Here is a 55376-nt window from a genome sequence, read left to right as displayed (position 1 = left end):
GGCGCCGAGGAAGCGAAGGCGGAGATCCTCGCCGGCGTCGAGCGCTACAAGGCCGCCAAGTAATCGCCTCGCCAGGCAAAAAAAAAAAAAACGCCGCCCTCATGGCGGCGCTTTTTTTTATGTCGCTAAAGCCGGTTGGCCGGCCGGAGCCCCGGGCGCTAGTGCTGCCAGCCGGAACCGGCGTTGGACGATGGCTGCGCTGCGGGCTGCGCCTGGGTGGGGCGGGCCGGCTCGCCCTTTTCGCCCAGTTGCGCCAGCAGGGTCGCCATGTCCTCGGCGTGCTCCTCTTCCTGCGCCAGCACCTCTTCCATGATGCGCCGGGTGGTCGGGTCGTCGCCGCCGATGTACTCGACGATCGCGCGATAGGTGTCGATCGCGATGCGCTCGGCGACCAGGTCTTCCTTGATCATGTCGACCAGGTCGGCGCCCTCGGCGTAGTCGGCATGCGCGCGACTGAGCAGGCCGTCGGGATTGAAATTGGGCTTGCCGTCCAGTTGCGTGATGCGCTCGGCGATGCGGTCGGCGTGTTCCTGTTCCTGCTGCGCGTGCTCGAGGAACTCGGCCTTGACCGCCTGCGAGTGGATCCCGGACGCCATGAAGTAGTGATACTTGTAGCGCAGCGTGCAGACGATTTCGGTGGCCAGCGCTTCGTTGAGCAGCTTGATCACGGTCTCGCGGTCGGCGGTGTAGCCGGCGGTGATCGCGCCCTGGTCGATGTGCTCGCGGGCACGCTTGCGGATGGCCTCGATGTCGGTCAGGAACGGCTTGCTTGCCATGTCTGTCCCTCGGATGGTGGATATCCGGGACAGGCTAGTGGAGGAGGCGCGAAACGCTGGTGAAGCGGGGCCCACGGGAACCCGCAGGCGGGCCTGATGCTGGTGGTCGGCCAGCTTGGTGGTGAGCGACGTGCCTCAGCGCGGCAAATAGGCGCGCAGGAACATCTTCACCCCGGCGCGCGCGGTCGCCTCGATCTCGGCCGCATAGCTGTCCGGGCATTCGCAGCAGCCGAACATCTGCCGCATCATCAGGTTGCCCTTGATCAGCGTGAGAAACTGCACGCAGGCGCGCGGCACGTCGTCGATCTGCAGCTTGCCGGCGTCAACCGCCTGTTGCAGCAGGCGTTCCATCAGGCCATGCGTGCGCGTGGCGCCCTCTTCCCACATGAGCCGGCCGTAGCGGGGATTGCCCTGGCGGCAGTCCGACAGGATCGCGCGGAAGGTGCCCACGGTCTCGGCGTTGCAGTCCAGCCGCGCATGGGTCAGCGCGACGCGCAGCAGCGTGTCGGCGATGTCCTCGTGCGGGTCGAAGTGGTAGGTCTCTTCCGGCAGCAGGTCGTTCACGCGGGCACGGATGACTTCGCGGAACAGGTTGTCCTTGTCGCCGAAGTGGCTGTAGACGGTGAGCTTGGATACGCCCGCCTCGGCGGCCACGGCATCCATGCTGGTGCCGGCGAACGCGTTGCGGATGAACAGCGCCTTGGCCGCCTCCAGGATCGCCGCGCGCTTCTCCATGTCCTTCGGACGGCCGGGGCCGGGAGTCTTGGCGTGGGCGGGACAATTCATGATGACACCTTGGGCGGAAGCAGCTTCACAAGAAAGGACAGGCACTTTATTATACGGGACGGTTTACTTATTTCCAGTTTCCCTGGAAGCAGCCACGCCGTTGGCTGCACGATCATCCCTGTGCGCAGTGTACCGCCATGCAGGTCGCGTGCCGGGCGACGGGCCGGCCAGGCGGGCGGTCGATACAGCGGGCGCGGTGTCCGCGGACACCGCGCCGGGCATGACTTCCGTCAAGCCGGCGCGGTGACTTCCGGCACTTCGGACGCCTGCCCCGAGGCCGCACGCTAAACATCACTGTCGCGACGGCCTCCGAACGCTTATCCTTTTGATCTTTTTGATTCTTGCGGACGTAAGACCATGGCGATGAATTTCGAACAGGCACGGCAGAACATGGTCGAGAACCAGGTGCGACCCTGGGATGTGCTCGACACGCGCGTGCTCGACGCGCTGGCGCAGGTGCGCCGCGAGGATTTCGTGGCCCCGCAACACCGCCAGCTCGCCTTCGCCGACCTGTGCCTGCCGATCGGCCATGGCCAGGTGATGATGAAGCCGGTGATCGAGGGTCGCGTGCTGCAGGCGCTGGAGTTGAAGCCGACCGACCGCGTGCTGGAGATCGGCACCGGTTCGGGCTTCCTTACTGCCTGCATGGCCAAGCTGTCCGCGCACGTGACCAGCGTCGACCTGCATGGCGACTTCACCGCCGCCGCGCAGTCGCGCCTGGCCGCGGCTGGGATCGCCAACGCCACCCTGGTGACCGCCGACGCGGTGCAGGAATGGCAGCCGCAGGAGAAGTTCGACGCGATCGTGGTGACCGGCGCCGTGTGGCAGGTGCCGCCGCGTTTCCTGGGCTGGCTCAAGCCGGGTGGGCGCCTGCTGGCGATCCGTGGCGAGTCGCCCGTGCAGCAGGCCGTGCTGCTGACCCAGGCCGGTGCCGGCGGCTTCCGCGAGGACTACCTGTTCGAGACCGACCTGCCGTATCTGGCTCACGCCGAGCCGCCCCGCCGTTTCGTTTTCTGACTTTCTATCGATTGCATGAGGCAACCCCGATGCGCTTGAAGCTGCTGACTCTCGCCCTGGCCATGTCGGCGATTTCGCTGCCCGGTCACGGCGAGGACCTGATGGACGCCTATCGCCAAGCGCGCGCCAACGACCCGGTGCTCTCCCAGGCCGAGGCGCAGCGCCTGTCGGTGGGCGAGAACGTGACGCAGAGCCGCGCCCTGCTGCTGCCGCAGATCTCCGGCCGCGCCACCTTCAGCCAGTCCAGCGGCGCCAACGCGCAGACCGTCACCGGGGGTGGCGCGCCGATCAACGCCGGTCACCTGCGCAGCCGCGACGAGTCGCTGGAGCTGAGCCAGACCATCCTCGACCTCAGCAAGATCGCCGACCTGCACGCGGCCGAATCGCAGTCCGATTCGCAAAACGCGCAGTACGACGCGGCGTTGCAGGAACTGCTGGTGCGCGTCACCGCGGCCTATTTCGGCGTGCTGACCAGCCAGGACGAACTGGCCTACGCCAAGGCCAACGAGGATGCCTTCCGGCAGTCCTACGAGCAGGCCGAACAGCGCTTCAACGTGGGCCTCTCGGCGGTCACCGACGTGTACCAGGCCAAGTCCTACTACGAGCTGGCCAAAGCGCAGACGGTTGCGGCCAACAACGCGCTGAACGACGCGCGCGAAGCGCTCGCCCAGATCACCGGCAAGCCGGTCGGCGACCTCAAGCAGCTGCGCGACGACCTGCCGATGGTGCCGCCCAACCCGGCCGATCCGAACGCCTGGGTGCAGCAGGCGCAGAAGAACAACCCGAACGTGATCGCCCAGCAGTACAACGTGGAGGCGGCGTCGCACGCGGTCAATTCGGCCCGCGCCGGCCACCTGCCGACGATCAACGCCTCGGTCAGCCGCGGCACCTCGGCCAACTGGCTGCAGAACATGGGCGGCGCCTTCGCCGACCGCAACGGCCGTTACGGCACCACCGTGGGCATCACCCTCAACGTGCCGATCTTCTCCGGCTTCGCCACGCAGTCGCGCGTGCGCCAGTCGATCTACCAGCGCGACGCGGCCGAGGATTCGCTCGAAGCCCAGCGCCGGGCGGTCACCCGCGACACGCTCAACTTCTACCGTTCGGTGATCGCCGGCATCAGCCAGGTGGAGGCCAACAAGGCCTCTGTCGAGTCGGGCCAGAAGGCGCTGGAAGCCACCCGCGCCGGCTTCGACGTCGGCACGCAGACCATGCTGAACGTGCTCAACGCGATCCAGACCCTGACCCAGGCCGAGAGCAGCTATTCGCAGTCGCGCCACGCGCTGATCCTGGACCAGCTCCAGCTCAAGCAGGCCGCCGGCTCGATCGACGTCAAGGACATCGAGGCCGTCAACTCGCTGCTTCAGTGACGTTCCAGCCATCCCTCCCCGGACACGCCGGGGAGGGATGAGGGCCTGCCGCCCTACTCTTCCAGCACGCGGTCGATCAGCTCCATCACACGCCCGACGGCGCCCCGCTCGCTGTCGAACACGCGCCGCGCCTGACGCCCCATCCGCTCGCGCTGGCGCTCGTCGCGCAACAGGTCGAGCACGTCATGCCCGAGCTGCTCCACTTGGGCGACACGGTGGGCCCCGCCCTCGCGGATCAGCGTCAGGGTGATCTCCTCGAAATTGAACGTGTGCGGTCCGACCAGCACCGGGCGCGACAGCGCCGCCGGCTCCAGCACGTTGTGCCCGCCGATCGGCACCAGGCTGCCGCCGACGAAGGCCAGGTCCGACGCCGCGTAGAACGGCATCAGCTGGCCCATGGCATCGATCACGAAGACCTGGTGCGCGCCGGGTACCTGCTCGACGCTGCGGGTGGCGACGGTGAAACCCAGGCTGCGGGCCGAGTGCTCGACCAGCTTGAAACGCTCCGGGTGGCGCGGCGCGATCAGCAGCAAGGCGTCGGGCAAGCGGCGCAGCACGTCCAGATGCGCCTCCAGCACCGCCAGTTCCTCGCCCTCGTGCGTGCTCGCCGCGATCCACACCGGGCGACGCGGCCCCCACTGCGCACGCAGCGCGGCGCCCTTGTCCACCGCACCGTCGGGTACCGGCATGTCGAATTTCAGGTTGCCGCTGACCACAAGTTGCGCGGGGTCGGCGCCCAGCAGCCGGTAACGCGCAGCGTCGGTGCGCGACTGCGCGGCGATCTGGCGAACCGTGCGCAGTGCCGAGCGCACCAACGAACGCAGCGGCCGGTATCCGCGCATCGAGCGCTCCGACAGGCGCGCATTGACGATCATCAGCGGGATGCCGCGACGGCGGCAGGCGAAATAGAGGTTGGGCCAGATCTCCGTCTCCACGATCAGCGCCAGCCGCGGACGCACGCGCTTGAGGAAGCGATGGACCGCGAAAGGCAGGTCGTAGGGCAGGTAGACGTGGAACACGCTGTCGCCGAACAACTGGTGCACGCGCGCCGAGCCGGTCGGGGTCACCGTGGTGACCACCAGCGGCGCGTTGGGATAGTCGCGCCTGAGCGCTTTGATCAGCGGCTCGGCCGCGTTGACCTCGCCCACCGATACCGCGTGCACCCACAGGCTGCCGCTGAACTGCGGCTTCTGGAACAGGCCGAAGCGCTCCGGCCAGCGCCGGTGGTAGTTGCCGTAGCGCGCGCCACGGATCAGCAGGCGCAGCACGATCAGCGGCGTCGCCAGGTACATCACGAAGGTGTAGAGGTAGCGCAACGGAAGGCCAGCCGGGAGTAATGCGGGGAAGTATAGGCCGTGCCTTGCTCCCTCTCGCCTCCGGGGCAGGCCCGGGCTGGGGGATGAGGCTTGCGTGGAGTGCTGTCGTAACCCTGGCCTGATGCAACTTCCTCAAGGGCCACGCCCTTCACCCGGATCCTCTTCCCGGAGGGACCGGGCTTGGACGCTACAATCCCCCGGATGCCCGGCATGCCCCGTCCCTCCTTCGACCGCACCCTGCTCGCCCCGCGCCACTGGCCCGCGTGGCTCGGCGTGGGCGTGATCTGGCTGATCGCCCGCCTGCCGTATCGGTGGCTACTGGGGCTGGGCCGCATGCTCGGCGCGCTGATCCGCCACGTACCCTCGCGCCGCCGCCGCGTGGCCGAGGCCAATGTCGCGCTGTGCTTCCCCGAGCTGGACGCCGGCGCGCAAGCCGCACTGGTCGACGCGCACCTGACCGACATCGGCCTGATGCTGGTCGAGTTCGCGCTCGGCTGGATGGGTTCGGACCGCGCGATCGCACGCATCCCCACCCGCGTCGAAGGGCTGGAACACCTGGAAGCGGCGCGTGCCCAAGGCCAGGGCGTGCTGCTGGTGGGCGGCCACTTCTCGCACCTGGAGTTGTGCGCGCGGCTGATCTCCCGGCGCATTCCGATCGCCGGCATGTACCGGCGCATGGACTCGGCCGTGTTCGAGTGGACGGTGCTGCGCGCGCGCCTGCATTACGCCGCCGCGATGTTCGAGAAGGACGACATCCGCGGCACCGTGAAGTACCTGCGCGGCGGCGGCACCCTCTGGTATGCCCCGGACCAGGACATGCGCAGCAAGGACAGCGTGTTCGTGCCGTTCTTCGGCGTGCCCGCGGCGACCATCACCGCCACCCACCACCTGGCGCGGATGGGCCAGGCGCAGGTGATCCCGTTCTTCCACCGCCGCCTGCCCGGCGGCGGCTATGCCATGCGCCTGGGTGCGCCGCTGCCCATGGGCGGCGACGCGGCGGCCGACACCGCCTGCGTCAACGCCAGCATCGAGCAGATGGTGCGCGCCGCGCCCGAGCAGTACCTGTGGGTGCACAAGCGCTTCAAGACGCACCCGCCGGGCGCGCCGCCGGTCTACCGCTGACGCGGATGGCGTACCGCGCCCGGCGCGCTGCGCACGCGCGACTCGTGCAGCTTGGCGTACTTGAGGAAGGCGTAGAACGCGTGCACCCGTGCGGCGATGAAGCCCGCCCAGCCGGCACGCCAGTGACCCCGAAGCAGGTAGTAGCGCAGGAACGCGATCGTCGGATAGGCGACCAGCCGCCAGCCCAGCCGGGCGTGCTGGCGCCGCGCGTCCTCGTTCGCCTGCAGCGTGGAGTAGCGGTTGGCCTTGTCCACGCGGCCGGCGATGTCCGGCTCGCCGAAGTGGTCCAGCACGAGGTCGAGCTTGCCCACCGGCCCGTCCACCTCGACCGCCTCGTGCACGCTGTGCCCGCTCATGCGCGCGCGTTCGCGATCGAACAGCCGTACGTAGTGGTTGAGTCGCGCGCGCGGCGACTGCCAGCGCCAGAACACCCATTCGCGGCGCCAGAGCTCGTAGCCGGCGCAGGCCGGGGATTCCAGTGCGCTCTGCACGGGTGCGGCGGCATCGGGCGGCAACGCCTCGTCCGAATCCAGCAGCAGCACCCAGCGGTGCCGCGCGAGGTCGATCGCGGCCTGCTTCTGCGCGCTGTAGCCGGCGAACGGCTGCTCGTGCAGCCGCGCACCGTGGCGCCGCGCGATCGCGGCGGTGGCGTCGGTCGAACCGGAGTCGAGCACCACGATGTCCTCGGCCCACGCCACCGAACCCAGGCAGGCCTCCAGCGTATCCGCGCTGTTGTAGGTGGTGACCACGACCGACAACGGCTCACGCATCACGGTCCTCCATGGGGACATCCTCCACGACCACGTCTGTCTCGACATGGAGAGCCGCGCACCACAGCCCGAGCAGCCAGGCGAACAGCAGTCCCCACCAGGCCGAATAGAAGGCCAGGTGCGTGTTGAGCGGAAAAAGCATCGCCGCCAGCGCGACCGTTACCGGGAAAGCCCGCGCCCGCGCCGCCGGGCCCCGCCGGCGCCATGCGCGAAGCCCTGCCAGCGTCGCGACCAGCCAGAGCACGAGGCCGGTCACGCCGGTCTCGCTCAGTACCTCCAGCACCACCTGGTGCGCATGGCAGGCGCCCTCGCCCTCGCCGCAGGCTTCCTCGACGACGAAATGGTCGTTGGCCGGCGCGTAATCGGGATAGGCGTAGCGGAAGCCGCGCACGCCGACGCCGTTCCAGGGATGGTCGGCCGCCATCCCTACGCTGGCGCGCCAGATCGCCGGCCGGCCGGTGAGCGCCTCGTCGAGGCCCTGCGGCTCATCGGCGAACAGGGCCAGGGTCCGCTCCATGCGGTCCTGGAAGCGCCAGGACGTGCGCCAGGCCAGCGTGCCGGCCAGCGCCACCAGCACCAGGCCCAGTCCGCACCAGAGCGCGAAGCGACGGCCCGAGCCGGCCTCGCGCCAGGCGAAGGCGAGCGCGACCAGGCCAAAGCAGAGCCAGCCTGCGCGCGAGCCGGCCAGCAGCACCGGCCCCAGCAACAGCAGGAAAGCCAGCACCAGCCCGGCGCGCCCCCAGCGCTCGCGCGCCGCCCACAGGGCGAATGGCGCGAGCACGGCCAGAGTGGGCCCGAGCTTGAGGTTGTCCGCGCCGAAAATGCCGGAGATCCGCACGGCGTCGGCATGGCCGCCGAGGCTGAAGCCCGTCAGCGCCTGCATCCAGGCGTCGACGACCCAGAGCGCGATCACCGCCGCGACGGCAAAGAACAGCGCGCGCAGCCTGTCGGTGCGGCGGACTGCAAAGCAGGCGTACAGCCCCAGCGGCACGTAACGCAGCAGGCCCGCGGTGGTGCCCCAGCTCTTGCCCGGCGCCACCGCGTCGAACGAGGACAGCAGCGCCGCGCCGACATAGCAGGCGAGCAGGACGAGCAGCAGGCGCGCGCCGGCATGCCCCTGCAGCGCCCGCGGATGGCGCGCGAACAGGAACACGGTGCCGATCAGGCACAGCAACGTGCCCACTTCCGAACTGCGCCCGACCGGCAGCAGCGCGATCACCAGCCAGAACGGCAGCAGCGGCGAGCGCAGGGCGGCGGCTATCGGGCGGGTCGCGGGCATCGGGAGATTGTAGGGGCGGCAGCTCCGCGTGCGCGCGGTACCTTCCGAAGCCGGATGCATGCCGCCATGCGCTGCGGCCGGGCCGGAGCCGTGAAGCGGGCGACGATGCGCCAGCTGGCGAGACCGGCTACCCCGGCCGCCTCAGCCGGCCACTTCCCCGTACAGCGCCAGCACGGCCTGCTGCATGTCCGACAGCCGGTAGCTCTGCAGCATCGGGATCGGCGGCGCCACGCGCAGCAGTTCGGCGGCGCGCTCGACCAGCTTGCGGCGATCGCCCAGCGGCACGCGGCCGGCCGGATACAGCTCGGCCAGCAGCTCGCCCACGCCGCCGTGGGCGTAGCCCAGCACCGGTCGGCACAGCGAGAGCGCCTCGACCACCGTGCGCCCGAAGGACTCGGGCTTGGTCGACAACTGCAGGATCAGCGCGGACACTGCGTAGATATCGCGCACGTCGTTGCGTGGCGCGGTCAACACCACCTGCGCCTCGACCCCGCGCTCGCGGATCAGCTGGCGGAGTTCGTCCACGTAGGCTTCGCGGCCGGGCTCGATCACGCCCAGCAACAGCAGGCGCGCCTCGATGCCGCGGCGCTTCAGTTCGGTCACCAGCTCGACCGCCTCGTGGTGGCCCTTCAGGCGCGTGCCGCGTCCCGGCAGGGTCAGCAGCGGCGCACCTGCCAGCTGCGGGTACTCGGCGAAGAAGGCCCTCTGCCAGGCATCGTCCGGGCGATGGCCGTAGGGGAAGGCCTCCGGGTCGATGCCGCGCGGAATCACCTTCACCCGCGCCGGGTCCAGCCACGGATAGTGGCTCAGTGCGTAATCGCGCATGGTCTGCGATACCGCAATGACGCGCTCGCCGCGCAGCAGGATCGAGCTGTAGCGGCCCGGCGAATTGAGCCCATGCACGGTAGTGACGAAATGCGGGCGCGGAGTGAGCCCGCGCAGGGCCCACCAGCCCAGCCAGCCGGGCAGGCGCGAGCGGGCGTGCACGATGTCCGGCTTCAGCTCCCGCAGCCGCCGGCGCAGCGCGCCCAGGCGGAACAGCGTGCGCGGCGACTTGCTGCCGATGTCCAGCGTGACGTGCTCGCTGCCCTCGGCTTCCAGCTGAGCCACCAGGCGGCCGCCGGCGGAGATCACGATCGAGCGGTGCCCCGCTTCCACCAGCGCCCGACCCACTTCCAGCGTCGAACGCTCCGCCCCGCCCGTATGCAGCGCCGGGATCAGCTGGACGACAACCAGGCGCCGGGTGGGGGTGACGACGGCAGACATGAGGGGTTGTTGGGTGGCCTTCATCCACCTTGGCAAGCAGCGATCGTGCCGAATGCCGCCGTTCAGGAACCGGCGGGGCCCGCCGGTTCAGTCGCGCAGGACGTAATGCGCGCCGCAGTAAGGACAGACGGACTCCCCGCCGTCCTCGACGATCGGCAGATAGACCTTCGGATGCGAGTTCCACAGGGACATGGCGGGCATCGGACAGGACAACGGCAGGTCGTTGCGCGTCACTTCGTAACGATTTTCGGCATTCGCCGGGATCGGCGCGGCCTCGGGCAGGGGGCGCGACATGGCAAGCTCCAGGAAAGGGGATTTCGAGGCGCGCATGGTAGCAGGGGCACACCCCGGCCACGCGGGGCGACCGCCGGCCAGCACGCCCTGCACTGGACTTCCCCGCGCGGTTGCCATCAACTGTGCGCCGGCGTCGCCCGAAGGGGCGGGCGACGCATCGAAGGGGGACGGCCGTGGCGGGAACGGGGCTTGCGGGCCGCGGCCCGGACGGCGGTTGTCCGTCGCCGCATTCATACGTCGCAAGGGGACATACCATGGATTTCGGAAGAGCCATCGCGCGTGCCAAAGCCATCCTGGCCTCGCCCAGGACCGAGTGGCCGGTCGCGGCCGCGGAACCTGCCAGCATCGGCGGCCTGTACACCACCTACATCGTCTGGATTGCCGCGCTGCCGGCGATCGCCAGCTTCATCAAGGGCAGCCTGATCGGCACCGGCTTCATGGGCATGCACGTGCGCACGCCGATCGGCACGGGCATCGGCGCCATGGTGCTGCAGTACCTCCTGTCGCTGGCCGTCGCCTACGTCATGGCGCTGGTGATCAATGCGCTGGCCGGCACGTTCAATGGCCAGAAGGACATGGTGCAGGCGCTCAAGACGGTGGCCTACGCCTGGACCGCCTCGTGGGTTGCGGGCATCGCGGTGATCATTCCGTGGATCGGCTGGCTGATCGCGGTCGCCGGCGCCATCTACGGCATCTACCTGCTCTACCTGGGCCTGCCCTTCACCATGAAGTGCCCACCCGAGAAAGCGGGCGGCTACACGGCGCTGGCGGTCATCATCGCCATCGTGCTGAGCTGGGTCGTCGGCCTGATCGTGGCGGGCGTGATCGGTACCGCGGTCTACACCGGCGCGGCCATGACCGGCACCCACCTGGGCAGCACCAGCGACAACGTCACGGTCGACCCGGACAGCGCGCTGGGCAAGCTGGCCGCCATGGGTGAACGCGCGGAACAGGCGAGCAAGGAGATGGAGGCGGCGCAGAAGTCCGGCGACAGCGCTGCACAACAGGCCGCGATGAACAAGATGATGGGCGCGGCGATGGGCAACGACGACGAGGTGCAGGCGCTGTCCACCGACCAGGTCAAGGCGTTCCTGCCCGAAACCCTGCTCGGTCTGAAGCGCACCAGCAGCTCGGCCCAGCGCAGCAACGCGATGGGCATGCAGGTGACCGAGGCGCATGCCGAGTACGGCGACGCCAACGGCCGCAAGGTGTCGCTGGAAGTCACCGACATGGGCACCGCCAAGGGCCTGATGGCGATGGCCGGCGCCATGGCTCCGGAGGAAGAGCGCAGCACCGACCACGGCTACGAGAAGACCTACACCGCGGACGGGCGCCTGACCCACGAGGCCTGGGACGAGGAGTCCAGGAGCGGCGAATACAGCGTGGTGGTCGGCCAGCGCTTCACGGTCAAGGCCAACGGCGACGCCGGCAGCATCGATGATCTCAAGGAGGCGGTGGCCAGCGTCGACCTGGACAAGCTCGAGGCGCTGCGCGAGGAAGGCGTGACGCGGCACTGACCGCACGCGGGTTTCAGCCCGCCACCCAGGGGCTGAAGCCCGCCCGGAAAGAATGAAGCCCGCGTCTGGACGCGGGCTTCGCTTTTTCGAGCAGGCACGGTCGGCGTTACTTGTCCGCCGATCCCTCGGTCGTGATGTGCAGGCTGATCTCGTCGCTCACGTTGGGCACGTAGGCGGACACGCCGAAATCCGAGCGCTTGAGCGTGCCAGTCGCGTCGAAGCCGATCGACGGGTCGCCACTCATCGGATGCTTGCCGATCCGGTTGAGCGTGGCATCGAGCACCACCGGCCTGGTCACGCCATGCACGGTCAGGTCGCCGGTCACGCGGAAGTGGTCCTTGCCCAGCGGCTCGACCTTCGTGCTCTTGTAGGTCACCGCGGGGTACTTGGCCGCGTCGAAGAAATCGGGCTTGGCCAGGTGCTCGTCCAATGCCGGCACGTGCGTGTCCAGTCCGGACATCGGCAGCGTCACCTGGACGCTGGCCTGCTCCGGATGGTCCGGATCGAACACCAGCGTGCCCTGCCCCAGCCCCAGCTCCGCGGTCGGGTGCGAGAAGCCGAAGTGGCTCCAGCTGAACAGCACCATCGTGTGGTGCGGGTCGAGCTGGTAGGTGACCGGGGCGGCCTGGGCGAGCGCCGCGGCGCCGAACAGGCCGGCGAAGAGAACCGTTTTGAACATGCGCATGCGTGACTCCTGCGTTGGGGTTTCAGACGATGCGGCAGGCTTCGTCGAACGCGAAGCGATCCTCGCGCGGACGCAGCACGGCGGGGTTGCCGTAGCCGATGTTGATCAGGAAATTGGAGCGGATCTGCGTGCCGGCGAAGAACGCTTCGTCCACCATCGCGTTCCTGAACCCCGACATCGGGCCGCAATCGAGCCCCATCGCCCGTGCGGCCATGATCAGGTAGGCGCCCTGCAGGCTGGAGTTGCGGAAGGCGGTCGCGTCGATCGCGGCCGGCTTGCCGGCGAACCAGTCGATCGCATCGGGCGATTCCTTGTACAGCCGCGGCAGATGCTCGTAGAAGGCATGGTCGGCCGCCACGATCACGGTGACCGGCGCGGCCATGGTCTGGTCGCGGTTGCCCCGGTCCAGCGCGGGCTCGAGTTTTGCCTTGGCCTCCGGCGAGCGCACGAACACGAAGCGCGCGGGCGAGGCGTTGGCGCTGGTCGGCGCGAGCTTGGCGAGGTCGTAGATCGCGTGCAGCTGTGCGTCGGTGACCGGCTTGTCCAGCCACGCATCGGCCGAGCGGCGATAGGTACGCGCGGTGCGGAACAACTGGTCGAGGGCGGCCTCGGAAAGCACTTCGCTCATGGGTATCCTTTGCGTTCATGGCGCGCCGTCCGGCGCGGGCGATCCGCAAGTGTAAGCCCAAGGGCGCCGGCGGTCGGGTGAGGAACGGGGAACCCAGCGTGCAGAATCCGTCAACAATCGGCCCGGCTGTCGCATGAGCGCGCTGCGCGAGGAGTGCTGGGCGATCACCGACGACGCCGCCGGCAACCAGCGCCAGGCGCTGGCGCTGGCCGAGCGACTGGGTTTGCCGGTGCGGCCGCTGGTGCTGGAGCCGCGCGGCCCCTGGGCGTGGCTCGCGCCGCGGCTGATGCTGGGCGCCGAGGTCGCGCTGCCGCCGGCCGAGCGCGCCCGCTTCGCGCCGCCCTGGCCGCGCGTGGCGGTCGGTTGCGGGCGTGCCGCAGCACTGTTCACGCGCGTGCTGCACCCCTGGTCCGGCGGCCGTTGCCAGACCGTACAGATCCTCGATCCGCGCATCGATCCCAAACAATGGGACATCGTCATCGCGCCTCGCCACGATGGCCTGGCCGGTCCGAACGTGCTCACGCCACGGGGCTCGCTCAATCCCGTCGACGACGATTGGCTGGCCGACGCGCGCGACGCCTGGCCACGCCTGGCCGAGCTGCCGGCGCCACGCATCGGCGTGCTGCTTGGCGGCCCGCGCCACGGCATCCCGCTCGATCAGGCCTGGACGCATGCCTTCATCGACGGCCTGCGTGCCCTGCATCAGCGCAACGGCGGCAGCCTGCTGGTCCTTGCCTCGCGGCGCACGCCGCCCGCACTGGCGGTCGCGTTGCGCAACGCATTCGGCGACGTTCCCGGGCTGCATTGGCACGGCCAAGTGGATGGCCCGAATCCCTATCCGGGCGTCCTCGCCTGGGCCGACCGCCTGGTGGTCACGCCCGATTCGGTCAACATGCTCTCCGAAGCCTGCGCCGTCGGCTGTCCCGTGCACACCTTCGCGCCCACGCCGCTGCCAGAGAAACTCGCCCGCTTTCATGGCGCGCTACGCGAGGGCGGGCTGCTGCACGATCTCCAGGCCGATGCGCCGGCGCGCCAGGCGCCGTTGCGCGAGACGGAGCGCATTGCCACGACAGTGCGGCGGCAGTTCGGGTTGCGCTGAGCCCACATCGCGGCGAGCCCCGGCCCCACCCCAGCCCTCTCCCCCGAGGGGAGAGGGTGCAAGGGCGTCAGGCAAAATCGAAACCCAACGCGGCAGTCACCACGCCCACCTCAGTGCACATCGCTTCGAGCACAGGCTCGCGCGGCGCGATGCGCGGGCGCAAATCCAGCGTGCAAGTCAGCGCACGCTGCAAAAGGTCCGCATGCACGCGCGCGAGTACCTCGGCCTGCCCTTCGTCGAGCAACCCGACCCGCCGGCATGCATCGATCAACGACGCATTCGCCGTATGGCCGAGCAACTGGGGATGAGCGGCCGCGTGCGCAAGCACCAACCCCTGCAACGCGAACTCGATGTCCAGCAGCGCACCACGCCCCTGCTTCAGATCCAGCCGCGCCTCGTCCGAACGATCCCGCTCCGCCCGCCAGCGCTGGCGCATCTGGCTGACCTCGGCCAGTACCGCGCCCCGCTCGCGCGGCGCAGCGAGCACCTCGCGCCGCACTTCGCCCAGTGCCTGCCCCAGACCCGCATCGCCCGCCACCGCGCGCGCGCGCAACAGAGCCTGGTGCTCCCAGGTCCACGCCCGGCTGCGCTGGTAGGCATCGAACGCCTCCAGGCTGCTCACCAGCAGGCCTTTCGAGCCGTCCGGACGCAGCCGCGTGTCCACTTCGTAGAGACGTCCCGCACGGGTCAGCAGGGAGAGCCAGTTCATCACGCGCTGGGCCAGGCGCTGGTACCAGCGTGCGCCGTCGATCGGACGGGCGCCGTCGCTGGTGAGCTGGGCGCGCGCGCCGTCGAAGACGAACACCAGGTCCAGGTCCGAGGCGAACCCCAGTTCCTCGCCGCCCAGGCTGCCGTAGCCGAGCACGGCGAAGCCCGAACCTTCGCCGGGCAGCCGTCCGTGCTGCGCGGCGAGCTCGCGCTCGGCCAGCGCAGTGACCGCCTCGACGACCGAGGCGGCCAGCGCGGCCAGGCGTCGCGAGGTGGCCACGGCGTCGGCACGGCCGTCGTTGAAAGCCAGGCCGAGGCGGAAGGCGATGCTGGCCTTGAACTCGTTGATGCGCTCGAGCTCCGCCTCTGCCTCGCGCTCGTCCAGCGTGCCGAGCACGCGACTGATCTCGGCGCTGATGTCGGCACGCTTGAGCGGCAGTTGATCGATGCGTGGATCGAGCACGTCGTCCAGCAGCAGGGGCTGGGCGATCACCCGTTCGGCGAGGAAGGCGCTGTCCGCGAACAGCCGCGCCAGGCGACCGCGCGCGGCGGGCTGCTCCTCCAGCAGCGCGAGATAGGCCGAGCGTCGCGCCACCGCCTGCACCAGCCGGCACAGGCGCAACAGGCAGGGCAGCGGCGCCGTGCTGGCGCGGGCGGCGCCGATCAGGTGCGGCATCAGGTGATCGAGCCGCTCGCGCGAGCGCGGCGACATCGCACGTACCGAGGCCGCCTGCGGCAGCTTGGCCAGCGCCTCGGCCGCTTCGATGCCGGGTACGAAGCCGGCCGCCTCCAGTGTGCCGGGCTCGGGCGTGCCGTGGCAGGCCTGCTGCCACAACGTGGCGTCGGCCACGGCGACGCGCGCGGCGCGACCGCCGGCGGGCATCAGCACGCTGGCGAAGTCCTCGCTGACGACGCCGCGGTGATGCGCCAGCTCCGCCTCCAGCGAGGCCCATTCGTCGTGCCCCAGGCCGCGGGCGAGCCGCTCGCGGCTCAACGCATCCTCGGGCAGGTCGTGGGTCTGTGCGTCGCGCAACATCTGCACGCGGTTCTCGACCCGGCGCAGGCAGCGGTAGGCCTCGCGCAGCGCCTTGGCACGCGCCGCGCCGATGTGCCCGCGGGCCTCGCAGGCGGCCAGCGCCGGCAGCAGGCCGCGCACCCGCAGGGACGGTTCGCGCCCGCCGCGGATCAGCTGCTCCAGCTGCACGATGAACTCGATCTCGCGGATGCCGCCGGGCCCGAGCTTGAGGTTGTCGGCCAGGTCCTTGCGCGCGACCTCCGCGTCGATCAGCGCCTTCATCTCGCGCAGGCCGGCAAAGGCGGTGTAGTCGAGGTACCTGCGGTACACGAAAGGCCGCAGCAGGTCCTGCAGCTGCTTGCCGGCGGCGCGGTCGCCGGCGACCGGACGGGCCTTGATCCAGGCGTAGCGCTCCCAGTCGCGGCCCTCGCTCTGGTAGTACTGCTCCATCGCGGCGAAGGAGAGCGCCAGCCGCCCGGCGTTGCCGAACGGGCGCAGGCGCAAGTCCACCCGTGCGCAGATGCCGTCGTCGGTGGGTTCGTTGAGCAGGCGTACCAGGTGACGGCCCAGCCGCACGAAGTATTCGCTGTTGTCGAGCGAACGCGTGCCGTCGCTCTGGCCGCCCTGCGGGTAGGCCAGCACCAGGTCGATGTCGGAGGAGAAGTTGAGTTCTGCCCCGCCGAGCTTGCCGAAGCCGATCACCACCAGCCGCTGCAGCGCGCCATCGTCGCTGCGCGCGTGGCCGTAGCGGGCCGCCAGCGCGCGCTCGGACCAGCCCAGCGCCGCACCCAGCAGCGCCTCGTACAGCACGCTGGTGGCCGAGAGCGTCTCGGCCAGGTCGTCCAGCCCGTTGACGTCGCGGAACACCAGCCGCAAGGCCTCGGCGTGGCGGAACCGGCGCAACGCGGCCAGCGTGGCGATCTCGTCCTCGGGCAACGCCAGCGCGCCGATGCGGGTGCCGGCATCGCCGGCGGCGCGCAGGCGGTCCAGGCCCGCCGGGGCCAGCAGTTGCGGCTGTCGCCGCCACACCTCGAAGGCAAAATCGCTGGCTGCCAGCGTGCGGCGGATGCGCTCGGCCACGCCGGCATCGTCGTGCAGCGCCACGCCGGCGGCGCGGCAGCGGGCAGCCAGTTCGGCGTAGCGGTCGTCGATCAGCGCGCGCAGCGCGGGGCTTTCGGGGGCGCTCATCCGGCCATTGTGCCGCAGCCGGGCTCGCATGAACCGCCAGCAACCGCCCGCCACGGGCGAACATATGGTTCATTGCGCCACGATTACAGTCACCCTTCCTCCACGTAGCGTCAGCGGACTGTGCCTGCCATGCCCCTTTTCGATCACCCGACCACGCATGGGCGCCCGCTTGCCGCGCGCGTCCTGGCCGTGGTGCTGATGAGCCTGGCCTTCGTGATGCTGACCGGCCTGATGGATGGCGGCGTGGGCGTGAGCCCGCTGCGCCTGTTCGTCCAGCCGAGCTACCCCCTGGCCAATGCCCTGCCCGGGCTGCTGGCGGCGTGGGCGTTGCTGGCCTTCACCCGGCGGCTGGTGTTCTCCTTCGGGCTGGTGTTCCTGTTCGAGGCACTGCTCTACCAGATCAACGCGCTGAAGGTCGCCAACCTGGGCAATCCGCTGATGCCGGCCGATTTCCTGATGGTCGACCAGCTCAGCAAGGGCGGAGCGCACCTGCTGGTCGGCTACCTGCCGCACAGCCCGTGGCCGTACCTCGGGTTGCTCGCCGGCATCGCCCTGATCGTTGCGATGTGGCGGCTGGAGCCGCCGCTGTTCCCGCGCCGCAACTATGGCAAGCGGTTGCTCGGCGGTGCCGTCGCGGTCGTGCTGCTCGGCAGCCTGCTTGGCGGCGTGGCGGCCTGGGGCAAGCTCTACAACCAGCGCGTGCTGTGGCTCGAACCCTGGTCGCCCACCGTCACCGCCAACCACTCCGGCCTGGTCAGCTCGCTGTTGCTGTTCCACCAGCAGTACGGCCACGGCGGGCACAAGGCCGACCCTGGCGCCGCCAAGGCGCTGATCGCGCAGACCCGCCAGGCGCTGGAGGCACGGCTCGCCGCCGCATCGCCGAGCGGCGAGCGGCCGGACATCGTGGTGGTGCAGAGCGAGTCGTTCTTCGATCCGAGCATCATGCGCGGCTACGAGGACAGCCACTTCACGCCCAACCTGCATCGGCTGGAAAAGCGCGGGACCAGCGGACCGCTGCACGTACCGACCTTCGGCGGCGGCACCATCCGCACCGAGTTCGAGGTGCTGACCGGCCTGTCGCTGCGCTACTTCGACGAGCTGCAGTTCCCCTACCTGACGCTCGACCAGAAGGTGGTGCCGAGCCTGGTGCGCACGCTGCGTGCGCACGGCTACAGCACCACCGCGATCCACGGCAACGACCCGGCGTTCTGGAACCGCGCCGCGGCCTTCCGCAAGATCGGCTTCGACCGCTTCGTCTCGCAGTCCGCGTTCCCGAAGGACTCCCCCAACGACGGCAAGTACATGGCCGACAGCGCGATGACCGACGAGATCATGCGTGAACTCAAGGACTCGGGCCCGCCGCAGTTCCTGTTCGCGATCAGCATCGAGGCGCACGGCCCCTACGACGTGCCGCCGGCCGACGCGGCCGCGCGCGATGCCATCCCGGTGCCGCCCGGCATCAGCGGCCGCGACAAGCAGGAGCTGCAGACCTACCTCTACCATGCCGAACACGCCGACGCGGAACTGGGCAGGCTGGCAAAGCTGCTGGCCGGGCGCGACCGCCCCACCCTGCTGCTGTTCTACGGCGACCACCTGCCGGCGCTGACCAACAGTTACAACGTCACCGGCTTCGTCGATGGCGGCGACATGCTGAGCGAGCCGGGCGTATGGCTGCTGCTCGACCCGCGCAACGCGGAACCGGCCAAGCGCGAGAGCCTGGCCGCCTGGATGTTGCCGGGCAAGCTGCTCGACGCGGCCGGCATCCATGGCGATCCCTACTTCGCGCTGACCCAGGTGCTGGCGCCGCAACTGGCCGAACTGACCCGCGCACCCGGTGCGCCGCAGCCGGAGATGACCGCCGAGCAGAAGGTGATCGACCGCGACATGGCCAGCGTCGCGATGCTGCGCCTGAAGGGCAAGCTCGACGCGCTGATGCCGCCGCAACTCGCCGCTGCGAGCCAGGCGGCGGCGCGCCCGCAGCCACCGTCGCCTGCAGGCGCCTATGGCGCACACCCGTGATGGCGGCGCACCTTTCATCCGGTCTGGACAGGTGAGCATTCAGGCATCTGTCCGCCCGCTTAAGCGGGCGCGGGCGTATTCAGAATGAAGTCGGGAACGCCCGCCTAGGGTCGTGGCTACCGCGGAGGACGTGCCGCGGTTTCCCACGACTGGAGGGTGATCCATGCGTAAGACTCTGCTTGCTGCTGTGATTGGTGCCGGCGTGTTCGCCGTCCTGCCTGCCCTGGCGCAGGTCAGCCTCGGCGGTGCCGGCCAGGTCGGTGCCGGGGTAACGGCCGGTGCCAACAGCGCCCTGACTGGCGTACCCGGGCGCCTCGGTAACCAGCCGGGCCAGACCTTGCAGCGCGCCGACCGCCATGCCCGCCACGCCACGCGTCGCGCCACCGGACAGACCCGCCACACGCTGGATCGCCACGACCGCGCGCAGGTGGACACCGCGGCCAGCGGCTCGGCGGGCGTGCGCGCGGGCGATCAACGCGCCGCTGCGAACACCGGCGTCCGTGCCGGAGCGGCCGTGGACGCCGGCGCTGCGGCGGACCAGGCCCAGGACACCGCGCGCGGCGTCGGCGATCAGGTCAGCGACAGCGCCCATGCGGCCATCGACAGCACGCAACGTGCGGCCGGCTCGGTCGGCGATGACGCGAGCCGCACGGCAACCGGCACCTCGGTAGGCGCCGACGCCAAGGCGCGGGCCAACGCCGACGCGCACGGCCACTGACGGCCGTCGGGTGGGCTTGAACCACCGCCCGCACCCACGGGCGCCTGTGGGCTCAAGCCCCCGGTTCCGACGCCATGGCCGCCCCGTTCAGCCATCTGTCTGCCCGCTTAAGCGCCACCAGGCCGGTTCAGAACCCACTGGGACGAACAGGTCTAGTGTCGCGCTTTCCGCGGGCTCCGCGGCCACACTTCCGAAGGAGGATCCTCATGCACAAGACCCTGCTTGCCGCATTCATCGGCGCCAGCGTGTTCGCCGTTCCCGCGTTTGCGCAGGTCATTCCCGGCGGTGCCGGCCAGTCCACAGCGCATGCCTCGGCGCAGGCCGGTGCCACCGCGCCAGGCCTGAACGCGAATGGGGCCATCAGTACCGGCGCCACCACGCCGACGACCGGCACTGCGGGCACGCAAGCGCTCGGCCTCGGCGGCTTGCTGAAGCAGACGCAGGCGGCCGATGCGGCAGCCGACACGCCCAGCGAAGGCGCCGGTCCGACCGGTGACCTCAACGCGAAGGCCCGCGAGAAGCTGCGCGCCGCGCACGGGCACTGAGTCCTGCCGGGCAACCCCGCGCTGCCGGGGTTGCCCGCTCAGGCGAGCGCATCTTCCGCGGCGACGAAGCCGCCGGTCTGGCGCTCCCACAACCGCGCGTAAAGTCCGCCATGCGCGATCAGTTGCGCATGTGTGCCGCTCTCCACGATGCGCCCCTTGTCCAGCACGACCAGGCGATCCATCCGCGCGATCGTCGAAAGGCGGTGCGCGATGGCGATCACGGTCTTGCCCTGCATGAGCAGGTCCAGGCTCTCCTGGATCGCCGCCTCGGCCTCGGAGTCCAGCGCGCTGGTGGCCTCGTCCAGGATCAGGATCGGCGCGTCCTTGAGCAGCACGCGGGCGATCGCGATGCGCTGGCGCTGGCCGCCGGAAAGCTTCACGCCGCGCTCGCCGACATAGGCCTCATAGCCACCGCGCCCTTCGCCATCGGACAGCGCGGGGATGAACTCGTCCGCACGCGCCTTGCGCACCGCTTCGGCCACCTGCGCCTCGGTCGCGTCCGGGCGGCCGTAGAGCAGGTTGTCGCGGATCGAGCGGTGCAGCAGCGAAGTGTCCTGGGTGACCACGCCGATCTGCGAACGCAGGCTTTCCTGGGTGACGCGCGCGATGTCCTGGCCGTCGATCAGGATGCGCCCGCCCTCCAGGTCGTAGAGCCGGAGCAGCACGTTGACCAGCGTGGACTTGCCGGCGCCCGAGGGCCCGACCAGTCCGATCTTCTCGCCCGCGCGCACGGTGAGATCCAGGCCCGCGATCACGCCGCCGGCCTTGCCGTAGTGGAAATGGATGTCCTCGAAGCGCACCTCGCCGCGGGTGACTTCCAGCGGCATGGCGCCGGCTGCGTCCTGCACCGTGCGCGGCTGCGCGATGGTCGCCATGCCGTCCTGCACCGTGCCGATGTTCTCGAAGATCCCGTTGACCACCCACATGATCCAGCCCGACATGTTGTTGATGCGGATCACCAGGCCGGTCGACAGTGCAATCGCACCGACGGTGACTTGCCCGTGGCTCCAAAGCCAGAGCGCCAGGCCGGAAGTACCCACGATCAGGAAGCCGTTGAGCGTGGTGATGGTGGCGTCCATCGCGGTGGTCTGGCGCGTCATCGCGCGTGTCTTGTCCACCTGCTCGTGCAATGCGTCGGCCACGTAGGCCTCCTCGCGCCGCGTGTGCGCGAAGAGCTTGAGCGTGAGCACGTTGCTGTAGCCGTCGACGATGCGTCCCATCAGCTTCGAGCGCGCCTCGGAGGCCTTCCACGAACGCTGCCGCGTGCGCGGGATGAAGAACGCCAGCGTGGCGACGTAGAGCAGCAGCCAGACCACCAGCGGAACGGCCAGCCAGGCGTCCGCCTTGGCGAACATCACGATCGCACTGCCGGTGTAGATCGCCACGTACCAGATTGCATCGACAATCTGCACGGCGGATTCGCGCAGCGAACTGCCGGTCTGCATGATGCGGTTGGCGATGCGGCCGGCGAAATCGTTCTGGAAGAACGACAGGCTCTGGCGGATCACGTAGCGGTGGTTTTGCCAGCGGATGCGCGCGGTCACGTTGGGCACGATCGCCTGGTTGACCAGCAGGTCGTGCAGCGCGTTGAACACGGGCCGCGCGACGAGCGCCACGAACGCCATCCAGGCCAGCTCGCGCCCGTGCCGGTGGAAGAACGCCGCGCCCTCGGCCACCTTGGCCATGTCCACCAGCCGCCCGATGAAGGCGAACAGCGACACCTCGATGACCGAGACGAAGAAGCCCACCACCAGCACCGCGGCGAACATCGGCCACACCTGGCGCAGGTAGAACAGGTAGAAGCGCCCGGGCGTGCCCGGGGGCATCACGTCGGCCGGATCCTTGAACGGATCGATCAGCGATTCGAACCAGCGGAAGAGCATGGGTGGGTCCGGGGAATGGGCCGGACATTCTGGCGCAAGGGCGCGCGCCGTGCGGTGAAGGCACGATTCGACGCCGCACACGCACCCGCGCCGTTCGTCGCGAGCGCAGACGCGAGCACCGAAATCGAAGGGCCCCTTCGCCGCAGGCAAGGTCTCGCCGGTCAGCCCGGCGGCGCCAACCCCGGCACGGGCTCGAACCGACACACCCGCGCCCGCTCGATCCCATCGCGCACGACCGGGTCTTCCGCCACGAACGCTGCCACGGCCGCCGTGTCGAGCCCGCGGAACACCACCATCCCGCCCTGCGGCAGGCCATCCAGCCTGCTCGCCGGACCGCCCAGCAGGATCTCGCCCCGCGCGGCCGCCTCACCCAGCCGCGCCAGGTGCACCGCTATTTCAGGCATGGTCGCCAGCGCCTCGGCCACCTGCGTGGGCGTGCCGCAGGGATAGCGTTCGGCCGGCTCGTAGATCACCAGCACATGGCAAAGGCCGGGGTCGGACATCGGTGGGCTCCTTGGGCTGCAGAGGCCGACAAGCCTGCCGACCGCGGCCTCGGGCGGCGCGCCTGCCCGGGGCAAACCGCGCAAGTGTCCTGGGACACTTCGTGCTTTCTCCTCCACACCTCGCGCGCCGCCGGGGGCTGCCCGCGACCATGCGCACGTTCCCTTCGAGGCCACGTCGATGCATCACGAGAAGCTGCTCGCCTTCGCCCTGTTGCAGGGCCTGTTCGCGATCACCCCCGGCCCGGCAGTACTGCTCACCGCCTCGCACGCCATGACGCGCGGCACCCTGGCCGGACTGCGCGTGGCGCTGGGCATCCAGCTCGCGAACGTGTGCTACCTCTCCCTGTCGGGGCTGGGCGTGGGCCTGCTGTTGCGCACCTCGCCCATTGCGTTCCACGCGCTGAAGCTGGTCGGTGCCGCCTACCTTGCCTGGCGAGGGCTGGCCGCCATGCACGACGCCTGGACTGCCGGCGACAGCGCGCCCGCGGGCACCGCCGTCAACGCCGCGCGACCGTTCACCGAAGGCCTCATCGGGCAGCTTGCCAATCCGAAGTCGATCATCTTCTTCGGCGCGCTGCTGCCCTTGTTCGTCGCGCCGGGCCACGCGCTGGTTCCGCAGTACGCGCTGCTCGCCGCGTTGTGCGTGGCGATCGAGCTGCCGGTACTGGGCGCCTATGCCGTCATGGCCTCGGCGGCCGGACGGCTGGCGCATTCGGCACGCGCCGTGCGTCTGCGCCAGGCTGGCTCCGGCGCCTGCCTGGTGACGGTCGCGGTGCTGCTTGCACTGGTACCGCTGGTCGACCGCTGAGCTGCGAAAATGGCGGCATGACGGTTCCGACCTGGCAACAGTTGCTGCGTACGCTCGAGAGCGAGATCGCCAGCGGCACGCTGCAACCTGGCCAGCCAGCGCCCTCGCAGCGCGCCGCGGCGCGACGCTGGGGCGTGTCGGTCGCGACCGTGACGCGGGTCTACGCCGAAGCCACGCGGCGCGGCTGGCTGCACGCCCGGGTGGGCAGCGGCACGGTCGTGGCACGGCCAGCCGCGCCACCCGGCCCAGCGCCGGCCGCGGACCTGCACGACCTGGCGATAAACGCGCCGCTAGTGCCACGCCATCTCAATGCGTCGGCGCTGCTGCGCGATGCCTTCGCACGGCTCGCCGAAGGACGTGCACACGCCCTGCTCGACCGCGCCGGCCAGACCAGCGAAGCGGCGCAGCATGTCGAGGCGGCCGCAAAGTGGCTGACCACGCTGGGGATAGCCGCGGAGCCGGACCGCACGTTCATCACCCCCGGGGCCCAGGCGGGCCTGCTGGTCGCCTTGCGCAGTGCTGTCGGGGAGGGCGGCGGCATGGCCTGCGAGCCGCTGATCAACCCCGGCCTCGCCGCGGCGGCCGAGTTTGTAGGCGCGCGTCTGCTGCCGGTCGCCGTGGATGCCGAAGGCCCACGGCCAGAGGCCGTGGAGGCGCTGGCCGTCACGCGCGGACTGCGCGCGTTGTACGCCTCGCCCAGCTGTTCCAATCCGCTGGCGCTTCACTGGAGCGCAAAAAGGCGGCGCGAGCTGACAGCCCTCGCCGAAAAGCACGACTTGTGGGTGATCGAAGACGATGACGTACTTCCGATGGACCCCGCCTCCACGCCGCTGTGCACGTTGGCGCCCGAGCGCACGCTGTTGATCGTGGGGCTGTCCAAACTCGCCGGCTTCGCCCTGCGCACGGGCTTCGTGCACGTGCCGCGCGCGTTGGCGGATGGCTATCGACGGCATCTGCGCGCCGCCGTGTGGATGGCCTCGCCCGTCCTGGCCGAGATCGCCGCGCATTGGCTGGATACCGGCCTGATGGACGAACTGGTTCAGGCGCGCCGGCAGGATGCAATGCAGCACCAGGCGATCGCAGCGGCGTTGCTGGGTGGCCACGGCTACCGCGCGCCGGTATTCGGCACGCACGGCTGGCTGCCGCTGGCGAAACCGTGGGATGCCGAACGGTTCGCCTTCCACGCCCGCCGGCACGGCGTGGCCGTGGCGCCGGATGCCGAGTTCCGCCTCGCCGGCGTGCGCGGATGGGCCGGCGTACGCCTGGCTTTGTCCTCGACCGCCTCCAGTGCCCAGCTGCGCGAGGCGCTGGAGGCGCTGGCGCACCTGCTCGCGCACGGCCCCCAGCCCGGTTAGCGCACCGCCGTTGCCTTGTAGGAGCCCGCATGCGGGCGATGCTCCTGTCCTGATGTCTATCCGAGCCAGGAGCATCGCCCGCAAGCGGGCTCCTACAAAAAAAACAGCCGGGCAAAAGAAAACCCCGCGCGGGGCGGGGCTTTCTTCGATACAGCGGTGAGCTGGGGACTTAGAAGTCCATGCCGCCCATGCCACCCATGCCGCCCGGGGCGCCACCGTGGCTGTGCTCTTCCTTCTTCGGCAGCTCGGCCACGATCGCCTCGGTGGTGATCGCCAGGCCGGCAACCGACGACGCGTGCTGCAGCGCGGTGCGGGTCACCTTGGTCGGATCCAGGATGCCCATCTGCACCATGTCGCCGAACTCGCCGGTGGCCGCGTTGTAGCCGAAGTTGCCCGAGCCGTCCTTGACCTTGTTGAGGATTACGGAGGGCTCTTCGCCGGCGTTGGCGACGATCGCGCGCAGCGGCGCTTCCAGCGCGCGGCGGGTGATCGCGATGCCGAGGTTCTGGTCCTCGTTGTCGCCCTTGATGCCTTCGACGGCCTTCAGCGCACGGATCAGGGCGACGCCGCCGCCCGGCACCACGCCTTCCTCGACCGCCGCACGGGTGGCGTGCAGGGCGTCTTCGACGCGGGCCTTCTTCTCCTTCATCTCGACCTCGGTGGCGGCACCGACCTTGATGACGGCCACGCCGCCGGCCAGCTTGGCCACGCGCTCCTGCAGCTTCTCGCGGTCGTAGTCGGAGGAGGTCTCCTCGATCTGCGCCTTGATCTGGCTGATGCGCGACTGGATGCGCTCGGCTTCGCCGGCGCCGTCGATGATCGTGGTGTTTTCCTTGGTGATCACCACGCGCTTGGCACGGCCCAGGTCGTTGATCGTGGCCTTCTCCAGCTGCAGGCCCACTTCCTCGGAGATCACCTGGCCGTTGGTCAGGATCGCGATGTCCTCGAGGATCGCCTTGCGACGGTCACCGAAGCCCGGCGCCTTGACGGCGGCGACCTTGACGATGCCGCGGATGGTGTTGACCACCAGCGTGGCCAGCGCCTCGCCCTCGACTTCCTCGGCGACGATCAGCAGCGGCTTGCCGGCCTTGGCGACGCCTTCGAGGATCGGCAGCAGCTCGCGGACGTTGGAGATCTTCTTGTCGTGGATCAGGATGAACGGGTCGTCCAGCTCAACCTGCTGCGACTGCTGGTTGTTGATGAAGTACGGCGACAGATAGCCGCGGTCGAACTGCATGCCCTCGACGACGTCGAGCTCGTTCTCCAGGCCCGAGCCTTCCTCGACGGTGATCACGCCTTCCTTGCCGACCTTCTTCATCGCGGTGGCGATGATGTCGCCGATGTTGGAATCGGAGTTGGCGGAGATCGTGCCGACCTGGGCGATCGCCTTGTCGTCGGCGGTCGGGTTGGAGAGCTTCTTCAGCTCGCCCACGGCCGCGATCACGGCCTTGTCGATGCCGCGCTTGAGGTCCATCGGGTTCATGCCGGCGGCGACGGCCTTGAGGCCTTCCTGGATGAACGCCTGCGCCAGCACGGTGGCGGTGGTGGTGCCGTCACCGGCCACGTCGGAGGTCTTGGAGGCGGCTTCCTTGACGATCTGCGCGCCGAGGTTCTCGTACTTGTCGGCCAGTTCGATCTCCTTGGCGACGGACACGCCGTCCTTGGTGATCGTCGGGGCGCCGAAGCTCTTCTCGAGCACGACGTTGCGGCCCTTCGGGCCGAGGGTGACCTTGACCGCGTTGGCCAGGGTGTTCACGCCCTTGAGGATGCGCGAGCGGGCGTCTTCGCCGAAGCGGACTTCTTTGGCTGCCATGTGTCTTTATCCTTCGAATTCGGTAGGTAGATTGCGGAGCGTCGGGCGGGAGAGGCCGATCAGCCTTCGATCACAGCCACGATGTCGTCTTCCTTCAGGAAGACCAGCTCTTCGCCGTCGATCTTGATTTCCTGGCCGGCGTACTTGCCGAACAGCACCACGTCGCCTTCCTTCAGGCTCATCGGGCGGACGTTGCCGTCTTCCAGGATGCGGCCGGTACCGGCGGCGATGACCTTGCCGCGGGTCGGCTTCTCGGTGGCGCTGTCGGGGATGACGATGCCGCCGGCGGAGACACGCTCCTCTTCCAGGCGCTTGACGATGACGCGATCGTGCAGCGGACGCAGTTTGCTCATGGATGGAACTCCACTAGTTCGGGTTGAAAGAGGTGAAGGATCACCGGGTCGCTGTTAGCACTCGGTGACGGTGAGTGCCAATTCTACGGACGCAACCGGCCCCTGCAAGGGGCTGGAACGCGAATGGCTCAGCAGGTGGGGGGACAGGTGCAGGGTTTCAAGGGCCCGGGAGGGGTGGTCCGCGCTGCCGGGCCACGCGGAATCCCGCCCGAGGCCCTTGCAGGAGCGCACGGTGAGCAACCGCGCGGGCGACCCTTGCATGGCGGTCGCGCACAGGTGCGCTCCTACCGGTTTTCGCCAACGGTCCATCCGTGTGCGCAGGCGGCTACCATGGCGCGCCATGCCCGCCTCCGTCCTGCTCTGCTACTGCACCTGCCCCGACGCCGACAGCGCCGCGCGCATCGCCGAAACGCTGGTGGCCGAGCGCCTCGCCGCCTGCGTCAACCGCCTGCCCGGCGTCGCCTCGACCTACCGCTGGCAGGGTGCAGTCACCACCGACACGGAGCATCTGCTGCTCATCAAGACCACCGCCCTCCGCTTCGAAGCGCTGCGCACGCGCCTTCTGGCGCTGCATCCCTACGAGCTGCCCGAGCTCATTGCCGTGCCCATCGAGCACGCCCACGCGCCTTACCTGGCCTGGGTCTGCGAGGCCACCGCCGGGAAGCCGCAAGACTGCTGACAACGCTTGTCAGTGGGACCCGATCAGACTTGTCCTGTCCCACTCCCGCGATTCCAAGATGAAGAAGATCGACTACGCCGTCCTGCTGTCGCTGGGCGCCCTGTGGGGCGGCTCGTTCCTGTTCATGCGCATGGGCGCCGGTGCCTTCGGCGCGCTGCCGCTGGCGGGCCTGCGCGCGATCGGCGCGGCGCTTTGCTTCCTGCCGCTGCTGGCCTCGCGCAAGCGCCTGGCCGAATGGCGCCAGCACTGGTGGCCGATCGCCGTGGTCGGGCTGACCAACTCGGCGCTGCCCTTTCTGCTGTTCACTTTCGCCACGCGCAGCCTGCCGGCGGGCTTCGCCTCGATCATCGACGGCATGACGCCGATGTTCGCCGCGCTGATCGGCTTGCTGTGGCTGGGCCAGCGGCTGGACGCCTGGCGCGGCGCGGGGCTCGCGGCCGGTTTCACGGGCATCCTCTGGCTGGCCCAGGGCAGCCTCGCTGTGGCTCCGGGCGCCGGCATGGCGTTGCTCGCCTGCGTGGCGGCCACGGTGCTCTACGGCTATGCGGTGCACTACTCGCACCTGCGCCTGGCGAGCGTCAACCCGCTGGTGGTGACGATCGGCAGCCACATGGTCGCCGCGCTGGTGCTGCTGCCGACCACCGTGCTGGCCTGGCCGACCCGGCCGCTGCCGATGCACGCGTGGCTGGCGGCGGCAGGACTGGCCGTGTTGTGCACGGCGCTGGCCTACGTCTTGTTCTTCTGGGTGCTGGCGCGCGTGGGCGCGCAGCGGATCATGGTCATTCCCTACCTGATCCCCGCCTTTGGCGTGCTGTGGGGCGCTCTGCTGCTGGGCGAGCCGGTGACGATGCGCATGCTCGCCGGCTGCGCGGTGATCCTGCTCGGCACAGCGCTCACCACCGGGCTGGTGCGTCCGCGGCGTGCGGTGCCGGCACTGGCGGTCGAGAAGACATAAGGCCGCAACCGCGGGGGGCCCGCGGCGCGATGGGTCCATAATGGATCTCCCGCCCCGTGCCGCTGGATACGCGATGCGCCCGATCATCGGCCGCCTGGCCGCCCGCCTGCCGTTGTTGATGCTGCTCCTGTGCCTGGCCGCACTGGCGCGTCCGTCGTTCGCACAGGAAGACGACGGCCTGCTGCCGGTCACCGAGGCCTACAAGCTCTCGGCCGACGCCTCCACCCCGGGCCTACTCAAGCTGCACTGGGAGATCGCGCCGGACTACTACCTCTACCGTGGCCGCATGAAGTTCAAGCCGGCCGATGGCGTGACCCTCGGCGAACCGACCTTCCCCGGCGGCGAGAAGCACCACGACGAGTACCTGGGCGACGTGGAGATCTACCACCACGCGATCGAGGCCAGCGTGCCCTATACGTTGGCGCCGGGCACCACGCGGCTGCGTCTGGGCGTGCAGTTCCAAGGCTGCCACGAGGTCGATCCGAAGATCTGCTATCCGCCGCATACCGAGCAGCTGGACCTGCCGCTGCCGGCAGCCGCTGGTGCGACCGGTGGCGGCTCACTGGGCGCCGCGCTGGAGAAGCTCGGCGCCACCCACGGCGCGGCAGGCAACGACGCACCGCTGCCCGCGGAGCAGGCCTTCAGGCTCGAAGCCCTGGCGCAGGATCCGCACCACCTGCTGCTGCGCTGGACGATGCCGCCGGGCTATTACCTCTACCGCGACCAGACCCGGCTCGCGTTGCGCGACGGCCAGGGCCTGACGCTGACGCCGCAATGGCCGGCCGGCACGCGCAAGGATGATCCGCACTTCGGCAGCGTGACGGTCTATTTCAACGAGCTGGATCTGCCGGTCACCGTCACCGGCGATCTTGGCGGCCGCACGCACCTCGCGCTGCAGGCGAGCTTCCAGGGCTGCCAGGACGGCGGCCTGTGCTACCCGATGATGACCCGCACGCTGGACGTCGACCTCGGCGGCGCGGCGCCCGCGACCGGCACGCCCACGACGACCGCACCCGAAGCGCCGCCTGCATCTGCGACGCAAGGTCCGCTGCAGACCAGCCTGTGGCTCGCGCTCTTGCTCGCCCTTGGCGGCGGCCTGGTGCTCAACCTGATGCCGTGCGTGCTGCCGGTACTGTCGATCAAGGCGGTCGGCCTGCTGGAAAGCGGCGAAAGCCCGGCCCGTGCACGGGCGCACGCGATCGCCTACACCGCCGGCGTGCTGCTGAGCTTCGTGGCGCTGGGACTTTCCATCCTCGCCCTGCGCTCGGCCGGCCACGCACTCGGCTGGGGCACGCAACTGCAGCAGCCGCTGCTGGTCGGCGTGCTGGCGCTGGTGATGCTGGCGGTGGGCCTGTCGATGTCCGGGCTGGTGCAATTCGGCGCTTCGCTGGGCAACACCGGCGCGGGGCTCGCCTCGCGCGGCGGCATGGCCGGCGACTTCTTCACCGGCGTTCTGGCGGTGGTGGTGGCCAGCCCCTGCACCGCGCCATTCATGGGCAGTGCGCTGGCCTACGCGTTCGCCGCGCCGGCGGCGTCCGCGCTGCTGGTGTTCCTGGCGCTCGGGCTCGGCCTTGCGCTGCCGTTCCTGGCGGTCGGCTTCGTGCCGGCGCTGGCGCGGCGACTGCCGCGGCCGGGCCGCTGGATGGAGACGCTCAAGCAGTTGCTCGCCTTCCCGATGTACCTCACCGCGGCCTGGCTGGCCTGGGTGCTGGCCAACCAGCGCGGCGCCGACGCGGTCGGCCTGTTGCTGGTCGCCGGGGTGTTCCTGGCCCTCACCCTGTGGTGGTTCGAACGCAGCCGCGGCCGCGCCGGCCTGGTGCGCGCACCGGTGCTGCTGGCGCTGCTGGCCACCGCGGCGCCGCTGTACGGGCTGGCACAGCTGCCGCCCCCGGTACGCGCGGCGCGGGCCGACACGGGCACGGTCGCCTACAGCCCCGAAAAGCTGGCCGAACTACGCGCCGCCGGCACCCCGGTGTTCGTCGACATGACGGCCGACTGGTGCGTCACCTGCAAGGCCAACGAGCACACGGTGCTGGACACGGCCGCGTTCCGTGCGCTGCTCCAGCGCACCGGCGCGGTCTACATGAAAGGCGACTGGACCGACGTCAATCCGACCATCGCCGCTTTCCTGGAGCAGTACCACTCGCCGGGCGTGCCGCTGTACGTGGTGTTCCCGCGCGGTGGCGGCGAGGGCCGCAAGCTGCCGACGGTGCTCACCTCCAGCCTGGTCGAGCAGGCCCTGACCGAGGCGGCGCGCTGAAGATGATGACCCGGGCGAGCTGGCTCATTCTGGCGCTGGCGGTGCTCGCCGCCGCAGCCGGCGGCTGGCTGCAGCACGCCTCGCGCGAGCGGCGCGGGCCGGACCTGGTGGGCCAGCCGGTGCCATCGCTGCAGCTGCCCGACCTGGAAGGGCGCCCGCACACCCTCGCCGACTACGCCGGTCGACGCGTGGTGGTCAATTTCTGGGCCAGCTGGTGCGGCCCGTGCCTGAGGGAGATGCCGGCCCTGGCCTCCGCACAGGCCCGCTTCGGCGGCGATCGTCCGGCCGTGGTCGGCATCGCCATGGATACGCCGGAGAACGTGCGCGCTTATCTGGAGGCTTATCCGGTCAACTACCCGATCCTGCTCGGCCGGCTGGACGACCCCGACAGCGCGCGTCAGCTGGGTGATGGCGCCAGCGTGCTGCCCTACAGCGTGCTGCTGGACGCCGACGGCACCGTGCTGGCGAGCCACGCCGGGATGCTGGATGCGGCCACGCTCGAGCGTTGGCTGGGCAAGGGGTCCCAGTAGGAGCGCACCGGTGCGCGACCGGCAGGCCCGGCGCGCCGTGATGGCCCGGGTCGCGCACAGCCGCGCTCCTAATGGGTCTGGTCCACATACGCCCACGCACGGTTTGTGCAGCAGTTCTCCGCCGAACATCGCCGAACTGCGCCGAAGTGGACAACATCGCAAAGGGCGCGCACACTTCGCCCCTCGCCGGAATGCTCCGGCTGGCTGCCAAGGTGTCGCGTGGCGAAACTGCTGGTCCTGCACGGGCCCAACCTCAACCTGCTGGGCTCGCGCGAGCCGGAGGTCTACGGGCGCGACACGCTCGCGGACATCGACGCGCGACTGGCCCACCAGGCGCGGGCGGCCGGGCATGAACTGGCCAGTTTCCAGTCCAACGCCGAGCACGCCCTCATCGAGCGCGTGCAGCAGGCGCGCGACGAAGGCATCGCCTGGATCCTGATCAACCCGGCCGCCTTCACCCACACCAGCGTCGCCCTGCGCGACGCTCTGGCGGCTGTGGCGATCCCGTTCATCGAGGTTCACCTGTCCAACGTGCACGCGCGCGAGCCGTTCCGCCGGCACTCCTACCTGTCCGACCTGGCGGTGGGGGTGGTCTGCGGCTTCGGCGCCAACAGTTATTCGCTCGCGCTCGAGGCCGCCTTGCAGCGGCTCGCGCCGGCCTGATTTCCCATCAAGACCCGACCGGCCGCCCGCGCGGCCCCGAACAAGAAGGCACTCCCATGGATCTGCGCAAGATCAAGAAGCTGATCGACCTGCTCGAGGAATCCAACCTCGCGGAACTGGAAATCAAGGAAGGCGAGGAAGTGGTCCGCCTCTCGCGCGTGCCCACCGGCGGCATGACCGTCGCCGCCGCGCCGATGGCGCTGCAGGCCGCCCCCGTCGCGGCGGCACCCGCCCCGGCCGCCGCGCCCGCGGCCGCCGACGCCGCACCCGCCGCCAACGCCCTGCCCGAAGGCCACGTGGTCAAGGCGCCGATGGTCGGTACCTTCTACGCCTCGGCCACGCCGGGCGCGGCCGCCTTCGTCAAGGTCGGCCAGCAGGTCAAGGCCGGCGAGACGCTGGGCATCATCGAGGCGATGAAGATGTTCAACCAGATCGAGGCGGACGTCGCCGGGACCGTGCAGGCGATCCTCATCGAGAACGGTCAGCCGGTCGAGTTCGACCAGCCGATGTTCGTGATTGCCTGAGAGGCCGGGAATAGGGAATCGTGAATAGGGAATCGTTCAAGCGGCCGCATGCGCGCCTGCTGGTTTGGCAGGACGCCATGGAGCTCGTCGAAACGGTCTATGCCTTTTCCGGCTCCTTTCCTGACCACAAGCGCTTTGGGCTGACCGCGCAGATCCGGCGCGCGGCAGTGAGCATTCCATCCAACATTGCCGAGGGTGCAGCTCGACGCTCCAAGCCGGAGTTCCGGCGGTTTCTCTCCATGGCACGTGGCTCGCTTTCCGAGGTGGACACGCAGTGCCAGATCGCCGAACGATTGAAGTACGGGCAGGCTCCAGCAAATCTGCCCGGATTGGTCGACCGGGTGTTCGCTAGGCTGACCGCCCTGCTGAACACCCTGAGTTCCCCAGGAGGTGCGCAATGAGCAAGCCTGCCGCACTACGATTCCCTATTAACGATTCCCTATTCCCATGCTAGAAAAAGTCGTCATTGCCAACCGCGGTGAGATCGCGCTGCGCGTGCTGCGCGCGTGCCACAGCCTTGGCATCAAGACCGTCGCGGTGCATTCCACCGCCGACCGCAACCTCAAGCACGTGGGCCTGGCGGACGAGGCGATCTGCATCGGCCCGGCGCCGTCGGTCGACAGCTACCTCAACATTCCACGCATCATCGCGGCGGCGGAGATTACCGACGCCCAGGCGATCCACCCCGGCTACGGCTTCCTCTCCGAGCGCGCCGACTTCGCCGAGCAGGTGGAGCAGTCCGGCTTCATCTTCATCGGCCCGACCGCCGACGTCATCCGCCTGATGGGCGACAAGGTCGAGGCGATCAAGGCGATGAAGGCCGCCGGCGTGCCGTGCGTGCCCGGCTCCGGTGGTCCGCTGGGCGACAACGTCGAAGAGAACATGCGCATCGCGCGCGAGATCGGCTACCCGGTGATCATCAAGGCGGCCGGCGGCGGCGGCGGCCGCGGCATGCGCGTGGTGCGCACCGAGGCGCACCTGGGCAACGCCATCACCATGACGAAGCAGGAGGCCAAGGCCGCCTTCGGCAACGACATGGTGTACATGGAGAAATTCCTGGAAAACCCGCGCCACGTGGAGATCCAGGTGCTGGCCGACGGCCAGGGCAACGCGATCCACCTGGGCGAGCGCGACTGCTCGATGCAGCGCCGCCACCAGAAGGTCGTCGAGGAAGCGCCGGCGCCGGGCATTACGCCCGAGCTGCGTGCGCAGATCGGCCAGGTCTGCGTGGAAGCCTGCCTGCGCATCGGCTACCGCGGCGCCGGCACGTTCGAGTTCCTGTTCGAGAACGGCCGCTTCTACTTCATCGAGATGAACACCCGCATCCAGGTCGAGCACCCGGTGACCGAGTTCATCACCGGCATCGACCTGGTGCGCGAGCAGCTCCTGATCGCTGGCGGCGAGAAGCTCTCGATCCGGCAGGAGGACGTGCAGATCCGCGGCCACGCGATCGAGTGCCGGATCAACGCCGAGGATCCTGACACGTTCATGCCCAGCCCCGGCACGGTCAAGCGCTTCGAGGCCCCGGGCGGCCCGGGCGTGCGCGTGGACACGCACCTGTACGATGGCTACCGCATCCCGCCCAACTACGATTCGATGATCGGCAAGCTGATCGTCTACGGTCCCGACCGCGAGACCGCGATCTGCCGCATGCGCCTGGCGCTGGCCGAAACCGTGATCGAAGGCGTCAAGTGCAACATCCCGCTGCAGCAGCGCATCATGGCCGACGCCGGCTTCCAGCACGGCGGCCAGAACATCCATTACCTGGAAAAGCGCATGGCCGAGCAGAAGGAACCGAAGGCCAGCGGCGAGTAGTCCGACCCGGCAGGTACCCCTGTAAAGGCGCACCCTGTGCGCGACCGCCATGCACCCGGTCGCGCACAGGGTGCGTTCCTGCAGTGACCAACAAGCAACACGCCACGCAAAAGCATCCATGCCCTTCCTCGAACTCGCCCTCACCCTCCGCGCCGAGCAGCAGCCGCGCGTGGAGGAAGCCCTCGACGACCTGGGCGCCCTCTCGATCACCCTGCGCGACGCCGACGCCGAGACGCCCGACGAACAGGCGATCTTCGAGCCGGGCGTGGGCGAGCTGCCGCTGTGGCCGACGATCACGCTCGACGCGCTGTTCGAGGCCGGTACCGATCGCCGCGGCCTGGTCGAAGCCCTCGGCGAACTGCTGCCCTGGCTGGAGCCGGACCAGCTCGCCTTCCGCGAAGTTGCCGACGAGGACTGGGAACGCGCCTGGATGGACCAGTTCAAGCCGATGCCGTTCGGGCGACGGCTGTGGATCTATCCGTGGAACATCGAGCCGCCCGCCGAGGAGGACATCGTGGTCGTGCGGCTCGACCCGGGCCTGGCCTTCGGCAGCGGCACCCACCCGACCACCGCGCTGTGCCTGGAGTGGCTCGACGGGTTGGACCTGGCCGGCAGGCAGGTGACCGACTACGGCTGCGGCTCGGGCATCCTGGCCATCGCCGCGCTCAAGCTCGGCGCCGCCGGTGCGATCGGCGTCGACAACGACCCGCAGGCACTGACGGCGTCCAACGACAATGCCGAACGCAACGGCGTGGCCGATCGACTCCGCGTGTTCCTGCCGGGTGAGGAACCCAGGGCGCCCGCCGACGTGTTCGTTGCCAACATCCTGGCCGGGCCGCTGGGCGAGCTCGCCCCCACCTTCGCCGCCGCCTGCAAGCGCGGCGCACCCTTCGCCATCTCCGGCATCCTGGCGGGCCAGCAGGAGGAATTGCTGGCGCGCTACGCCGAATGGTTCGACGACCTGCGCGTGGACGCGCGCGAAGACTGGATCCGCATCAGCGGCCACCGCCGCTGAGCCGCCGCATCCTGCAGGAGGGCACCTGTGCCCGACCGTGGTGCGGGGCGGTCGCGCACAGGTGCGCTCCTTCACAAGGCTCCTGCCGACAAGCTTCTCCCCGCCGCACGCAGGAAGGGTCCTGGCGCGCTGCGGATAGCTCGACGTCCACTGCGTGGACGAGCGCGACGACCGGATCCGCATCAGCGCCACCGCCGCCATACCTGATCCTTCCCCCGCCTGCGGCGGAAGGTGCCCACAGGGCGGATGGGGGCAGGTCAAGCGGGAAGCCCTCCGCTTGACCTGCCCGCACCCCCGACACGGCGCGAAGAGCGCCTCATCCGCCTTCGGCACCTTCCCGCGCGACCGCGGGGGAGTTACGGTCTGCGGCAACGCGCCGAGCGTGCAGTCGAGCGTCATGGCCCCGGACAACGTGCGCTCGCGCTCCGACAAACGCCGGCTTTCGCTTTACTCTTGCGCGCATGTACACCCAGTGCCCCGACTGCCGCACCGTCTTCTCGCTCGACGCGAGCGTGCTGGCGCATGCGCGCGGGGCGGTGATCTGCGGCAACTGCGAGACCCTGTTCGACGCGCTGGACACGCTCGCCGAGCAACTGCCGCCCGAGCCCTTCCGGCTGCTTCCAGGCCACACGCGCTCCGAAGAGGCGCCCAAGCTCGACGTGGCAATCTACCGTCCGCGCGAAGACGTGCCGGTCGCCGTGGCCGAAGCGCCGGCCTTCACCCCGCAGTTCGTCAGTGATCGCCGCGCCGCCCGCCGGCGTCCGCGCCGCTGGCCGTGGGTCCTGACCTGCACGCTGCTGGCCGTACTGCTGGCTGCCCAGGTCGCCTGGGCCAAGCGCGACGTGCTGATCACCGACCCGGCCGTCGGCGCGTGGCTGCGCCAGGCCTGCGCCTCGCTCGGCTGCCGGTTGCCGCTGGTACGGGACGTGCACCGCCTGCATCTGGTCGCGCGCGACGTGCAGGCGCACCCGAGCGTGCCGGGTGCGCTGATGATCAGCGCCACCGTCCGCAACGACGCCCCCTTCGCCCAGCCCTACCCGGTGGTTTCGCTGACGCTCTCCGATGCCGACGGGCATCGCCTGGCCATGCGCCGCCTGCACCCGTCCGAATACCTGGATGATGCCGCCGTGCTGCGCGCCGGCCTGGCGCCTGGCGCCAGTGCAGCGCTGTTGATCGAAGTCGCCGACCCGGGCAACCGCGCGGTCGCCTTCGAATTCGGTTTCGAGTGAGCGACGGTTTCGATTGAAACGAACGGCTGCGGGCGGCAGCACTTAAATTTATCGGCCAGCGCCGGTACACTCGGCCTCTCGCGCATGCTCCATCGCATGCCAAGCGCGCCATGCCGGCGAGATCCACCATAACCACTGCAGCGGCCCACGCCAGCCGCCGCGTCGCTCGTGAGGTACTGCCTGTGAACGCCGTCCGATTGCCTGTCAACGAGGCCGTCCGGGAGACCCCGTCGTCGCAGAGCGCGCTGGGCGAGTGCGTCAGCCGTACCGTGCGCCGCTACCTGGCCGACATCGGCGATACCGAGTGCGACGAGGGCCTGCACGCCCTGGTGATCCGCGAGGTCGAGGGGCCGCTGCTGCGCGAAGTGCTGGCGTTCCACGATGGCAACCAGAGCCGCGCTGCCGCCGTGCTCGGCATCAACCGCGCCACGCTGCGCAAGAAGCTGGCCGCGCACGGCCTGCTGTAACCTGCCCGCCGGGCAGCGGGCACGAGGTCGATACGCTTTGGCCGTATGGCCGTCCAAACAGCGCTCCGGCTTCGCCGGGTTATAATTGCCGGCTTCCCCCTTCCTGGAAGCCGCCATGTCCGCCCTCACCCCGATCCGCCGTGCCCTGCTCAGCGTCTCCGACAAGACCGGGCTGATCGAGCTCGGCCGGCGCCTTGCCGCCAGGGGCGTGCAGTTGCTCTCCACCGGCGGCTCCGCCAAGGCGCTGCGCAATGCCGGCATCGCCGTGACCGACGTCAGCGAGCTCACCGGCTTTCCGGAGATCATGGACGGCCGCGTCAAGACGCTGCACCCGAAAGTGCACGGCGGCCTGCTCGGCCGGCGCGGGACGGACGACAAGGTGATGGCCGACCTCGGCATCGCGCCGATCGACCTGCTGGTCCTGAATCTCTACCCGTTCGAGCAGACCGTCGCCAGCCCTGACTGCACGCTCGAGCAGGCGATCGAGAATATCGACATCGGTGGCCCGGCGATGCTGCGTTCGGCCGCGAAGAACTGGGCGGACGTGGCCGTGTTGACGGCACCGGAGCAGTACGAGGACGCACTCGCCGAGATCGAGCGCGACGGCGGCCTCTCGCGCGCCACGCGTTTCAGGCTCGCGGTGGCCGCGTTCAACCGCGTGTCCGACTACGACGGTGCGATCAGCGACTACCTATCCTCGCTCAAGCTCAACGACGCGCACGACGCGATTGCCGGTCACGAAACCTTCGGCGGCCAGGCGAACGGCCGCTTCGTCAAGCTGATGGACCTGCGCTATGGCGAGAACCCGCATCAGAGCGCGGCCTTCTACCGCGACCTGTATCCCGCGCCGGGCACGCTGGCGACCTTCCGCCAGCTGCAGGGCAAGGAGCTGTCGTTCAACAACATCGCCGACGCCGACGCCGCGTGGGAATGCGTGCGCAGCTTCGTCAAGCCGGCCTGCGTGATCGTCAAGCACGCCAACCCCTGCGGCGTGGCGGTGAGCCTGGACGGTATCGGCAAGGCCTACGACCTGGCGTTCCAGACCGACCCGACCTCGGCGTTCGGCGGCATCATCGCATTCAACCGCGAGGTCGACGGCGCCACCGCGCGCGCCATCGTCGAGCGCCAGTTCGTCGAAGTCGTGCTGGCGCCCGGCTACGCCGACGACGCGCTGAAGGCCTTCGCGAAGAAGGGCAACGTGCGGGTATTGGAAATTCCGCCGCCGGCCAACGCCGATCTGGAGCGGGGCGACCTGCGTTCGCCGCACCCGGGCATGAACGTCAAGCGCGTGGGCTCGGGCCTGCTGATCCAGACCGCCGACACCGGCATGATCGGTGCCGCCGACCTCAAGGTCGTCACCAGGCGCGCCCCCACGCCCGAGCAGATCGACGACCTGATCTTCGCCTGGAAGGTCGCCAAGTTCGTCAAGTCCAACGCGATCGTCTACGCGAAACACCGGCAGACGATCGGCATCGGCGCCGGCCAGATGAGCCGCGTGTACAGCGCGAAGATCGCCGGCATCAAGGCGGCCGACGAGAAGCTCGAAGTGCGTGGCTCGGTGATGGCCTCGGACGCGTTCTTCCCGTTCCGTGACGGCATCGATGCCGCGGCCGAGGCGGGCATCGCGGCAGTGATCCAGCCGGGTGGCTCCATGCGCGACGCGGAGGTCATTGCCGCCGCCGACGAGCACGACATGGCGATGGTGTTCACCGGCATGCGCCACTTCCGCCACTGAACGTTCGAACCCCTCTCCTGCGGGAGAGGGGTTGGGGTGTGGGTCCGGCGGAGCGCAGCCCCGGCCGGCCGCACCTTCATCGTCGCTGCGGCGCACCTTCTCCTGCAGGGAGAAGGAACCATCACTGCACGAAGCGCTGCACCAGCTGCTGCCACTCCTGCTCCGGCGGATCGCCGCAGAACGGTACGCCGGCCCGCCCGTACCAGTAGCGGGCGTTGTCCAGATCGCCTTCGAGCCGGTGCACGAGCGCGTGGATCGCCGCGGCGCCCGCGTCCTCCAGCCCCTGCACCAGGTGGTGCGCGCGCTCCGGCTCGCCGTGGCCCAGCCACCACAGCGCCTGCAGATGCTCGGACAGGCCGGCGGGCGGCGTACCACCGGCGAGCGATGCTTCGAAACGGGCCTGGTCCATACGGCTGCCGATGATGCGCCCTCACGGCACCTTGTGGTGTGCATTGCGAGGCTTGGCCGGTACGGAGGCCCAGCCATGACCTACGAGCTCTACTACTGGACTGGCATCCAGGGACGCGGCGAATTCATCCGGCTTGCGCTGGAAGATGTCGGTGCCGACTACGTCGACGTCGCCCGCAACCGCGGTGATGCCGTGATGGATCCCTTCCTCACCGGCGAAAGCACCGAAGATGCGCTGCCCTTCGCCCCACCCATCCTGCGTGCCGGCCACCTGCTGATCGCGCAGACCGCAGCCATCCTGGCCTACCTGGGCCAGCACCTGCGGCTGGTGCCCGAGGGCGAGGCGCGGCGCATCTACGCCAACCAGCTGCAGCTGACCATTGCCGACCTGGTCGCCGAGATCCACGACAGCCACCATCCGATCGCCGCCAGCCTGTACTACGAGGATCAGCAGCAGGAAGCCGTGCGCCGCGCGGCCGACCTGCGCACGCACCGGCTGCCCAAGTACCTGGGCTATTTCGAACAGGTGCTGGCGCGCTCGGACGGCAGGCACGCGCTGGGCGAACACTCCTACGTCGACCTGTCGCTGTTCCAGTTGATGGCTGGCCTGGATTACGCCTTTCCCAACGCCATGCGCCGCCTGCGCAAGGACCTGCCACGCCTGTGCGCGCTGGCCGAGGACGTCTCCCGGCGCCCGCGCATCGCCGCCTATCTCGCCTCGCCGCGGCGCCTGCCGTTCAACGAACAGGGCATCTTCCGCCATTACCCCGCGCTGGACGATCCGACCTGACGCGGGTTGCGGTGGGCTGAAGCCCACCCTACGACCGTGACTTTGTAGGGTGGGCTTCAGCCCACCGCAACCTCGCGCAAAACCTACCCGCCACGGCGCCTTCCCCCGCTGCCGCATCAAGGGCTGGCGACCGACGCTGTCGCGATGAGCAATTACCTGCGTACATGGCAACCGGGCGGCACCTTCTTCTTCACCCTCGCACTCGCCGACCGGCGCAGCGCCCTGCTGACGCAGCACATCGGTCTGTTGCGGGCGGCACTTCGGCAGGCACTTCGTGCCAGGCCTTTCAGCGTGGAGGCAATGGTGGTGCTTCCCGAACACCTGCACCTGCTCTGCACGCTGCCGAGTGACGATGCGGACTACGCCACGCGCGTCGCGCACCTGAAAGCCAGCTTTTCGCGGAACCTGCCGGACGGCGGTCCGCCAGCACGCCGTTCCCGACGCGAGCGCGGCGTGTGGCAACGCCGCTTTTGGGAACACACGATCCGTGACGAAGGGGACTTCCGGAACCACATCGATTACATCCACTACAACCCTGTCAAGCACGGGCATGTGGATCAGGTCAGAGATTGGCCTTGGTCAAGCTTCCACCGCTACGTAGCCCGAGGACTGCTGGCGCAGGATTGGGCGGGCACGAAGGAAGGCGACACGCGCGCGCGCTTTGGCGAGTAACGGTGGTGGGCTGAAGCCCACCCTGCGGGTCCGCGGGGGTTGGTAGGGTGGGCTTCAGCCCACCATCCCTCAAGACAACGCGATGACGATGGCGCCGGCGACGATCAACCCACCACCGACCAGCAGCGGCACGCTCGGTCTCTCGCCCAGAAACATCACCCCCAGCACGATCACCATCGCCACGCTGAGCTTGTCGATCGGCGCGACCTTGCTCACCGGCCCCAGTTGCAGCGCGCGGTAGTAGCAGAGCCACGACAGCCCCGTGGCCACGCCCGAGAGCACCAGGAACACCCAGCTGTGCCACGGCAGCCCTGCCGGGCGCGCCCACTCGCCGCGCAGGCTGAGGATGCCGGCGGTGACCGCAAGGATCACCAGCGTGCGGATGAAGGTCGCCAGGTTGGAGTTGATCCCGGCCACGCCGAGCTTGCCGAACAGCGCGGTGAGCGCGGCGAAGAACGCCGAGCCCAGCGCGAACAGCAGCCAGCTCTGGCGCAGGTCCATGATCTCCTCAGTCGCCCGCGGAGGACGCCGGCGCGGGCTTGGACTTGCCCCACTCGAGGATCTTGTACATCACCGGCCGCGTGGGCTTCTGCCCGTGCTCGTCGACCAGCCGACCGCTCGGATCGACCATGTAGGTCTGCGCGATGCCGTTCGGCGGCGTGACCACCACCATGTAAAGCTGTCCGTTGCGGCGATATTCCTGCACGACGTTCTCGCCCTGCTGATGCACGCTGACCTCGGGCATCGGCTCGCCCGACCGGATCGGCTCGGGCTTGCGCGGCAGCAGCGAAGTGCCGGTTCGCGCCGGCGTCGCGGCCTGCTGCTGCGCCGGCGCTGGTGCGCTCGGCTCGACGCCCGGATCGTTCATCCCCGGCGGCGGCGGCACGTTCACCGGCGGCGGCGTCGACTGGGCGAAAGCGGGCGCGGCGAGGAAGGCAGGAACGAGGACGAGCGCGGCGGCAAGCTTCATGGCTTCGGGTCCGGGGGGAGATGTGCGGCGAGCATAGCAGCGGCCCTGGCGCGGCCCGGTGAACCGCGACCTCATGGCACGCGTGCGAGAATGCCCGGATGGCACAGCTCATCCTGATCGACGGCTCCTCCTACCTCTACCGCGCCTTCCACGCGCTGCCGCCGCTGACCAACGCGCGCGGCGAACCGACGGGCGCACTCTTCGGCGTGGTCAACATGCTGCGCGCGACGCTCAAGGCGCAGCCGGAGTACCTGGCCTTCGTCTGCGACGCGCCCGGGCGCACCTTCCGCGACGACATCTACGCCGAGTACAAGGCCAATCGCGCGGCCATGCCCGACGACCTGCGCGCGCAGGTCGAGCCGATGATGGCGATCGTCGGCGCACTCGGCTTCCCGATCCTGTGCGTGCCGGGCGTGGAAGCCGACGACGTGATCGGCACGCTGGCCCAGGCGGCCGCGGCGCAGGGCATCGACGTGACGATCTCCACCGGCGACAAGGACCTGGCGCAGCTGGTCGGCCCGCACGTGAAGCTGATCAACACGATGACCAACACCACGCTGGACATCGCCGGCGTGACCGAAAAGTTCGGCGTGCCGCCCGAGCGCATCGTCGATTTCCTCTCGCTCACCGGCGACAGCATCGACAACGTGCCCGGCGTGACCAAATGCGGCCCCAAGACGGCAGCCAAATGGCTGGCCGAATACGGTTCGCTGGACGGCGTGATCGCCAGCGCCGACAAGATCGGGGGCAAGATCGGCGAATACCTGCGCGAGGCGTTGCCCAAGCTGCCGCTCTCGCGCGAGCTGGTGACCATCCGCACCGACCTGGAACTCGAGCACGGCCCGACCGACCTCACCCTGCGCGAGCGCGAAACCGCCGCGCTGCGCGAGCTGTTCACCCGCTACGAGTTCAAGGCGGCGCTGCGGGAGCTGGACGCGGAAACGCTCGGCGAACCGGGCCCCGCGCCTGTGGCCGCGGTCGCCCCCGCACCGCACACGCCGGCGCCCGCGGCGGCGAAGCCGGGCGAGTACGAACTGGTTACTTCACCCGAGCGCTTCGAGCATTGGCTGAAGGTGCTGCGCGAGGCGCCGCTGATCGCCTTCGACACGGAAACCAGCGACATCGACGCGATGCGCGCCGAGCTGATCGGCCTGTCCTTTGCGGTGGAATCGGGCAAGGCCTGCTACATCCCGCTCGCGCACGACTACCCCGGCGCGCCCTGGCAGCTTGACCGCGACCAGGTGCTGCACGCAGTCAAGCCGCTGTTCGAGGACCCGGCCATCCCGAAGCTCGGCCAGCATTCGAAGTACGACATCAACGTGCTGTCGCACTACGGCATCCTCGTCGAGGGGCTCAGGCACGATTCCATGCTGGCCTCCTACGTATGGAACGCCACCGCCACGCGCCACGACATGGATTCGCTGGCCAGCCGCTACCTCAACTACCAGACGATCAGGTACGAGGACGTCGCGGGCAAGGGCGCCAAGCAGATCCCGTTCTCGCAGGTGGACCTGGACACCGCCTGCCGCTACGCCGCCGAGGACGCCGACATCACCCTGCGCCTGCACGAGGCGCTGCAGCCGATGCTCGATACCGTGCCTGCGCTCAAGCGTGTGTACGAAGAGATCGAGGTGCCGCTCGCGCCGATCCTCGCGGGCATGGAACGCAAGGGCGTGCTGATCGACGTCGACGAACTGCGCAGGCAGAGCCAGGAGCTGGGCAAGCGCATGCACGAGCTGCAGCAGCAGGCCTTTGCCGAGGCCGGCTGCGCGTTCAGCCTGGACTCGCCCAAGCAGTTGCAGGCGATCCTGTTCGACCAGCTCGGCCTGGCGGCCAAGGTGAAGACACCCAAGGGCCAGCCCTCGACCAACGAGGAAGCGCTGGAGGCGATCGCCGACGACCATGCGCTGCCGCGGCTGATCCTCGACTACCGCGGCCTGGCCAAGCTGCGCTCGACGTATACCGACAAGTTGGCCTCCATGGTCAACCCGCGCACCGGCCGCGTGCACACCTGCTATCACCAGGCCGCCGTGGCGACCGGGCGCATCTCTTCGTCCGATCCGAACCTGCAGAACATCCCGGTGCGCACCGACGAAGGCCGGCGCATCCGCGCTGCCTTCGTGGCGCCGGAGGGCTGGGTGGTGATGGCGGCCGACTACTCGCAGATCGAGCTGCGCATCATGGCGCACCTGTCCGGCGACGAGGCGCTGCTGCGTGCGTTCAAGAGCGGCGGCGACGTGCACCGCGCCACCGCCGCCGAAGTGTTCGGCGTGGCGCCGGAGGACATCACGCTCAACCAGCGCCGCGCCGCCAAGGCGATCAACTTCGGGCTGATGTACGGCATGAGCGCGTTCGGCCTGGCGCGGCAACTGGGGATCGATCGCGGCGAAGCCAGCGACTACATGGCGCGCTACTTCTCACGCTTCGCCGGCGTGCGCGCGTTCATGGACGCCACCCGCGAGCAGGCCCATCGCGACGGCTACGTGGAAACCATCTTCGGCCGCCGGCTGTACCTGGAGAACCTGAAGGCGCGCAACCAGGCGCTACGCTCCGGCGCCGAACGCGCCGCGGTGAACGCGCCGATGCAGGGCAGCGCGGCCGACATCATCAAGCGGGCGATGATCGCCATGGGCGCCTATCTGCGCGACCGCACCGACGCCCACATGCTGATGCAGGTGCACGACGAACTGGTGTTCGAGGTGCAGGAGGAGTCGGTGGATGGCATGCGGCAGGCGGTGATCGAGCGCATGTCAGGCGCCGCCGAGCTTGCCGTGCCGCTGGTGGTGGATGTGGGCGTCGGGGCGAACTGGGAACAGGCGCACTAGCGTGCTGCTTTTGAGCCCTATCCCTCCGGGGAGAGGGCTGGGTGAGGGCGGGGGCTCGCGGGATAGTAAAAAAAGCGTCTAGCCCGAATCCGCTTCCGCGCAAGCCCCGACCCCTCACCCCTGCCCTCACCCCGGAGGGGAGGGGAGCAAGTTCGTGCGAATGAACGGATCCTGACCTGTTCCGGACATCCCGAGCCCTTCCCTTGAAACTTTCCTACCGCGGACGCATCCAATGTTCTGGATGCACGCAACGGCATCCACGACCCGTCCACCTCCCTGAGCGGGTCATCCGGATGCGAACCTCTCCCCTGGGTTTCGCATCCACCCCCGGCCCCGAAGGTTCCCCCTAGCCTTCGGGGCTTTTTTTTTGCCCGTTCACGGCCGCGCCCGCTAAGATCGGCCGAACTCAACCGTGGAGGCGGCTCATGCGGGCAGGACTCATCATCTTCGGCATCATCCTGCTGGTCGCGGGCATCTGGGTGACCCTGGGCAATGGCAGCTACACGCAGACCGACACGGTGGCGCAGCTCGGCCCCGCCAGGATCTCGGCCACGCACGAGAAAGCCGTGCCGCAGTGGATCGGCATCGCGGGCATCGTGGTCGGCGGCCTGCTCACCATCGGCGGTTTCGTCAAGAAAAGGTAAGTCCCCGTCGCGCCGCGTTTGCGCGGCGTGCCTGGCAGGCCCCGGTACAATGGGTCGATGGATGTTTCGTACCTGATCGACTCGCTCAACGACGCGCAGCGCGAAGCCGTCTGCGCGCCCCCCGGCCATTACTTGGTGCTGGCCGGCGCCGGTTCCGGCAAGACCCGCGTGCTGACCCACCGCATCGGCTGGCTGACCCAGGTCGAGCGGGTGCCGCCGTGGGCCATCCTGGCCGTCACCTTCACCAACAAGGCCGCCGGCGAGATGCGCGCGCGGCTGGATTCGCTGATCCCCGGCGGCACCACCGGCCTCACCGTCGGCACCTTCCACGGCATCGCCCACCGCCTGCTGCGCCGGCACTGGCGCGAGGCCGGGCTGCCGGAGGGTTTCCAGATCCTCGATGCCGACGACCAGCAGCGGCTCATCAAGCGCGTGGTTGCCGGCCTCGGCCTGGACGAGGCGCGCTTTCCGCCGCGCCAGGCCACCTGGCAGATCAACGGCTGGAAGGACGAGGGCAAGCGCCCGGACGCCATCGAGCACGGCAACCACCCGGTCACCCGCACACTGGTGCAGATCTACCAGGCCTACGAAGAGGCCTGCCGGCGCGCCGGCCTGGTCGACTTCGCCGAACTGCTGCTGCGCGCGCACGAACTGTGGCTGAAGAACCCGGCCGTGCTGGAGCATTACCAGCAGCGCTGGCGCTATCTGCTGATCGACGAGTTCCAGGACACCAATGCGCTGCAGTACGCGTGGATCCGCGTGCTCGCCGGCAATGTCGGGAAGGTGTTCGCCGTCGGCGACGACGACCAGTCGATCTACGGCTGGCGTGGCGCCAAGGTGGAGAACATGCAGCAGTTCCTGCGCGACTTCCCCGGCGCGCGCACGATCAAGCTGGAGCAGAACTACCGCTCCACCGCCACCATCCTGAAAGCCGCCAACAGCGTGATCGCACGCAACGGCGGGCGCCTGGGCAAGCAGCTGTGGACGGCCGGCGAGGAGGGCGACCGCATCGCGCTGTACGCCGCCTACAACGAGCAGGACGAGGCGCGCTTCGTGATCGAACGCATCCGCGAATACGTCAACGAGCACGGCAGTGCGAAGGACTGCGCGATCCTCTACCGCTCCAATGCGCAGTCGCGCAACTTCGAGGAACAACTGAGCCAGCGCAGCATTCCCTACCGCGTCTATGGCGGCCTGCGCTTCTTCGAGCGCGCCGAGGTCAAGGACGCGCTGGCCTACCTGCGCCTGACCGCCAACCGCCACGACGACGCCGCCTTCGAGCGTGCGGTGAACACGCCGCCGCGCGGCATCGGCGACCGCACGCTGGACGTGCTGCGCCGGCGTGCGCGGGCCGAGGGCAGCTCGATGTGGGAAGCAGCGCTGGGCGAGTTGACCGATGGGCGCGAGCTGGCCGGCCGCGCGAAGAACGCGGTGAAAGCCTTCCTGGCGCTGATCGACCAGATGGCCAAGGACTTCGCTCCCTCTCCCCCGAATGGAATAGGAGCAGGGGGAGAGGGTTGGGGTGAGGGGTCGGGCTTGCCGGAAGTCCCCGCTCCGAACGACCCCTCACCCAACCCTCTCCCCGAAGGGAAGAGGGCTCAAGGTCACGAGAGCCTCACGCTCGCCGAGCAGATGGACCACGCCATCACCCACACCGGCCTGCGCGACCACTACGAGAAGGACAGCCGCGGCAACGGCGAGGCGCGCGTGGAGAACCTGGACGAACTGGTCAACGTCGCCAGCCGCTTCGCCATGACGCCGGAGGACGTCGAGGCCGGGCTCACCGAACTGTCCGCCTTCCTCTCCCACGCCGCGCTCGAGGCCGGCGAGGGCCAGGGCGAGGCCTGGGACGACTGCGTGCAGTTGATGACGCTGCATTCGGCCAAGGGCCTGGAGTTCCCGCTGGTGTTCCTGGTCGGCATGGAGGAAGGCCTGTTCCCCAGCCAGCGCTCCACCGAGGACGAGAGCCGGCTGGAAGAAGAACGCCGCCTGGCCTACGTCGGCATCACCCGCGCGCGCGAGCGCCTGGTAGTGACCCACGCCGAGTCGCGCCGCATGCACGGCACCGAGATGCTCGCCCGACCCTCGCGCTTTTTGGCCGAGATGCCGCCGGAGCTGGTCGACGAGGTGCGCCCGCGCGTGCAGGTCAGCCGCCCGATGTACGCCGGCCGCTATACCGACACGTCCCCGCTGCAGGAGGAGCTGCCGGTCAAGCTCGGCCAGCGCGTCAGCCACCCGAGCTTCGGCGAGGGCGTGGTGGTGAGCGCCGAAGGCAGCGGTGCGCACACGCGGTTGCAGGTGAACTTCGCGGGCAGCGGCAGCAAGTGGCTGGTGGCGGCCTACGCCAACCTCACGCCGCTGTAGGGTCCGACTTCGCCACTTCCGTGGGCGATGCCCTCGCCAGTCCGGCAAATCCCCGGGCGGAGGGTTCCGCGCGGGGCATCGAGCTGTTCCCTGGCGGGCCGTCTACTATTCGCGGGCCGTCCGGGTAACGGGCGACGTGAGGCAGCGACGGGAGACCGGCAGTCCACGAGACGGCACGGGTCGATCGTGCGGTGTCCGCCTTCGCACCTTGCGCGCATCCTCTGCATTCCGCTCATCCACGCGCACCGTGGCGAGCGGCTGCGGTGGGCAAGACGAAGGGAACGTGGCCATCCCTTCCAGCGCGTCCCGCAATCCAACCGAAGCGGAGCACCGGAACGATGACCAAGCCGACCCTCCTGTTTTTCCTGCTCGCCTTCGCGTGCATCAGCGCGCAGGCGCGGCCGACCGTCTGGCGGCCTTCGCCCGGACACATGCAGGTACCGATCTGGCCCGGCAAGGTGCCGGATGCGCTGCCTCATCCGGCGCCCGAAGCGGTCGCCGCGGACTGGGCCAAGATCACCAACGTCAGCCGTCCGACGATGACCGTGTACGCCCCCGCGGGCTCCAACACGGGCGTAGCGGTCGTGGTCTTTCCGGGCGGCGGTTACCGGATGCTGGCGATGGACCTGGAGGGCACGGAGATCTGCGACTGGCTGACGTCGCGCGGGATCACCTGCGTGCTTTTGAAGTACCGCGTCCCCGACTCCGGGCCGACCTGGAAGGACGGCCATCGCTACTACCCGAAGGTGCAGACGGCGCTGCAGGATGCCCAGCGCACGCTGGGGCTGGTGCGCCAGCACGCGGCGCAGTGGCATGTCGATCCGCACAAGGTGGGCGTGACGGGCTTTTCCGCGGGAGGTCATCTGGTCGCCGCGGTGAGCACGCACTTCGACCGGCGCACCTATCCGCCGGTGGATGCCGCCGACCGGCTGAGCGCCCGTCCCGACTTCGCCATCGCCCTCTACCCCGGCCACTTGTGGGCGCACGAGGACGAGGATCGCGCCACCCGCGACGAGACCGACCTGGCGTTGCGCGCCGACATCCACGTCACCGCCGCCACGCCGCCGACCTTCCTGCTGCAGGCCGAGGACGACCACGTGGACGGCGTGGAGCAGTCGCTGGCCTATTACGTTGCGTTGCAGAAGGCTGGTGTCCCCACGGAATTGCACCTTTACGCGCAAGGCGGCCACGCCTTCGGCCTGCGTCCCGGCAAGCTGCCGATCAACCGCTGGCCGGCGCTGGTGGAGCAGTGGCTGCGTACCATCGGCATGCTTCGTCCGGCGCAAGGCCGCTGACGCAGACCATCTGTTCCCGACGTCCCACGCGGAGCCTGTGCATGGATCGACCGGAATTCGCCGAAACCTACAGCCGCGGCGAGCGGATCCGCTACGCCGGCGCTGGCCTGGCGCTGGGCGCCCTCGGACTCGGCGTGTGGAAACACTGGCTGCTTCCCTGGATCGCGGGCTTCGCCGACACCGCTCCGTGCCGGACCGTGCTCGGCGTCCCCGGAACGACCGCGCTGTGGTTCGGCCTGTTCGTCGCACTGCCGCTTTGCCTGGCCATCGCTTGCGCCATCACGCTCGGCCGCACGGGCCTGGCGGTACGGCGCGGAGGCCAGTACCCGCCACGCGGCGTGAAGGTTTTCCGGTCTACGCGCATCCGCCGCGGCGAGGCCGCGCGATGGATCGGCTACCTGCACCTGCTCGCATGCGCGCCGCTCCTGGCCATGGCCGTCTGGGGGTACGGGCAGGCCACGGCCTTGTCGCGGCTCAAGGGAACCGCACGGTGTCCGGTGCTGCCGGCAGCGGCGGCCGTGGCCGCGATGCCCGAACGGCCGGGGACGCACCGCCCGCTCCGGCCATCGGTGGCGTTGCGCGGAGCAACGCCAGCGCATGCCTGGGCCGGCGGGTGTCTGCGCCCGGTTCCGTTGACGCCCACATGCCGGCGGATGCCCCCGGCATGACGCACTCTTCCACGCATGCCTGGGAGTATCCGATGTCCACCATACGAACCGCCCGCCCCGGCGACGCCGGGCGACTCGCGCAGCTCGCCGAGACCACCTTCAGGGACACCTTCGGTGCCGAGAATACGGCCCAGGACATGGACCTCCATTGCCGGGTGAATTACGGCGAGGCGATCCAGGCGGCAGAGATCTCGCGCGAAGACATGCTGACCCTGCTGGCGGAAGCGCACGGCGAGCTGGCCGGCTTCGCGCAACTACGCTGGGGCGACGCGCCGGACTGCGTGAGGGGCAGGACCCCGGGGGAGGTCCAGCGGCTGTACGTCGCACGCGACTGGCACGGCAAGGGCGTGGCGCAGGCACTGATGCAGGCGAGCCTCGAGGCCATGCGGACGCGGGGCTCGGACGTGGTGTGGCTGGGCGTGTGGGAGCGCAACGCGCGCGCGATCGCGTTCTACCGAAAATGCGGCTTCGTCGAGACGGGCGATCACGTGTTTGCCGTGGGCACCGATCCGCAGCGAGACATCGTCATGGCGCGGACCGTCGCCTGCTGAGACCGGGACGCGGATGGCGCACGTTTTGCCAGGCTGCCCTGCTCGCGGAGCAGTTCCCGGCCAGGGGCGTGCCGGGCGACGCTCCGCGGGTTTGCCGGGGACGTTCGATCGCATGCACGCACCATGGTTTCTCGCGCTTTTTTCGAGCTTCCTCCGGAAGCGGACGAGCGGGCGATCAGGCTCGTGGACCCGCCCCTGCACACGGCCAACGCACCGCGGTCACACGACGAGGGAAAACGCCGCCAACCGGTCGGCCTGGTGCGCCACGGCATCGTGACCAGCCCTTGGCACGTTGCCCGATCCGCAACGGGATGCGCTGGGGGTGGACACGCCCTGGGGACCCGGCAACTGCCCTGCTGCAAGCGACACAGCGAAGTTGGAGCGTGCCTTGCGGCCGATCTCGGGATCAGGGCCGCAGCCGCGGCACACCGTGCTGGTCGCGTTCTTCCACCGCCAGCGAGCGCGTGTCCGGGTGCGATAGCCGCCCGTCGCGCGGAAGCTCGAGCGTGGCATCGCCGCGGGTGAGCGCCAGCGCGTTGCGGTAGCAGCGCTGGGCGAGCGGGACGTCGCCCTGGCCGATGCAGGCATCGCCCATCGCTTCCCAGGCGCCAGGGCTGGGCGCGATGGCGAGCGAGCGTTCGAGATAGGTGCGCGCCTTGCCCCACAGTTGCTGGCGCACGCACATGCGGCCGAGCGCGAGCAGCAGGCCGGGATCGTTCGGGTGGGCGTCGAGCCAGGCTTCGGCGCGGCGCAGGCGGGCGTCGAGGTCGTCGCCCTCCAGCGTGCCCCAGGTTTCGGCCAGCTGCGGCGACCACTCGCGGCGCAGGGCCGATTCCAGTTCGTCCATGGCCGGCAACGCGAGGCCGAAGACGGCAGCGCGGCGGGCGTAGGCGTCGATCACCGCGGGCGCACGTCGCTGGCCCTTGGGCAGTTGCGACCACAGCGCGTTGAGCGCCTGGCCGTCGGGCGCAGCGAGGATGGCGGCGATGAGCACCCGGGTTTCCAGCGCGGCATAGCGCTGCGTGCCGAGCGCGCCGCTTTTCTGCAGCGGTTCCAGCGCGGCCAGCGCGCGGCGCGGTTCGCCGGCGGCCAGCGCGGCCAGCGCGAGTTCGTGCCAGCCACCGGGGGTGAGGCTGCCGCTGTCGGCCTCCGGGTTGAGCAGTGCGAGCGCCTCGGCGGGCTTGCCGTCGCGGCGCAGCACGCGCGCCCGCACGACCCGCGCTGCCTGCGGCGCGACCTGGCCGGCGCGATTGAGGATCTCCAGCGCGCGTGCCGGTTCGCCGCGACGCGAGGCGGCTTCGGCCGCCGCGACCAGCGCCGGGCCGCGCAGCTCATCCAGGCGGGCGGCGCGTTCCAGGTCGCGCTCGGCTTCGCCGTGGCGACCTTCCATCAGCGCGACCAGGCCACCGCCCAGCCGCTGCCGGCTGACCCGGCGGTGCCGCCGCGACATCGCACCGAACGGCCAGCGCGCCAGCCGCCACAGGCCGGCCAGGATCGCCCAGGCGAGCAGCACGATGACCAGCGCGACGACCACAGTGGTTTCCACGCGCCAGCCGCGCAGGCGTACCAGCACGTAACCCGGGTCCTCGGCGACCCAGTGCCAGCCGAACGCGGCCAGCGCCGCGACCACGATCAGCAGCAACAACCAGCGCCAGAGCTTCACGGCCGGCGCCCCGTGCTGGCCGCGCGTGCCGGCGTGGCATCGACCGCCTTGAGCGCGTGCAGTGCGCGCAGGTTGCGCAGTTCGGCCAGCGCGGCGCCCAATTGCACTGGCGTGGCGGGTTTGAGCGTCGAGGCAAGGTTGGCCAGCTCGGCCTGGACATGCGCGACGGACGGCTCGGCGGTGTCGAACTGTGCGGCAAGGCTTGCCTGCGCGCGCACGATGGCAGCGTGGGCGGCGTCGACGTCGGCGGCCAGCAGCGCGGCCTGCGCCTGGGCCAGGTCGAGCGCGGTCAGCTCGCGCGCGAAGCGGGCGTCGGCCACCGCCAGCGGTGCGCCGCTGTCGCGCTGCACGTTGACCACGCTGCCCAGTGCATGGCGGATGCGCGCCCAGGCGCCCGGGTTGGCCGGCGCGGCCTCGGCGTCCTCGCGCTTGAGCGGGAGCGTCCCGACGGCACCACGGAGCTGTTGCAGGGTATCGACCGCACGGGTACGCGGCACGCTCTGCTCCAGCGCCTCGCGCTCGGCGGCGAGGCTCTGGCGCACGCCGGAGAAGGCGCCGTCGTTCACCGCGGCGAGCGCCTGGTCGGCCAGTGCGTAGGCCGCCGCCGCGCCCTGTGCGTCATGGAACAACGCATAGCGCTGCTGGCCCATGCGCAGCAGGGTCTCGGTCTCGTCCAGCAGCATCGCGTCGTGGCCCGAAAGGCTCTTTTCCGACAGCTTGGCGACCGCGTCCTCCAGGTTTCGCAGGCGCTCGGACTGGCCCAGCATCTCTTCGCGCAGGCTGCGGTTGACCTGCTCGGCGTCGCCCAGGCGCTGGCGCAGCGAGGAGCGCTCGTCGCCCAGCGTGGTGAGCGTGTCTTCCAGGTGACCCACGCGCTGGTCGAGGTGGTCGCCGGCCGCGCCTTGCATCTGCTGCCACTGGCGCCAGGCCACGTAGCCAGCCAGGCCGAGCGCGAGCAGGGCAATCAGCAGCGCGAGGGCAAGCGTGCCGCCTCGGCGGGGGGCCGGTGCGGGCGCGGGACGCGGCGCGGCGGCCGGAACCGGCGCGGCGGGACGATCGGAAGCGAGGTCGTCTTGGTTCATGCGCGCCATGCTAGCAGCCCGCCCGGCGGGGTTCGCATGACCGGTGTGAAGCCGGCGGCGGCCGGGGTAGGAGCCCACCCTGTGCGCGACCGCGACGCACGGCAGTCCCGCTCTGGGCCATGGGCATCGCGGTCGCGCGCAGGTCCGCTCCTGCAGGGTCAGCGGGCCGCGGCCAGGAGATCGGCGGGCATGGCCGAGGCAGCACGACGGACGTGGCGGAAGCCGGCCTCGCGTGCCGCGGCTTCCAGGCGCTCGCTGCTGGCCACGGCGACGGCATTGCGCAAGCGCGTCCACGCGTCCGGCGGCAGGCCCTCGTGCAGGTTCGCAAGCGCCTGCGCGCTGGACAGCAGCACGCGGGCGTTCGGGCGCAGTTGCCGTACCGCCTCGACATGCCGGCGATCCAGCCGCGGCGCCGTGCGCCGATAGACCCACACCTCGCGCAGCCGCGCGCCGCCATCGACCAGGCGTTGCTGCAGCAGACCACGGCCGCCGGGCGCGCCGACCAGCGCCACGCCGCGGCCCTGCACGTCGTGCAGCGCCGGCAGGTCGAGCAGGCCTTCGCTGTCCTGTTGCCGCGTGGGCGCCTGCACGGCGAGGCCGTGGCGGCGCAACGCGGCGGCGGTGCCCTGCCCGACCGCCAGCACCGTGGCGCGCGTGCGCAGCGGCGCCAGCGCAGCGGCGAAACGCACCGCCGCGGGGCTGGTGAACAGCAGCAGGTCGTCCCGGCGCAGGGCCTCGCGCAACACCGTTTGCGCGCCATCGTCGCCGGAGCGAAGGGCGAGCCCGGGCAGCAGCAGCGGCACCCCGCCGCGTGCGCGCACCTGGCGCGCGAAGGCCGAAGCGGTGCCGGCGGGACGGGTGATCACGATCACGCGGCCGTCGAGCTCGCCGGGGGTGGAAGCGTGTGGCACCGCGTGAGCCCATGCAGCCGAAACAGGTGGGCAGTGTAAGCCGCTCGCTACACTTGCCGCTTTCCCTTCGTGTGTCGAACCGTGACTGCCGATTCCCGACTGCTTGCCGACGAGCTGCTCCGCTTCATCCGCGACAAGATCCCGCTCGCCCGCGCCATGGACCTGCGCCTGCACCGCTACGACGGCGACGGCCTGGCGCTGGCCGCGCCACTGGCGCCCAACGTCAACGACAAGGGTTGCGCCTTCGGCGGCAGCCTGGCCAGCGTGATGACGCTCGCCGGCTGGGCGCTGGTGGAGCTCGAACTCAAGCGGCGCGGCGAGGACTGCGACGTGTTCGTCGGCGACTCGCACGTGCGCTATCTGGAGCCGGTGTGGGACGACTTCCACGCCGAGGCGCGGCTGGCCGAGGACGCGGACTTCGCGACCTTCTTCGCCACGCTCGCCGAGCGCGGCAAGGCACGCATCGACGTGCGCTGCGAGGTGCCCGGCAGCGGCTCTCGCCCGGCCGCCACGCTTCAGGCGCGCTTCGTCGCCAAGCGGCGGGCTGGGGCACAATGAGGTCCTGTTTCCGGAGGGAATCGCCCATGCGTCGCTACCTGTTTCCGCTGCTCGCGCTCGTCGCGATGCTCTGCGCCGGCTGCGCCACCGATCAGCGCAACCAGGCGCTGGTCACCACGCTCAACGCCTACGCCAGCACGCTGCGCTGGGGCGATTTCCAGAGCGCGCAGCAGTTTGTCGATCCGAAGGTGCGCGAGGCCAATCCGGTCAGTTCGCTGGAACTGGCGCGTTACGGGCAGGTGCGCGTGACCGGCTACGACGAGGGCGCCGGTCCCGTGCCCGACGGCGAGAACCAGGTGCGGCAGGTGGTGCAGATCAGCCTGGTCAACGTGAACACCCAGTCCGAGCGTACGGTGGTCGATCGGCAGAGCTGGCGGTACGACCCGGAGAAGAAGCGCTGGTGGCTGATGAGCGGCTTGCCGGACATCACGCGCGAGTAGCGTCTCCGGCCTCCAGCCCGGGCCCTGAATCAAAGACAGGGGCGAGGATCGCTCTAGCGACAGAGCGGTCTGGAGGCGGGCTTTACGAAAGGCTCAGGTCTCGCGGACAACCTTCCCCGCGAGCCCCGGCGCCTCACCCAAACCCTCTCCCCGGCCGGGAGAGGGCTTCAGCGCGCGAGGAGCGACCTTTGCGCGCGCTGGTGCACTCCCGGATAATCGCCGGTTTGCGCATCCGGCCAGGCCCGCCATGAACGACTTCCTGCACAAGCTCCCCACCTTCGTGGGCAACCACCTCGCGCTGTCGGCGTTGTTCGTGATCATCCTGCTCGCGCTGGTGGCGATGGAGTTCGGTCGCCTGCTGCGCAAGTACAAGGAGCTGACCCCGGGCGGGCTGACCCTGCTGATCAACCGCGAGAACCCGCTGCTGGTGGACCTTTCCGCCCGCGCGGATTTCGAGAAGATGCACGTGCCCGGCGCGCGCCACGTGCTGCCCAGCCAGTTCGACCCCGAGCACAAGGACCTGGCCAAGGCCAGGGACCTGCCGGTAGTGGTGATGGACAAGGACGGCCGTGGCTCCGACAAGGCCGCACAGCGGCTGGTCAAGGCCGGCTTCACCAGGGTCTACACCCTGGGCGGCGGCGTGCTGGCCTGGCAGCAGGCGCAGCTGCCGCTGGCCAAGGGCAACAAGTAACCCGGGACGGCTGGCCGTCTATCCGCCGATGCCGGCGCGGCCGGCCAGGATCTGCGCCAGCACGTCGGGCGCGTATTCGAAGGAATCGAAATAGAGCCGCTCGTCGGGCAGCCCGGCCTCGGCGAACGTCTGCCGGCCG

The 55376-nt window shown here is 69.8% G+C and carries 55 protein-coding genes (2 of these 55 only partly in view); 34 read left to right on the top strand and 21 right to left on the bottom strand.

The window, feature by feature from the left end; translation table 11 throughout:
- Nucleotides 1–63, top strand: the final stretch of a protein-coding gene (ppa, locus tag ACFWZU_RS05735; RefSeq protein ID WP_439700463.1) for an inorganic diphosphatase. Its footprint begins 471 nt before the window's first position; 63 of the gene's 534 nt are visible here — the last part of the coding sequence; the start codon falls outside the window, past its left edge; the stop codon is at nucleotides 61–63.
- 95 nt (nucleotides 64–158) lie between these two features.
- Here ppa and ACFWZU_RS05730 read toward each other — a convergent pair whose 3' ends face one another.
- Entirely contained in the window at nucleotides 159–776 is a 618-nt protein-coding gene (locus tag ACFWZU_RS05730) for a ferritin-like domain-containing protein (protein ID WP_439700462.1), read from the bottom strand.
- Between the two features lie 135 nt (nucleotides 777–911).
- Complete coding sequence (locus ACFWZU_RS05725; protein WP_231321761.1) at nucleotides 912–1562, bottom strand: TetR/AcrR family transcriptional regulator; 651 nt, start codon at nucleotides 1560–1562, stop codon at nucleotides 912–914.
- Nucleotides 1563–1919: 357 nt separating this feature from the next.
- Between ACFWZU_RS05725 and ACFWZU_RS05720 the strand changes: the two genes are divergently transcribed.
- Together ACFWZU_RS05720 and ACFWZU_RS05715 are read left to right on the top strand one after the other, a co-directional pair.
- Nucleotides 1920–2579, top strand: coding sequence for a protein-L-isoaspartate O-methyltransferase family protein (locus tag ACFWZU_RS05720; RefSeq protein ID WP_439700461.1), 660 nt, complete (start codon nucleotides 1920–1922; stop codon nucleotides 2577–2579).
- Between the two features lie 29 nt (nucleotides 2580–2608).
- Entirely contained in the window at nucleotides 2609–3949 is a 1341-nt protein-coding gene (locus ACFWZU_RS05715; RefSeq protein ID WP_439700460.1) for a TolC family outer membrane protein, read from the top strand.
- 53 nt (nucleotides 3950–4002) lie between these two features.
- On the opposite strand, the gene waaA is transcribed toward ACFWZU_RS05715, so the two are convergent.
- Nucleotides 4003–5265 (bottom strand): lipid IV(A) 3-deoxy-D-manno-octulosonic acid transferase, encoded by a 1263-nt coding sequence (waaA, locus tag ACFWZU_RS05710; RefSeq protein ID WP_439700459.1) that lies wholly within the window; start codon nucleotides 5263–5265, stop codon nucleotides 4003–4005.
- A gap of 210 nt (nucleotides 5266–5475) precedes the next feature.
- Here waaA and lpxL point away from each other — a divergent pair, with 210 nt between their 5' ends.
- Nucleotides 5476–6387, top strand: a complete 912-nt coding sequence (lpxL, locus tag ACFWZU_RS05705; protein WP_439700458.1) for an LpxL/LpxP family Kdo(2)-lipid IV(A) lauroyl/palmitoleoyl acyltransferase — start codon at nucleotides 5476–5478, stop codon at nucleotides 6385–6387.
- On the opposite strand, the gene ACFWZU_RS05700 is transcribed toward lpxL, so the two are convergent.
- The 4 genes from ACFWZU_RS05700 to ACFWZU_RS05685 form a co-directional block, all read right to left on the bottom strand.
- Nucleotides 6378–7157 carry a glycosyltransferase family 2 protein gene (locus tag ACFWZU_RS05700; protein WP_439700457.1) on the bottom strand — a complete coding sequence of 260 codons (780 nt, stop codon included), beginning with the start codon at nucleotides 7155–7157 and terminating at the stop codon, nucleotides 6378–6380. The genes lpxL and ACFWZU_RS05700 overlap by 10 nt on opposite strands.
- Entirely contained in the window at nucleotides 7150–8436 is a 1287-nt protein-coding gene (locus tag ACFWZU_RS05695) for an O-antigen ligase family protein (protein ID WP_439700456.1), read from the bottom strand. Before ACFWZU_RS05695 ends, ACFWZU_RS05700 begins: the two co-directional genes overlap by 8 nt.
- Before the next feature lie 141 nt (nucleotides 8437–8577).
- Entirely contained in the window at nucleotides 8578–9702 is a 1125-nt protein-coding gene (locus tag ACFWZU_RS05690; protein ID WP_439700455.1) for a glycosyltransferase, read from the bottom strand.
- 87 nt (nucleotides 9703–9789) lie between these two features.
- Nucleotides 9790–9996: a zinc-finger domain-containing protein gene (locus ACFWZU_RS05685; RefSeq protein WP_231321774.1), complete on the bottom strand. Its 207-nt coding sequence runs from the start codon at nucleotides 9994–9996 to the stop codon at nucleotides 9790–9792.
- A gap of 254 nt (nucleotides 9997–10250) precedes the next feature.
- Here ACFWZU_RS05685 and ACFWZU_RS05680 point away from each other — a divergent pair, with 254 nt between their 5' ends.
- A complete protein-coding gene (locus ACFWZU_RS05680) occupies nucleotides 10251–11513 on the top strand; it encodes a Yip1 family protein (protein WP_439700454.1) in 1263 nt (420 codons plus the stop codon).
- A gap of 106 nt (nucleotides 11514–11619) precedes the next feature.
- On the opposite strand, the gene ACFWZU_RS05675 is transcribed toward ACFWZU_RS05680, so the two are convergent.
- Together ACFWZU_RS05675 and ACFWZU_RS05670 are read right to left on the bottom strand one after the other, a co-directional pair.
- Complete coding sequence (locus ACFWZU_RS05675; RefSeq protein WP_439700453.1) at nucleotides 11620–12198, bottom strand: YceI family protein; 579 nt, start codon at nucleotides 12196–12198, stop codon at nucleotides 11620–11622.
- A 22-nt stretch (nucleotides 12199–12220) separates the two neighbouring features.
- Nucleotides 12221–12826: a malonic semialdehyde reductase gene (locus ACFWZU_RS05670; protein WP_439700452.1), complete on the bottom strand. Its 606-nt coding sequence runs from the start codon at nucleotides 12824–12826 to the stop codon at nucleotides 12221–12223.
- Between the two features lie 133 nt (nucleotides 12827–12959).
- On the opposite strand from ACFWZU_RS05670, the gene ACFWZU_RS05665 reads away from it, so the two are divergent.
- Nucleotides 12960–13925, top strand: coding sequence for a mitochondrial fission ELM1 family protein (locus ACFWZU_RS05665; protein WP_439700451.1), 966 nt, complete (start codon nucleotides 12960–12962; stop codon nucleotides 13923–13925).
- Nucleotides 13926–13992: 67 nt separating this feature from the next.
- Here the strand turns inward: ACFWZU_RS05665 and glnE are convergent, their stop codons facing one another.
- Complete coding sequence (gene glnE, locus ACFWZU_RS05660; RefSeq protein ID WP_439700450.1) at nucleotides 13993–16836, bottom strand: bifunctional [glutamate--ammonia ligase]-adenylyl-L-tyrosine phosphorylase/[glutamate--ammonia-ligase] adenylyltransferase; 2844 nt, start codon at nucleotides 16834–16836, stop codon at nucleotides 13993–13995.
- A gap of 129 nt (nucleotides 16837–16965) precedes the next feature.
- Between glnE and ACFWZU_RS05655 the strand changes: the two genes are divergently transcribed.
- The 3 genes from ACFWZU_RS05655 (at nucleotide 16966) to ACFWZU_RS05645 (ending at nucleotide 20118) form a co-directional block, all read left to right on the top strand.
- Nucleotides 16966–18855 (top strand): LTA synthase family protein, encoded by a 1890-nt coding sequence (locus tag ACFWZU_RS05655; RefSeq protein WP_439700449.1) that lies wholly within the window; start codon nucleotides 16966–16968, stop codon nucleotides 18853–18855.
- Nucleotides 18856–19018: 163 nt separating this feature from the next.
- Nucleotides 19019–19573, top strand: coding sequence for a hypothetical protein (locus ACFWZU_RS05650; RefSeq protein WP_439700448.1), 555 nt, complete (start codon nucleotides 19019–19021; stop codon nucleotides 19571–19573).
- Between the two features lie 206 nt (nucleotides 19574–19779).
- Nucleotides 19780–20118, top strand: coding sequence for a hypothetical protein (locus ACFWZU_RS05645; protein WP_439700447.1), 339 nt, complete (start codon nucleotides 19780–19782; stop codon nucleotides 20116–20118).
- 38 nt (nucleotides 20119–20156) lie between these two features.
- Here the strand turns inward: ACFWZU_RS05645 and ACFWZU_RS05640 are convergent, their stop codons facing one another.
- Both ACFWZU_RS05640 and ACFWZU_RS05635 read right to left on the bottom strand, forming a co-directional pair.
- Entirely contained in the window at nucleotides 20157–22001 is a 1845-nt protein-coding gene (locus ACFWZU_RS05640; RefSeq protein ID WP_439700446.1) for an ABC transporter ATP-binding protein, read from the bottom strand.
- Between the two features lie 161 nt (nucleotides 22002–22162).
- Complete coding sequence (locus tag ACFWZU_RS05635; RefSeq protein WP_439700445.1) at nucleotides 22163–22504, bottom strand: YciI family protein; 342 nt, start codon at nucleotides 22502–22504, stop codon at nucleotides 22163–22165.
- 178 nt (nucleotides 22505–22682) lie between these two features.
- Here ACFWZU_RS05635 and ACFWZU_RS05630 point away from each other — a divergent pair, with 178 nt between their 5' ends.
- Nucleotides 22683–23312, top strand: coding sequence for a LysE family translocator (locus tag ACFWZU_RS05630; RefSeq protein ID WP_439700444.1), 630 nt, complete (start codon nucleotides 22683–22685; stop codon nucleotides 23310–23312).
- A 17-nt stretch (nucleotides 23313–23329) separates the two neighbouring features.
- Nucleotides 23330–24667 (top strand): PLP-dependent aminotransferase family protein, encoded by a 1338-nt coding sequence (locus ACFWZU_RS05625; RefSeq protein ID WP_439700443.1) that lies wholly within the window; start codon nucleotides 23330–23332, stop codon nucleotides 24665–24667.
- 169 nt (nucleotides 24668–24836) lie between these two features.
- Here the strand turns inward: ACFWZU_RS05625 and groL are convergent, their stop codons facing one another.
- Both groL and groES read right to left on the bottom strand, forming a co-directional pair.
- On the bottom strand, nucleotides 24837–26480 hold the full coding sequence (gene groL, locus ACFWZU_RS05620) for a chaperonin GroEL (protein WP_439700442.1): 1644 nt from the start codon (nucleotides 26478–26480) through the stop codon (nucleotides 24837–24839).
- A 59-nt stretch (nucleotides 26481–26539) separates the two neighbouring features.
- On the bottom strand, nucleotides 26540–26833 hold the full coding sequence (groES, locus tag ACFWZU_RS05615) for a co-chaperone GroES (RefSeq protein WP_049623107.1): 294 nt from the start codon (nucleotides 26831–26833) through the stop codon (nucleotides 26540–26542).
- A gap of 340 nt (nucleotides 26834–27173) precedes the next feature.
- Here groES and cutA point away from each other — a divergent pair, with 340 nt between their 5' ends.
- From cutA to purH, 12 genes are all read left to right on the top strand, one after another.
- Nucleotides 27174–27512, top strand: coding sequence for a divalent-cation tolerance protein CutA (gene cutA / locus ACFWZU_RS05610; protein ID WP_439700441.1), 339 nt, complete (start codon nucleotides 27174–27176; stop codon nucleotides 27510–27512).
- Between the two features lie 58 nt (nucleotides 27513–27570).
- On the top strand, nucleotides 27571–28467 hold the full coding sequence (locus ACFWZU_RS05605; protein ID WP_439700440.1) for a DMT family transporter: 897 nt from the start codon (nucleotides 27571–27573) through the stop codon (nucleotides 28465–28467).
- Between the two features lie 73 nt (nucleotides 28468–28540).
- The gene (locus ACFWZU_RS05600; protein WP_439700439.1) at nucleotides 28541–30727 is read left to right on the top strand and encodes a protein-disulfide reductase DsbD family protein; all 2187 of its coding nucleotides are present in this window, start codon (nucleotides 28541–28543) and stop codon (nucleotides 30725–30727) included.
- A 2-nt stretch (nucleotides 30728–30729) separates the two neighbouring features.
- Nucleotides 30730–31257, top strand: coding sequence for a TlpA family protein disulfide reductase (locus ACFWZU_RS05595; RefSeq protein WP_439700438.1), 528 nt, complete (start codon nucleotides 30730–30732; stop codon nucleotides 31255–31257).
- Between the two features lie 219 nt (nucleotides 31258–31476).
- Nucleotides 31477–31920 carry a type II 3-dehydroquinate dehydratase gene (gene aroQ / locus ACFWZU_RS05590; RefSeq protein WP_439700437.1) on the top strand — a complete coding sequence of 148 codons (444 nt, stop codon included), beginning with the start codon at nucleotides 31477–31479 and terminating at the stop codon, nucleotides 31918–31920.
- 56 nt (nucleotides 31921–31976) lie between these two features.
- Complete coding sequence (accB, locus tag ACFWZU_RS05585) at nucleotides 31977–32444, top strand: acetyl-CoA carboxylase biotin carboxyl carrier protein (protein ID WP_439700436.1); 468 nt, start codon at nucleotides 31977–31979, stop codon at nucleotides 32442–32444.
- Nucleotides 32445–32464: 20 nt separating this feature from the next.
- Entirely contained in the window at nucleotides 32465–32845 is a 381-nt protein-coding gene (locus tag ACFWZU_RS05580) for a four helix bundle protein (RefSeq protein ID WP_439700435.1), read from the top strand.
- A 46-nt stretch (nucleotides 32846–32891) separates the two neighbouring features.
- The gene (gene accC / locus ACFWZU_RS05575; protein WP_439700434.1) at nucleotides 32892–34259 is read left to right on the top strand and encodes an acetyl-CoA carboxylase biotin carboxylase subunit; all 1368 of its coding nucleotides are present in this window, start codon (nucleotides 32892–32894) and stop codon (nucleotides 34257–34259) included.
- Between the two features lie 118 nt (nucleotides 34260–34377).
- Nucleotides 34378–35274 carry a 50S ribosomal protein L11 methyltransferase gene (prmA, locus tag ACFWZU_RS05570; RefSeq protein ID WP_439700433.1) on the top strand — a complete coding sequence of 299 codons (897 nt, stop codon included), beginning with the start codon at nucleotides 34378–34380 and terminating at the stop codon, nucleotides 35272–35274.
- A 461-nt stretch (nucleotides 35275–35735) separates the two neighbouring features.
- Entirely contained in the window at nucleotides 35736–36503 is a 768-nt protein-coding gene (locus tag ACFWZU_RS05565; RefSeq protein WP_439700432.1) for a zinc-ribbon and DUF3426 domain-containing protein, read from the top strand.
- 176 nt (nucleotides 36504–36679) lie between these two features.
- Complete coding sequence (locus ACFWZU_RS05560; protein ID WP_439700490.1) at nucleotides 36680–36970, top strand: helix-turn-helix domain-containing protein; 291 nt, start codon at nucleotides 36680–36682, stop codon at nucleotides 36968–36970.
- A 115-nt stretch (nucleotides 36971–37085) separates the two neighbouring features.
- A complete protein-coding gene (gene purH, locus ACFWZU_RS05555; RefSeq protein WP_439700431.1) occupies nucleotides 37086–38705 on the top strand; it encodes a bifunctional phosphoribosylaminoimidazolecarboxamide formyltransferase/IMP cyclohydrolase in 1620 nt (539 codons plus the stop codon).
- A gap of 121 nt (nucleotides 38706–38826) precedes the next feature.
- On the opposite strand, the gene ACFWZU_RS05550 is transcribed toward purH, so the two are convergent.
- Nucleotides 38827–39114 (bottom strand): hypothetical protein, encoded by a 288-nt coding sequence (locus ACFWZU_RS05550; protein WP_439700430.1) that lies wholly within the window; start codon nucleotides 39112–39114, stop codon nucleotides 38827–38829.
- 75 nt (nucleotides 39115–39189) lie between these two features.
- On the opposite strand from ACFWZU_RS05550, the gene ACFWZU_RS05545 reads away from it, so the two are divergent.
- A complete protein-coding gene (locus ACFWZU_RS05545; protein ID WP_439700429.1) occupies nucleotides 39190–39903 on the top strand; it encodes a glutathione S-transferase in 714 nt (237 codons plus the stop codon).
- A gap of 144 nt (nucleotides 39904–40047) precedes the next feature.
- Nucleotides 40048–40575: an REP-associated tyrosine transposase gene (locus ACFWZU_RS05540; RefSeq protein ID WP_439700428.1), complete on the top strand. Its 528-nt coding sequence runs from the start codon at nucleotides 40048–40050 to the stop codon at nucleotides 40573–40575.
- A 69-nt stretch (nucleotides 40576–40644) separates the two neighbouring features.
- Here ACFWZU_RS05540 and ACFWZU_RS05535 read toward each other — a convergent pair whose 3' ends face one another.
- Both ACFWZU_RS05535 and ACFWZU_RS05530 read right to left on the bottom strand, forming a co-directional pair.
- A complete protein-coding gene (locus tag ACFWZU_RS05535) occupies nucleotides 40645–41076 on the bottom strand; it encodes an EamA family transporter (RefSeq protein WP_439700427.1) in 432 nt (143 codons plus the stop codon).
- A gap of 7 nt (nucleotides 41077–41083) precedes the next feature.
- Nucleotides 41084–41545 (bottom strand): DUF2782 domain-containing protein, encoded by a 462-nt coding sequence (locus tag ACFWZU_RS05530; RefSeq protein WP_439700426.1) that lies wholly within the window; start codon nucleotides 41543–41545, stop codon nucleotides 41084–41086.
- Nucleotides 41546–41643: 98 nt separating this feature from the next.
- On the opposite strand from ACFWZU_RS05530, the gene polA reads away from it, so the two are divergent.
- The 6 genes from polA to ACFWZU_RS05500 all read left to right on the top strand — a co-directional run bounded on the left by polA (nucleotide 41644) and on the right by ACFWZU_RS05500 (nucleotide 49892).
- Nucleotides 41644–44370, top strand: a complete 2727-nt coding sequence (gene polA, locus ACFWZU_RS05525) for a DNA polymerase I (protein ID WP_439700425.1) — start codon at nucleotides 41644–41646, stop codon at nucleotides 44368–44370.
- Nucleotides 44371–44795: 425 nt separating this feature from the next.
- Complete coding sequence (locus ACFWZU_RS05520; protein ID WP_439700424.1) at nucleotides 44796–45014, top strand: hypothetical protein; 219 nt, start codon at nucleotides 44796–44798, stop codon at nucleotides 45012–45014.
- 57 nt (nucleotides 45015–45071) lie between these two features.
- The gene (locus ACFWZU_RS05515) at nucleotides 45072–47378 is read left to right on the top strand and encodes an ATP-dependent DNA helicase (protein ID WP_439700423.1); all 2307 of its coding nucleotides are present in this window, start codon (nucleotides 45072–45074) and stop codon (nucleotides 47376–47378) included.
- A gap of 338 nt (nucleotides 47379–47716) precedes the next feature.
- On the top strand, nucleotides 47717–48673 hold the full coding sequence (locus tag ACFWZU_RS05510) for an alpha/beta hydrolase (protein WP_439700422.1): 957 nt from the start codon (nucleotides 47717–47719) through the stop codon (nucleotides 48671–48673).
- A gap of 41 nt (nucleotides 48674–48714) precedes the next feature.
- Nucleotides 48715–49341 carry a hypothetical protein gene (locus ACFWZU_RS05505; RefSeq protein WP_439700421.1) on the top strand — a complete coding sequence of 209 codons (627 nt, stop codon included), beginning with the start codon at nucleotides 48715–48717 and terminating at the stop codon, nucleotides 49339–49341.
- A 32-nt stretch (nucleotides 49342–49373) separates the two neighbouring features.
- Entirely contained in the window at nucleotides 49374–49892 is a 519-nt protein-coding gene (locus tag ACFWZU_RS05500; RefSeq protein ID WP_439700420.1) for a GNAT family N-acetyltransferase, read from the top strand.
- Between the two features lie 406 nt (nucleotides 49893–50298).
- On the opposite strand, the gene ACFWZU_RS05495 is transcribed toward ACFWZU_RS05500, so the two are convergent.
- From ACFWZU_RS05495 to ACFWZU_RS05485, 3 genes are all read right to left on the bottom strand, one after another.
- Nucleotides 50299–51555 (bottom strand): heme biosynthesis HemY N-terminal domain-containing protein, encoded by a 1257-nt coding sequence (locus ACFWZU_RS05495; RefSeq protein WP_439700419.1) that lies wholly within the window; start codon nucleotides 51553–51555, stop codon nucleotides 50299–50301.
- Nucleotides 51552–52637: a uroporphyrinogen-III C-methyltransferase gene (locus ACFWZU_RS05490; protein WP_439700418.1), complete on the bottom strand. Its 1086-nt coding sequence runs from the start codon at nucleotides 52635–52637 to the stop codon at nucleotides 51552–51554. The genes ACFWZU_RS05495 and ACFWZU_RS05490 overlap by 4 nt, the downstream gene beginning before the upstream one ends.
- A gap of 158 nt (nucleotides 52638–52795) precedes the next feature.
- Nucleotides 52796–53548 (bottom strand): uroporphyrinogen-III synthase, encoded by a 753-nt coding sequence (locus ACFWZU_RS05485; RefSeq protein ID WP_439700417.1) that lies wholly within the window; start codon nucleotides 53546–53548, stop codon nucleotides 52796–52798.
- An 81-nt stretch (nucleotides 53549–53629) separates the two neighbouring features.
- Here ACFWZU_RS05485 and ACFWZU_RS05480 point away from each other — a divergent pair, with 81 nt between their 5' ends.
- The 3 genes from ACFWZU_RS05480 (at nucleotide 53630) to ACFWZU_RS05470 (ending at nucleotide 55237) form a co-directional block, all read left to right on the top strand.
- Nucleotides 53630–54106, top strand: a complete 477-nt coding sequence (locus tag ACFWZU_RS05480) for a YiiD C-terminal domain-containing protein (RefSeq protein WP_439700416.1) — start codon at nucleotides 53630–53632, stop codon at nucleotides 54104–54106.
- A 26-nt stretch (nucleotides 54107–54132) separates the two neighbouring features.
- Complete coding sequence (locus tag ACFWZU_RS05475; RefSeq protein WP_439700415.1) at nucleotides 54133–54546, top strand: hypothetical protein; 414 nt, start codon at nucleotides 54133–54135, stop codon at nucleotides 54544–54546.
- A gap of 247 nt (nucleotides 54547–54793) precedes the next feature.
- Nucleotides 54794–55237, top strand: a complete 444-nt coding sequence (locus ACFWZU_RS05470; protein WP_439700414.1) for a rhodanese-like domain-containing protein — start codon at nucleotides 54794–54796, stop codon at nucleotides 55235–55237.
- Between the two features lie 18 nt (nucleotides 55238–55255).
- On the opposite strand, the gene ACFWZU_RS05465 is transcribed toward ACFWZU_RS05470, so the two are convergent.
- Nucleotides 55256–55376, bottom strand: partial view of a 2Fe-2S iron-sulfur cluster-binding protein gene (locus ACFWZU_RS05465; protein ID WP_439700413.1) — the end only. The gene runs 971 nt beyond the window's last position; 121 of the gene's 1092 nt are visible here — the last part of the coding sequence; its start codon lies beyond the right edge, outside the window; its stop codon occupies nucleotides 55256–55258.

This window comes from Frateuria sp. GZRR33 (genome assembly GCF_051900425.1).
In the GTDB taxonomy this organism is placed as follows: Bacteria; Pseudomonadota; Gammaproteobacteria; order Xanthomonadales; family Rhodanobacteraceae; genus Frateuria_A.
This window is presented reverse-complemented; position numbering and strand designations above follow the sequence as displayed.

Coding starts and splice junctions, on each gene's coding strand:
- ACFWZU_RS05730 (WP_439700462.1), bottom strand. CDS start 776: ATGGCAAGCAAGCCGTTCCTGACCGACATCGAGGCCATCCGCAAGCGT.
- ACFWZU_RS05725 (WP_231321761.1), bottom strand. CDS start 1,562: ATGAATTGTCCCGCCCACGCCAAGACTCCCGGCCCCGGCCGTCCGAAG.
- ACFWZU_RS05720 (WP_439700461.1), top strand. CDS start 1,920: ATGGCGATGAATTTCGAACAGGCACGGCAGAACATGGTCGAGAACCAG.
- ACFWZU_RS05715 (WP_439700460.1), top strand. CDS start 2,609: ATGCGCTTGAAGCTGCTGACTCTCGCCCTGGCCATGTCGGCGATTTCG.
- lpxL (WP_439700458.1), top strand. CDS start 5,476: ATGCCCCGTCCCTCCTTCGACCGCACCCTGCTCGCCCCGCGCCACTGG.
- ACFWZU_RS05700 (WP_439700457.1), bottom strand. CDS start 7,157: ATGCGTGAGCCGTTGTCGGTCGTGGTCACCACCTACAACAGCGCGGAT.
- ACFWZU_RS05695 (WP_439700456.1), bottom strand. CDS start 8,436: ATGCCCGCGACCCGCCCGATAGCCGCCGCCCTGCGCTCGCCGCTGCTG.
- ACFWZU_RS05690 (WP_439700455.1), bottom strand. CDS start 9,702: ATGTCTGCCGTCGTCACCCCCACCCGGCGCCTGGTTGTCGTCCAGCTG.
- ACFWZU_RS05685 (WP_231321774.1), bottom strand. CDS start 9,996: ATGTCGCGCCCCCTGCCCGAGGCCGCGCCGATCCCGGCGAATGCCGAA.
- ACFWZU_RS05680 (WP_439700454.1), top strand. CDS start 10,251: ATGGATTTCGGAAGAGCCATCGCGCGTGCCAAAGCCATCCTGGCCTCG.
- ACFWZU_RS05675 (WP_439700453.1), bottom strand. CDS start 12,198: ATGCGCATGTTCAAAACGGTTCTCTTCGCCGGCCTGTTCGGCGCCGCG.
- ACFWZU_RS05670 (WP_439700452.1), bottom strand. CDS start 12,826: ATGAGCGAAGTGCTTTCCGAGGCCGCCCTCGACCAGTTGTTCCGCACC.
- ACFWZU_RS05665 (WP_439700451.1), top strand. CDS start 12,960: ATGAGCGCGCTGCGCGAGGAGTGCTGGGCGATCACCGACGACGCCGCC.
- glnE (WP_439700450.1), bottom strand. CDS start 16,836: ATGAGCGCCCCCGAAAGCCCCGCGCTGCGCGCGCTGATCGACGACCGC.
- ACFWZU_RS05655 (WP_439700449.1), top strand. CDS start 16,966: ATGCCCCTTTTCGATCACCCGACCACGCATGGGCGCCCGCTTGCCGCG.
- ACFWZU_RS05650 (WP_439700448.1), top strand. CDS start 19,019: ATGCGTAAGACTCTGCTTGCTGCTGTGATTGGTGCCGGCGTGTTCGCC.
- ACFWZU_RS05645 (WP_439700447.1), top strand. CDS start 19,780: ATGCACAAGACCCTGCTTGCCGCATTCATCGGCGCCAGCGTGTTCGCC.
- ACFWZU_RS05640 (WP_439700446.1), bottom strand. CDS start 22,001: ATGCTCTTCCGCTGGTTCGAATCGCTGATCGATCCGTTCAAGGATCCG.
- ACFWZU_RS05635 (WP_439700445.1), bottom strand. CDS start 22,504: ATGTCCGACCCCGGCCTTTGCCATGTGCTGGTGATCTACGAGCCGGCC.
- ACFWZU_RS05630 (WP_439700444.1), top strand. CDS start 22,683: ATGCATCACGAGAAGCTGCTCGCCTTCGCCCTGTTGCAGGGCCTGTTC.
- ACFWZU_RS05625 (WP_439700443.1), top strand. CDS start 23,330: ATGACGGTTCCGACCTGGCAACAGTTGCTGCGTACGCTCGAGAGCGAG.
- groL (WP_439700442.1), bottom strand. CDS start 26,480: ATGGCAGCCAAAGAAGTCCGCTTCGGCGAAGACGCCCGCTCGCGCATC.
- groES (WP_049623107.1), bottom strand. CDS start 26,833: ATGAGCAAACTGCGTCCGCTGCACGATCGCGTCATCGTCAAGCGCCTG.
- cutA (WP_439700441.1), top strand. CDS start 27,174: ATGCCCGCCTCCGTCCTGCTCTGCTACTGCACCTGCCCCGACGCCGAC.
- ACFWZU_RS05605 (WP_439700440.1), top strand. CDS start 27,571: ATGAAGAAGATCGACTACGCCGTCCTGCTGTCGCTGGGCGCCCTGTGG.
- ACFWZU_RS05600 (WP_439700439.1), top strand. CDS start 28,541: ATGCGCCCGATCATCGGCCGCCTGGCCGCCCGCCTGCCGTTGTTGATG.
- ACFWZU_RS05595 (WP_439700438.1), top strand. CDS start 30,730: ATGATGACCCGGGCGAGCTGGCTCATTCTGGCGCTGGCGGTGCTCGCC.
- accB (WP_439700436.1), top strand. CDS start 31,977: ATGGATCTGCGCAAGATCAAGAAGCTGATCGACCTGCTCGAGGAATCC.
- accC (WP_439700434.1), top strand. CDS start 32,892: ATGCTAGAAAAAGTCGTCATTGCCAACCGCGGTGAGATCGCGCTGCGC.
- prmA (WP_439700433.1), top strand. CDS start 34,378: ATGCCCTTCCTCGAACTCGCCCTCACCCTCCGCGCCGAGCAGCAGCCG.
- ACFWZU_RS05565 (WP_439700432.1), top strand. CDS start 35,736: ATGTACACCCAGTGCCCCGACTGCCGCACCGTCTTCTCGCTCGACGCG.
- purH (WP_439700431.1), top strand. CDS start 37,086: ATGTCCGCCCTCACCCCGATCCGCCGTGCCCTGCTCAGCGTCTCCGAC.
- ACFWZU_RS05550 (WP_439700430.1), bottom strand. CDS start 39,114: ATGGACCAGGCCCGTTTCGAAGCATCGCTCGCCGGTGGTACGCCGCCC.
- ACFWZU_RS05545 (WP_439700429.1), top strand. CDS start 39,190: ATGACCTACGAGCTCTACTACTGGACTGGCATCCAGGGACGCGGCGAA.
- ACFWZU_RS05540 (WP_439700428.1), top strand. CDS start 40,048: ATGAGCAATTACCTGCGTACATGGCAACCGGGCGGCACCTTCTTCTTC.
- ACFWZU_RS05535 (WP_439700427.1), bottom strand. CDS start 41,076: ATGGACCTGCGCCAGAGCTGGCTGCTGTTCGCGCTGGGCTCGGCGTTC.
- ACFWZU_RS05530 (WP_439700426.1), bottom strand. CDS start 41,545: ATGAAGCTTGCCGCCGCGCTCGTCCTCGTTCCTGCCTTCCTCGCCGCG.
- polA (WP_439700425.1), top strand. CDS start 41,644: ATGGCACAGCTCATCCTGATCGACGGCTCCTCCTACCTCTACCGCGCC.
- ACFWZU_RS05520 (WP_439700424.1), top strand. CDS start 44,796: ATGCGGGCAGGACTCATCATCTTCGGCATCATCCTGCTGGTCGCGGGC.
- ACFWZU_RS05515 (WP_439700423.1), top strand. CDS start 45,072: ATGGATGTTTCGTACCTGATCGACTCGCTCAACGACGCGCAGCGCGAA.
- ACFWZU_RS05510 (WP_439700422.1), top strand. CDS start 47,717: ATGACCAAGCCGACCCTCCTGTTTTTCCTGCTCGCCTTCGCGTGCATC.
- ACFWZU_RS05505 (WP_439700421.1), top strand. CDS start 48,715: ATGGATCGACCGGAATTCGCCGAAACCTACAGCCGCGGCGAGCGGATC.
- ACFWZU_RS05500 (WP_439700420.1), top strand. CDS start 49,374: ATGTCCACCATACGAACCGCCCGCCCCGGCGACGCCGGGCGACTCGCG.
- ACFWZU_RS05490 (WP_439700418.1), bottom strand. CDS start 52,637: ATGAACCAAGACGACCTCGCTTCCGATCGTCCCGCCGCGCCGGTTCCG.
- ACFWZU_RS05475 (WP_439700415.1), top strand. CDS start 54,133: ATGCGTCGCTACCTGTTTCCGCTGCTCGCGCTCGTCGCGATGCTCTGC.
- ACFWZU_RS05470 (WP_439700414.1), top strand. CDS start 54,794: ATGAACGACTTCCTGCACAAGCTCCCCACCTTCGTGGGCAACCACCTC.